This window comes from Teredinibacter franksiae (genome assembly GCF_014218805.1).
Lineage (GTDB): Bacteria > Pseudomonadota > Gammaproteobacteria > Pseudomonadales > Cellvibrionaceae > Teredinibacter > Teredinibacter franksiae.
The window spans coordinates 57,672-115,342 of record NZ_JACJUV010000003.1 but is presented as its reverse complement, the minus strand read 5'-3'; the positions used below and the strand labels follow the sequence as shown (position 1 = coordinate 115,342).

General features: G+C 47.4%; 40 protein-coding genes and 1 pseudogene (2 of these 41 cut by a window edge). 18 read left to right on the top strand and 23 right to left on the bottom strand.

Features of this window, described 5'->3' with window-relative positions; all coding sequences use genetic code 11:
* From H5336_RS18795 to H5336_RS18775, 5 genes are all read right to left on the bottom strand, one after another.
* On the bottom strand, nt 1–353 hold the 5' end (the start) of the coding sequence (locus tag H5336_RS18795) for a sensor histidine kinase (RefSeq protein WP_313557940.1). 961 nt of this gene lie to the left of the window's left edge; the window shows 353 of its 1,314 coding nt (coding positions 1–353); it begins with the start codon at nt 351–353; its stop codon lies beyond the left edge, outside the window.
* Nucleotides 340–1,008 carry a response regulator transcription factor gene (locus H5336_RS18790; protein WP_185236007.1) on the bottom strand — a complete coding sequence of 223 codons (669 nt, stop codon included), beginning with the start codon at nt 1,006–1,008 and terminating at the stop codon, nt 340–342. The genes H5336_RS18795 and H5336_RS18790 overlap by 14 nt, the downstream gene beginning before the upstream one ends.
* 144 nt (nt 1,009–1,152) lie before the next feature.
* Nucleotides 1,153–1,698, bottom strand: coding sequence for a rhodanese-like domain-containing protein (locus tag H5336_RS18785; RefSeq protein WP_185236006.1), 546 nt, complete (start codon nt 1,696–1,698; stop codon nt 1,153–1,155).
* A gap of 22 nt (nt 1,699–1,720) precedes the next feature.
* The gene (locus tag H5336_RS18780) at nt 1,721–2,026 is read right to left on the bottom strand and encodes an ArsR/SmtB family transcription factor (protein ID WP_185236005.1); all 306 of its coding nucleotides are present in this window, start codon (nt 2,024–2,026) and stop codon (nt 1,721–1,723) included.
* Between the two features lie 101 nt (nt 2,027–2,127).
* Nucleotides 2,128–5,559, bottom strand: a complete 3,432-nt coding sequence (locus H5336_RS18775) for a methyl-accepting chemotaxis protein (RefSeq protein ID WP_185236004.1) — start codon at nt 5,557–5,559, stop codon at nt 2,128–2,130.
* A gap of 287 nt (nt 5,560–5,846) precedes the next feature.
* Between H5336_RS18775 and H5336_RS18770 the strand changes: the two genes are divergently transcribed.
* Nucleotides 5,847–6,842: a Gfo/Idh/MocA family protein gene (locus tag H5336_RS18770; protein ID WP_185236003.1), complete on the top strand. Its 996-nt coding sequence runs from the start codon at nt 5,847–5,849 to the stop codon at nt 6,840–6,842.
* A 196-nt stretch (nt 6,843–7,038) separates the two neighbouring features.
* Nucleotides 7,039–7,998 (top strand): glucokinase, encoded by a 960-nt coding sequence (gene glk / locus H5336_RS18765; protein WP_185236002.1) that lies wholly within the window; start codon nt 7,039–7,041, stop codon nt 7,996–7,998.
* Nucleotides 7,999–8,006: 8 nt separating this feature from the next.
* Here the strand turns inward: glk and H5336_RS18760 are convergent, their stop codons facing one another.
* A complete protein-coding gene (locus H5336_RS18760) occupies nt 8,007–8,573 on the bottom strand; it encodes a TetR/AcrR family transcriptional regulator (protein WP_185236001.1) in 567 nt (188 codons plus the stop codon).
* A 122-nt stretch (nt 8,574–8,695) separates the two neighbouring features.
* On the opposite strand from H5336_RS18760, the gene H5336_RS18755 reads away from it, so the two are divergent.
* Nucleotides 8,696–9,343: a glutathione S-transferase family protein gene (locus H5336_RS18755; RefSeq protein WP_185236000.1), complete on the top strand. Its 648-nt coding sequence runs from the start codon at nt 8,696–8,698 to the stop codon at nt 9,341–9,343.
* A 324-nt stretch (nt 9,344–9,667) separates the two neighbouring features.
* On the opposite strand, the gene H5336_RS18750 is transcribed toward H5336_RS18755, so the two are convergent.
* Both H5336_RS18750 and H5336_RS18745 read right to left on the bottom strand, forming a co-directional pair.
* Nucleotides 9,668–12,763, bottom strand: coding sequence for an error-prone DNA polymerase (locus H5336_RS18750; protein WP_185235999.1), 3,096 nt, complete (start codon nt 12,761–12,763; stop codon nt 9,668–9,670).
* Between the two features lie 53 nt (nt 12,764–12,816).
* A complete protein-coding gene (locus tag H5336_RS18745; protein WP_185235998.1) occupies nt 12,817–14,493 on the bottom strand; it encodes a cation:proton antiporter domain-containing protein in 1,677 nt (558 codons plus the stop codon).
* Nucleotides 14,494–14,685: 192 nt separating this feature from the next.
* Between H5336_RS18745 and H5336_RS18740 the strand changes: the two genes are divergently transcribed.
* A complete protein-coding gene (locus H5336_RS18740; protein WP_185235997.1) occupies nt 14,686–15,507 on the top strand; it encodes a transporter substrate-binding domain-containing protein in 822 nt (273 codons plus the stop codon).
* A gap of 134 nt (nt 15,508–15,641) precedes the next feature.
* Nucleotides 15,642–16,652, top strand: coding sequence for a substrate-binding periplasmic protein (locus H5336_RS18735; protein WP_185235996.1), 1,011 nt, complete (start codon nt 15,642–15,644; stop codon nt 16,650–16,652).
* 19 nt (nt 16,653–16,671) lie between these two features.
* Here H5336_RS18735 and H5336_RS18730 read toward each other — a convergent pair whose 3' ends face one another.
* Complete coding sequence (locus tag H5336_RS18730; protein ID WP_185235995.1) at nt 16,672–18,249, bottom strand: T6SS phospholipase effector Tle1-like catalytic domain-containing protein; 1,578 nt, start codon at nt 18,247–18,249, stop codon at nt 16,672–16,674.
* Between the two features lie 131 nt (nt 18,250–18,380).
* On the bottom strand, nt 18,381–19,295 hold the full coding sequence (locus H5336_RS18725; protein WP_185235994.1) for a hypothetical protein: 915 nt from the start codon (nt 19,293–19,295) through the stop codon (nt 18,381–18,383).
* Between the two features lie 654 nt (nt 19,296–19,949).
* On the opposite strand from H5336_RS18725, the gene H5336_RS18720 reads away from it, so the two are divergent.
* Complete coding sequence (locus H5336_RS18720; protein WP_185235993.1) at nt 19,950–20,702, top strand: PEP-CTERM sorting domain-containing protein; 753 nt, start codon at nt 19,950–19,952, stop codon at nt 20,700–20,702.
* Nucleotides 20,703–20,775: 73 nt separating this feature from the next.
* On the opposite strand, the gene H5336_RS18715 is transcribed toward H5336_RS18720, so the two are convergent.
* Together H5336_RS18715 and imuA are read right to left on the bottom strand one after the other, a co-directional pair.
* Nucleotides 20,776–22,356: a Y-family DNA polymerase gene (locus tag H5336_RS18715; RefSeq protein WP_185235992.1), complete on the bottom strand. Its 1,581-nt coding sequence runs from the start codon at nt 22,354–22,356 to the stop codon at nt 20,776–20,778.
* An 11-nt stretch (nt 22,357–22,367) separates the two neighbouring features.
* Complete coding sequence (gene imuA, locus H5336_RS18710; protein WP_185235991.1) at nt 22,368–23,204, bottom strand: translesion DNA synthesis-associated protein ImuA; 837 nt, start codon at nt 23,202–23,204, stop codon at nt 22,368–22,370.
* Between the two features lie 211 nt (nt 23,205–23,415).
* Here imuA and H5336_RS18705 point away from each other — a divergent pair, with 211 nt between their 5' ends.
* From H5336_RS18705 to H5336_RS23670, 3 genes are all read left to right on the top strand, one after another.
* Nucleotides 23,416–24,297: an ROK family protein gene (locus H5336_RS18705; protein WP_185235990.1), complete on the top strand. Its 882-nt coding sequence runs from the start codon at nt 23,416–23,418 to the stop codon at nt 24,295–24,297.
* A 417-nt stretch (nt 24,298–24,714) separates the two neighbouring features.
* Nucleotides 24,715–25,023 carry a DsbA family oxidoreductase gene (locus H5336_RS23120; protein WP_246439391.1) on the top strand — a complete coding sequence of 103 codons (309 nt, stop codon included), beginning with the start codon at nt 24,715–24,717 and terminating at the stop codon, nt 25,021–25,023.
* 92 nt (nt 25,024–25,115) lie between these two features.
* Nucleotides 25,116–27,074: an alpha/beta hydrolase family protein gene (locus H5336_RS23670; RefSeq protein ID WP_185235989.1), complete on the top strand. Its 1,959-nt coding sequence runs from the start codon at nt 25,116–25,118 to the stop codon at nt 27,072–27,074.
* Nucleotides 27,075–27,172: 98 nt separating this feature from the next.
* Here H5336_RS23670 and H5336_RS18690 read toward each other — a convergent pair whose 3' ends face one another.
* Complete coding sequence (locus H5336_RS18690) at nt 27,173–28,390, bottom strand: hypothetical protein (protein ID WP_185235988.1); 1,218 nt, start codon at nt 28,388–28,390, stop codon at nt 27,173–27,175.
* Nucleotides 28,387–30,267, bottom strand: a complete 1,881-nt coding sequence (locus H5336_RS22720; protein ID WP_221628238.1) for a DUF1538 domain-containing protein — start codon at nt 30,265–30,267, stop codon at nt 28,387–28,389. Before H5336_RS22720 ends, H5336_RS18690 begins: the two co-directional genes overlap by 4 nt.
* 469 nt (nt 30,268–30,736) lie before the next feature.
* Between H5336_RS22720 and H5336_RS18675 the strand changes: the two genes are divergently transcribed.
* Both H5336_RS18675 and H5336_RS18670 read left to right on the top strand, forming a co-directional pair.
* A complete protein-coding gene (locus tag H5336_RS18675) occupies nt 30,737–31,249 on the top strand; it encodes a phosphatase PAP2 family protein (RefSeq protein ID WP_185235987.1) in 513 nt (170 codons plus the stop codon).
* Nucleotides 31,250–31,278: 29 nt separating this feature from the next.
* Nucleotides 31,279–32,385 carry an MJ1255/VC2487 family glycosyltransferase gene (locus H5336_RS18670; RefSeq protein WP_185235986.1) on the top strand — a complete coding sequence of 369 codons (1,107 nt, stop codon included), beginning with the start codon at nt 31,279–31,281 and terminating at the stop codon, nt 32,383–32,385.
* A 13-nt stretch (nt 32,386–32,398) separates the two neighbouring features.
* Here the strand turns inward: H5336_RS18670 and H5336_RS18665 are convergent, their stop codons facing one another.
* The 4 genes and pseudogenes from H5336_RS18665 to H5336_RS18650 form a co-directional block, all read right to left on the bottom strand.
* The gene (locus H5336_RS18665) at nt 32,399–32,791 is read right to left on the bottom strand and encodes a CZB domain-containing protein (protein WP_185235985.1); all 393 of its coding nucleotides are present in this window, start codon (nt 32,789–32,791) and stop codon (nt 32,399–32,401) included.
* Nucleotides 32,792–32,809: 18 nt separating this feature from the next.
* Nucleotides 32,810–33,154 (bottom strand): annotated as a pseudogene (locus H5336_RS23500) (methyl-accepting chemotaxis protein); the annotation flags it as partial.
* Between the two features lie 421 nt (nt 33,155–33,575).
* Entirely contained in the window at nt 33,576–35,306 is a 1,731-nt protein-coding gene (locus H5336_RS18655; RefSeq protein ID WP_185235983.1) for a bifunctional protein-serine/threonine kinase/phosphatase, read from the bottom strand.
* Between the two features lie 216 nt (nt 35,307–35,522).
* Nucleotides 35,523–36,995, bottom strand: coding sequence for a NarK family nitrate/nitrite MFS transporter (locus tag H5336_RS18650; RefSeq protein ID WP_185235982.1), 1,473 nt, complete (start codon nt 36,993–36,995; stop codon nt 35,523–35,525).
* 293 nt (nt 36,996–37,288) lie between these two features.
* Here H5336_RS18650 and H5336_RS18645 point away from each other — a divergent pair, with 293 nt between their 5' ends.
* The 6 genes from H5336_RS18645 to H5336_RS18620 all read left to right on the top strand — a co-directional run bounded on the left by H5336_RS18645 (nt 37,289) and on the right by H5336_RS18620 (nt 45,269).
* Nucleotides 37,289–38,101, top strand: coding sequence for a lipoprotein intramolecular transacylase Lit (locus tag H5336_RS18645; protein WP_185235981.1), 813 nt, complete (start codon nt 37,289–37,291; stop codon nt 38,099–38,101).
* 107 nt (nt 38,102–38,208) lie between these two features.
* Nucleotides 38,209–38,541 carry an ArsR/SmtB family transcription factor gene (locus H5336_RS18640; RefSeq protein WP_185235980.1) on the top strand — a complete coding sequence of 111 codons (333 nt, stop codon included), beginning with the start codon at nt 38,209–38,211 and terminating at the stop codon, nt 38,539–38,541.
* Nucleotides 38,542–38,555: 14 nt separating this feature from the next.
* A complete protein-coding gene (locus H5336_RS18635) occupies nt 38,556–38,798 on the top strand; it encodes a YgaP family membrane protein (RefSeq protein WP_221628237.1) in 243 nt (80 codons plus the stop codon).
* Between the two features lie 24 nt (nt 38,799–38,822).
* Nucleotides 38,823–39,938, top strand: a complete 1,116-nt coding sequence (locus H5336_RS18630; protein WP_185235979.1) for an efflux RND transporter periplasmic adaptor subunit — start codon at nt 38,823–38,825, stop codon at nt 39,936–39,938.
* A 16-nt stretch (nt 39,939–39,954) separates the two neighbouring features.
* The gene (locus H5336_RS18625; RefSeq protein WP_185235978.1) at nt 39,955–43,185 is read left to right on the top strand and encodes an efflux RND transporter permease subunit; all 3,231 of its coding nucleotides are present in this window, start codon (nt 39,955–39,957) and stop codon (nt 43,183–43,185) included.
* A 32-nt stretch (nt 43,186–43,217) separates the two neighbouring features.
* Nucleotides 43,218–45,269 (top strand): TonB-dependent receptor plug domain-containing protein, encoded by a 2,052-nt coding sequence (locus H5336_RS18620; RefSeq protein WP_185235977.1) that lies wholly within the window; start codon nt 43,218–43,220, stop codon nt 45,267–45,269.
* Nucleotides 45,270–45,491: 222 nt separating this feature from the next.
* Here the strand turns inward: H5336_RS18620 and H5336_RS18615 are convergent, their stop codons facing one another.
* From H5336_RS18615 to H5336_RS18595, 5 genes are all read right to left on the bottom strand, one after another.
* Nucleotides 45,492–46,688, bottom strand: coding sequence for a TolB family protein (locus H5336_RS18615; RefSeq protein WP_185235976.1), 1,197 nt, complete (start codon nt 46,686–46,688; stop codon nt 45,492–45,494).
* A 207-nt stretch (nt 46,689–46,895) separates the two neighbouring features.
* Nucleotides 46,896–49,046, bottom strand: coding sequence for a glycoside hydrolase family 6 protein (locus H5336_RS18610; protein WP_185235975.1), 2,151 nt, complete (start codon nt 49,044–49,046; stop codon nt 46,896–46,898).
* A 684-nt stretch (nt 49,047–49,730) separates the two neighbouring features.
* Nucleotides 49,731–52,610, bottom strand: coding sequence for a glycoside hydrolase family 9 protein (locus H5336_RS18605; RefSeq protein ID WP_185235974.1), 2,880 nt, complete (start codon nt 52,608–52,610; stop codon nt 49,731–49,733).
* A gap of 689 nt (nt 52,611–53,299) precedes the next feature.
* Entirely contained in the window at nt 53,300–53,926 is a 627-nt protein-coding gene (locus tag H5336_RS18600) for a VWA domain-containing protein (RefSeq protein WP_376766557.1), read from the bottom strand.
* A gap of 43 nt (nt 53,927–53,969) precedes the next feature.
* Nucleotides 53,970–55,439, bottom strand: a complete 1,470-nt coding sequence (locus H5336_RS18595) for a hypothetical protein (protein ID WP_185235972.1) — start codon at nt 55,437–55,439, stop codon at nt 53,970–53,972.
* 400 nt (nt 55,440–55,839) lie between these two features.
* Here H5336_RS18595 and H5336_RS18590 point away from each other — a divergent pair, with 400 nt between their 5' ends.
* Nucleotides 55,840–57,671, top strand: partial view of a cadherin-like beta sandwich domain-containing protein gene (locus H5336_RS18590; RefSeq protein WP_185235971.1) — the 5' portion only. 811 nt of this gene lie beyond the right edge of the window; 1,832 of the gene's 2,643 nt are visible here — the first part of the coding sequence; the start codon lies at nt 55,840–55,842; its stop codon lies beyond the right edge, outside the window.

Genomic DNA, 57,671 nt, shown 5'->3' with positions numbered 1-57,671 from the left:
GATTCGGTACCGTTGTTTTTGTGGAAACGATACAGTAGGCCTTCTTCGTCTGCAGACCAGTGCCGCCACTTTCGATGTGGGTACCACTGTAAAATTTCATCCGGCACACTGTTTTCTCCGATATAACCGCTCAGACTTTGTGTGTTCGGTAACGGTGTGTTCGGGTCTTTGGCAAATGCCTGTTTGAACAGGTGTGCTTCCTGCCAGACAATACCGTGGGTGGCGTCAGCCAACCCCCACTCATACAGCATGGCAAGCATGGTGGTATAGAAGGAAACTAGCAGGATCGAAAAGATAAGAACTATCTTGCCAATCCGGGCTCGTAGTGAGCACGACGGGCTAGCTATTGTCACGAAGTGCAACTCCAACGCCACGCAAGGTGTGAATCAGTGGGTTTGCGAACGGCTTATCGACCAGCTTGCGCAGAGTGTACAGGTGTGATTTTAAGGCTTCTGAATCGGGCGGGCTGTCTTTCCATAAAACACTTTCTAGCTCATAGCGCGATAAAACCCTTGGGCTGGACTGAATAAGGGCAACCAAAAGTTTCCAGCAGGCGGGAGACAGGTCGATGGGTTGTTCGCTACGAGTAGCCTGGTGGTTGTCGAGATTGACTTCGAGGTCGGCCACTTTTAGGCTTGAACCGTTGCTGGTTTTACGCTTGGTAATGGCACGAACACGGGCCGACAGTTCTGGGAGATCGAAGGGTTTTACCAGGTAGTCGTCTGCACCGGCCTCGAACCCCGCAAGCTTGTCGTCGAGCGTGTCACGAGCAGTAAGCATGATAACCGGCGCATTGTTACCGTGCTCGCGTAGGGTTTTACACAGACTAAGGCCGTCTAGGCCGGGCATCATAATGTCTAGGATCATGGCGTCATAGGTGTTGTCGCGGCATAGCTCTAGGGCGTGGTCGCCACGCTCGGCGTAGTCGCAATCAAAGCCTTCCATTTCCAGATAATCAAGTACACTGCCCGCAAGGTCGCGGTTGTCTTCAACAAGTAACACGATCATGATTTCTTCCTCTAATTGGGCATTATAAGCTAGGGGTGGAAGGCGTGTTGACCTGAAATTGACGTGTATTTGAAATTGACATCTAAGCAGGGAACCGCTTGTTGTTTTTACTTGATGAGAGGTTCCCTAAACAGGGTGTCAGGCTTAGTGATTCCAAGGCATGCGTGCCAGTAAAAAGGCCAATCCACAACGGTTGGTTACACCGGCAAATACCAGCCCTGCACCGACAAACCCTGAAAGCAGTAGAAAGTTGGGGTTAAGGGTAGCACCGAGTAAAACGCCTGCAAGAATAGCTATTCCCGCTGCGATACGTACCTGTCGCTCAAGAGGAATGCTGCGGACTTTCCCTTTGATAACGTTTCCACCGGCCGCTTTAATGGCGTTTACGCCCCCCTCAATGATCACCCATTCAATACCGGGCTGCGGGCCCAACTGGCGCACGGTGGCGTCCGCGCGCATGCCGCTCTGGCACAGTAAAAACAGACGATTATCGGTTTTATCGGCTCGGTTTGTGAACGCGTGGGCAACGGTTTCCGTATTGGCTTGTTGAAATGGTAGGCAAATACAGTCGGCAATACGCTCTTGCTCAATCTCTGCACTTGTACGCAGATCGATAACAGATATTGGTGAAGACGACGTTGAGCCGCGGAGGTTTTCAAACTCCGCAGCGGAAATACGGGATGTGCTCATGGATCTCTCTATTTGGAAGACGTTATTGTTCGGGGCAGTATATGGATTTCAACGTTGTTATTATTTTTACCGCTTTGTCGCCCGCCAGACGGTAATAGACGGTCTGGCCTTCTTTGCGGGTTGTCACCAGGCCTGCGTCGCGTAAACGAGCCAAGTGTTGGGACAGCGCAGATTGACTGAGTGGCACCAATTGATTTAACTCGCCAACACACAGTTCACTATCCCCCAGCGAGCAGCACACCATCAGCCTGCTTTCGTTTCCGAGCTCTTTCAATAGGCTGGCTGCGTCTCGTGCATGTTCGCTCAATGCTTCGTGAGCTTCCGTCAAGTTGCATTCCCTCTTGTGTTGATTAAATACTGAACTGCTGTAAATTTGCGCGATTGTATATGAGTGTCCACTAACGAAGCAAGTGACATTATTGATACTGCTCAGCGCTTAAAGAATGCCACCATTTGGTCTAGCTGGTAAGCCTGCTCGGCGAGATTTTCGCTGGTGGCTGAGGCTTCCTCTACCAGTGCGGCATTTTGTTGAGTCATTTGGTCCATATGCGCAATAGCCGTGTTTACCTGCTCAATTCCGCTGGTCTGCTCTCGGGCGCTATTGAATATTTGTTGCATCATACTGCCAACACGCTCAATTTCTTCAACAATACGGTGCAACGTTTTACCAGAACTTTCTACCAGCTCGGCGCCGTCGAGTACCTTGGTTACCGAATCTTGAATAAGCGCTTTAATTTCCTTAGCGGCTGATGCTGAACGTTGTGCAAGGTTGCGCACTTCTCCGGCGACTACCGCAAACCCTCGCCCTTGTTCGCCAGCCCTTGCGGCTTCGACAGCAGCGTTGAGTGCTAGTAAGTTGGTTTGAAAAGCAATTTCGTCGATTACACCGATAATATTGGCAATTTTTGTACTGGCTTGAGAAATTTCATTCATTGCAACTGAGGTCGCCTGTACCGAAGTATTACCTTCGCGGGCGATAGTAATAGAGCTACTGGCGAGATCATTGGCTTTGTTTGCATTTTCTTCGCTTTGTTTTACGATCGTGATCATTTCTTCCATGCTTGAGGCCGTTTCCTCTAGCGATGATGCTTGCTCCTCGGTGCGCTGACTTAGATCGGTGTTACCCTCAGAAATTTCGTTTGCGCCTTTTGCAATGCTGGCTGATGCACTGGAAATGTTTTCGAGAACTTCGCGTAGTTTTTCCACCGTTGTATTGGCGTCAAGTTTTAACTTGCCAAATTCCCCTTGGTATTCGCGCTCAATTTGTTGCGACAGATCACCGTTGGCCAGTGCGGAGAATATCCGCATGATGTCGGTTAGGGCAATTTGCGTTGTGTCCATGAGCCGATTTAGGCCGTTACACACGCTCAGGAAAAAACCGGATTTACCGTCGGCGTTTAAGCTGCGAGAAAAATCTCCGGCGGCTGCCAAATTAATAATGCGGTCGATATCCCGTTCAATGGCAACTTCAGCGGTTCGGTCTAGCCACTCAACCACGGTGCCTATTCGTTCACTACGATCATTGATGATAGGGTTGGCAGTAACCGTAAACGTACGTGCACCGGCTTTCACTTCGCTCTGGTAGCTTGTTTTCAGATTGTCTAATAGGGAGCGCTGGTGAGCAGGATTTTTATGGAACATATCCATGTTATTGCCCATTAATGTATCGGCGTTAAAGTTACCGAGAAAATCGCGCAAATCCTCTTCGGCCTCTTTCATCATACCGCTGAGTGCATTGTTGGTGTAGATAATATTGAATTCGGCATCGGCAATCATTGTGCTGGTAGAGGAGTTGTCGAGAGCTTGGCGAATACGAGAGTTTTCATCGGCGATACGTCGTTCTTCATTGTCTTTTGCGAGTTTTTCAGTGATGTTCTCCCATTCCACTACCGCACCCAAGTATTCGCCTTTTTCATCGCGAATAGGTGTAGCCGACAAGTTAAAGTTTAGCTCGGAAATAACCAGTTGTGCCTTATAGTTGCCCTGTAATTCCTGTAGTAGCTTGCGTTGGTGTTGTGGGTTTTTGTGGAATATATCGATGTTAGTACCCATTAGCTCTGAAGCATTAAATGCAGGAATCTGCTTGCGAATTTCGCTTTCGGCTTCGCTCATTACCGTGTCTGCGGAATCGTTTAGATAGATGATGTTGAAATCTGTATCCGCAATCATCACAGCTGTAGCGCATACATCTAACGCTTGTTTGATAATAAGCGTTTGCCGAGCTTGTGCTTTGGCTTCGGCAGCCGAGGTTTCGGCAGCTAGAGAATTTTTTTCGGCAATTCTTTGTTGTTTTATTTGTTCGTCATTGGCGGTGCTCACTTGGCGGACAGCAGCGTTTACTCCGTGGGTTAAGGTACCTAGTTGTCCGGTGTAATGCTCTGCAACGGTTTCTTCGAAATTTCCCTTACCTAATTCTTCTAGTACACTATTGGTTCCGGTAATAGAGGATGAAAGGTTGGTCAGCAGAGAGTTAAAGGCACGGCTGGTATCGCCGATTTCATCTGTATATTTATTCTGTAGAACAAGTTGGAAATTGCCTTCGCGCTCTACGCGCTGAATGGTATTACCCAGCTGTAGAATAGGCATGCTGATCATCTTGCTTACATAAAAAGCAAATGCAGCAATAACAACGGCAGAAAGCAGGGCAAGTATGGCCATTGTCCATTTTAACGCGGTGACTCCAGCAAAGGCTTCGCTGACGCCTATTTCGGCTATCACTACCCAGGAAAAATCGCCGAGGTCAATTTTGCTGAAAGAAGAGAGCGCTGGGTTGTTGTTGTAATCTTGAATAATTTGGCTGCCGGATTTACCCTGTAAGGCTTGTTCTACTGAAAATGTTTCCACCTTGCCTTTTTCTGGATGACGGAATGATGCAATAACGGAGTGATTGATGGGGTCTAGGTAAGAGTCTGAGCGCATCAGCGAATCTTCTCCCACCAAATAGCTTTCTCCGGTTTTCCCCATTCCGGACCTTTCAGCCATAATGTTGTTGATGGGTTCCAGCGGTATTTGCAAAATAAGCACGGCCATTAGTTTGTTGTTAGCCATAATCGGTGTGGCGATAAAGCTCGCTGGAGCTTCGTAGGAAGGGGTGTAGGAGGCGAAATCTTTAAGTACAGCTTGACCCGGTTCAAGTGTAAGGGCCGCCTTAAAAGTGTTTCCGAAGCTTGTGTTTGCATAGGGGCCGTCTAGCAGTGAAGAACCATAGTCAAGCTCTTTGAAAACCGAGTAAACGATATCGCCAGTAATAGCATCGACGATAAAAAAATCGTAGAAGCCGAACTCGTGCTGAAATTGACTAAAGCTGGCGTGGTATTTTTTGTGAACCCGGTGGTATACGCTGCGGCCTTCGGCTCCATTGAGTTTATTTTTTTCCCCTAATGCATGGGGGTTTTGAGTAATATACAGGGCTTGCATAACAACTGCTTCGTCATCCAGAGCGTTAAGCAGTGCTTGGGTGTCTGGTGCGCGACCATCGTTTTCGGATTGGTATTGTTCTGAAAAATCTTGGCTATAGTACTGGCTTAGATCTTCGCGCATAGCTGCAATATCTTCTGTGGAATAGTCTTCGGAAGATATAACGCGTTTAAATGTTCGGCTAAAGGCGCCAGCGGCATTTATCACCATAGGCGTGTCAGCCATGGTGATGATCTGGCTGTGAACCTGCTTAAAGTAACGTTCAACGGCAGCCGCTTTGATATTTTTTACGGCGTCGAGTTGATCGAAGGCTTGCTGTTCCAGTTGTTTGGTAGAGACTACCGATGAAATGACCGATATGATAATCATCGGAAGCAATCCAACAAGCAGTAATACCATAACCAGTTTTCTGGCTAGGGTCAGGTTCATAAACCAAGTGTTCATCTTTTGATCCTTTCCTTGATGACGTGCTCAAACTAAACGAAGGTATTTGGCAGGTAATGGCGGTGGCGCCTAATTGCTCAAAAGTAATATAAATTTATGGTCTTATCTCTAAAATAATAGATGATGATTTGAAGGTATCTAGAACTATCCGTTATAGGATGGTTAGGTATCATTGATTTGTTAAAGGTTGCGGCGGTCATAGGGGGCTTTAAACTACGATTACTGGGTCTCGCTCAATGAGAAGGCCTAAAGCCACGAATAGCGGTGCCCTAAAGTGGAGAAGAACAATGAGTAGGAAAAAGTTACGCTGGGGAATACTAAGTACGGCCAAAATAGCCCGAGAGAAGCTGATCCCGGCCATCAATGCTTCTAGTATGAACGAGGTTGTTGCTGTAGCGTCTCGTACAGAAGAGCAGGCTACTGCGTTCGCAGCGGAACATGGGTTGCCGCTAGCCTTTGCTGATTACCAACATCTTTTGGTATCGAAGGATGTCGATGTTATCTACAACCCTTTACCTAATCACCTCCATATTCCTTGGACAATTAAGGCGATTGAGGCGGGTAAACATGTGTTGTGTGAAAAGCCCATCGGCTTAAATGTTGAAGATACGCAGAAGCTGATGAATGTGGTCGGTCAGCACCCCAGTATTAAAGTGATGGAGGCTTTTATGTACCGCTTTCATCCTCAATGGCCGTTGGCTCGTGACCTTATCATCGACGGCAAAATCGGCAAAATCAACAGTATTGATACGGTATTTACTTACTTTAATCGCGACCCCAAAAATGTACGTAATATGCCGGGAATTGGCGGTGGAGGCATGTTGGATATCGGCTGCTATTGTATATCAGCGGCTCGTTATTTGATGGGGCGTGAGCCTGAACGCGTCGTTGCGGCTCTGACCATGGATGACGACTTCTTAGTTGATTGCCAGGGTAACGGCATACTGGATTTTGGCGATGCTCGCGCGCACGTATATTGTTCGACTCAAACTGAGCCAACGCAGCGCGTTCAGGTGTCCGGCGAAGCGGGTAGTTTGTTAATGGAATACCCTTTCTATCAACCGCACAATAGCATGGCAACACTTCAATTTTCCCACAATGGTGTGCGAGAAGTGATTGAAACGGAAGTGTGTGATCACTACCTGAAGCAGGTTGATGCAATGGCAAATGCCATACTACAAGGTATAGCGGTACCTACACCTCTGACCGATGCGCTTAATAACATGAGGGTTATTGATGCTGTTTTTGCTAGCCATGAACAAGGTGGATGGATGAAGGTATAGTCACGCTAATAAGGACGGTATATTTTTAATTTTTATTCGTGAAAAAGTAGCCGGTCGGGTCAAATCGGTATTACCCATTTACCCTGCTTGTTTTAAGGCAAGCATCATAAAGCCGGCGCTTGACGTACTCTTGGCCTTTCCCTAGAGTGCGAACACTTTTTTCAGCCCACTCTAATCCCCCCAAAAGGACGATTGCATGTTTCCATCCATTGTTGCCGATATTGGTGGTACGAATGCCCGCTTTGCCCTCGTTACCGGAGAGGCCAACGGTCAGTTTGTAATTGAGCAAGTTCAAATTTTAAATGGTGCAGATTTCGATACTTTTGAATTGGCGATGAAAGCTTACATCGACTCGCTCGAAGCGATTAAACCGATTTCTGCCTGTGTGGCGATTGCCGGCCCGATTGAGGGTGATAGTGTAAAGATGACCAACCTGAATTGGTCCTTCTCCATTTCGGCGGTTCGAGAAAAATTCGGTTTCGACAAATTCGAAGCAATAAACGATTTTGCGGCCTTGGCAGTGGCAACCAGTGCGCTCGGCGCCGATGACCTTATTTCGGTGCGCGCCGGCGACCGTGACCTGTTAGGTAACAAAGCCATTTTGGGTCCAGGCACAGGGCTGGGGGTTGCGGGTTTGGCTTATAATCACGGTCAATGGTTACCTATTCCAAGTGAGGGGGGGCATGTGAACTTGGCGCCGGCTACGCCATTGGAGTGTGATGTTATTAAAGCCGCCATTTCCCTGCACGGTCATGTTTCTACCGAAACGTTTATATCCGGCCCAGGTTTGGTAAACCTTTACAATGCGCTGTGTGCGGTGAAGGGTGAGCAGCCTCGGCAGCTAGAACCAAAGCAGGTTACAGGCGATGGGCTGGCCGGTAGCGATGCTACTTGCGAAGAAGCACTGAATACTTTTTGCAGTATTCTGGGGAGTTTTTCCGGCAACCTTGCGCTCACTTATGGCGCTAAAGGTGGTGTATATCTTGCCGGCGGTATTCTGCCGCGCATGGTAGATTTCCTTAAAGCCAGCACATTTTCTCAGCGGTTTGAAGAAAAGGGTGTGATGAGCCCCTATGTACAGGGCATACCTGTAGATATTTGTGGCCATAAACCTACAGCTTTTTTAGGCGCGGCTGCCTGGTTAAAACAAGTGTAAATATTGTGTTAAGGAGCGCTCGACGTTTTCGCGAGCGCCTCCACTCCCTTGAGGCACTGGTTAAGTATGGCATCACGTAGATGGTCATCGGTAATAGCTTTCGCTATGGCCAAGCCTCCCACCAGTAATACGCTGGCTTGAATGGACGATTTTTCGTCCAGCCCCAGTGAACTCAGTACGGATTGATAGCCTTTCAAACACCGAGTATAGGTGTTGCGCACGTTGTCATGTTGGTGCTGTATATCTGTTACCAGAAAGGCTAACGGGCAATAGTCATCCTCATTACATTGCTCCGGTCGGCCCATTTTTAGGTAATTTTCTGCAAGTTCTGTTGCGCTGGTTATACCGGCGTTCATCACTCTTTCCTTTGCGAGTTGAGCGCCACTGCGTACGGCTTTATCGTACATGTCTGATTTCGATTTGAAATGCGCGTAGAAGGCACCGCGCGTAAGCCCCGCGTGTTTCATTACATCATCTATTGATATGGCATCGAAGCCGTGGTGGGTAAAAAGCAGGGCGGCTGATGCCAAAATGTTCTCCCGTGAATTTTCTTTGTGCTGCGCATTCCAGGGCATGAATAGTCTCCAGTGTGTTCGAATTGAAGGGGTATTTGAACAGAAAATAACAATATGTTCTTGAACATATTGTATAGGGGTTTTTTAATACTGCTTCCATTTAAAACAGAAGGAAGACACGTATGTCGACAATTACATTGTATGGGCCAGATTTCTCGTACTTTTTGCGTGTAATACGCTTACTTTGCCAGTTTAAGGGCGTGATGCATGAGACCACACTTTCCCCTTTTGGTGAAAATGTAACCCCTTTTGGAGAGGAGCACGGAAAGTTGCACCCCTTCAGAAAGATTCCGGTTTTAATGGAAGGTGATTTTATTTTGCCGGAAACGCCGGCGATTGCGCACTACCTCGAGTCGAAACCAGGGCCAAGTTTTTTTCCTGAAGATATAAAGCTACGTTCGCAGGTGCTGGCTACGGCGGAAATGTTTTCACTTTATGTACACCAAGCCATTATGGCAGACCTAGTACTTGAGTTTGCTTTCCCCAAAGGGCCGGATAAAACTATAAGATTTGACGAAATTAACAAAAGGCTGCCTGTCGCGCACGAGGTTATGCGCTGGCTTTCATCACTGATTTACGATGAGCACTTTGTCGCGGATGGACGTTTTAGCTACTGTGATGCTGTGCTAATACCCATGCTCGATTATCTTGAGCAATTGCCTGCGCCCTTCAATATCATTACGCATTACGACAATTTAATGGTGTATACCCTATTTCATCGTCAGCAGTATTATGCAAAAGGTGTATTGGGTGAGCCGAATATTGGCTGACAGGCGACGTTTTTTTCGTTTAGGGCACTTCTAATAATTGTCTTTGGCGCCTAAGGGCGTGGTCTAGAAAACTTTATTGCAGTCTGGATCTGCTTGCGATAACGCTTGCCAGACCGCGCAGAGGATAAAATTAATTAATAGAACTGCCCTTGAGTCATTCTGTGCTGATCAGTTGTGTGATAGAGGTAATAGTAAGCGATAAAATCGATTTTTGAGTATGAAGGCTTTACACCACTGATCAATTTTATGCGCTTATTGTTCGGTGTTTTTGTGGTTGTGAGTTTATGCCGATTTTGGCGGCGCTTAATCACATTGATGAAAACGTTAGTGAAAATCTCTCGATGAAATTTCAACGTTACTTAGCCGTTCAGAATAGTCCAATAATTTACCCGCTACCACGTGAATAACGCTATGGCCTTTTTTGGGTTCGCTGGCTTCCAGCCTACCTTTTACAACTAAGAGTTTTGCGGTAAGTAATACCTGTCGGAATTGTTCCTGAGTGTTTTTCCACACTATTACATTGATGTTGCCGGTTTCGTCTTCCAGTGTTAAAAATACCGTGCCTTTAGCGGTGCCCGGCCGCTGTCTACCGGTTACTAAGCCAGCAACCTGAACAAAACGGCCATTGCTTATGCTTGCCAATTGTATTTGCCGCTTACAGTGATTAAAAGGGTATTCTTCACGTAATATAGCCATGGGGTGAACACGTAAGCTTAAGCCGGTGGTTTGTATATCGGCGCTGATGTCCGTTTCTAAACTGGGGGGTGCAGTGAACAATTTTTCTTGTACTTGAGTGCTTGAATCCGACAATAATTCCGAGTGAGGTTCAACTCCAGCGGAATGCCAGAGGGCCAAATGTCGATTGCCCGCAATGCTGCGTAAAACGTCGGCGGCGGCTAGTTTTTGTAAGTCAGCGCGTGTTAGTGTGGCTCTATGGGCAAGCTCTTCGATACTTATAAACGGTTTATCTCTTCGGCTAGCGGTTATGCTTTTAGCTTTTTCTTCTGCCAGTGCTTTTACCTGCACGAAACCTAAACGAATGCCCCAGGGGAACTCGGTTATATCACTAGCTTCGATACTGCATTGGTATTCGCTTTTATTGATGTCTACCGGCCATATTTGTATATGGTGCCTGCGTGCATCTTGGATGAGTTGCGAAGGTGAATAAAAGCCCATGGGCTGGCTATTCAGTAATGCGCAATAAAAGGCGGCAGGGTGATGGCATTTAAGCCAAGAGGAGGCATAACATAAAAGCGCAAAACTGGCGGAGTGTGATTCTGGAAAGCCGTAACCGCCAAAACCTTTTATTTGTTCAAACAATCGTTGAGCAAATGCTAATGGATAGTTTCTGTTGAGCATACCCTGAATAAATTTTTCTTCAAACTGTAGGAGACTGTCGTTTTTCCCCCAGCTGGTCATGGCCCGACGAAGGTTATCGGCTTCGCCACCACTAAAGCCTGCTGCCACCATGGCAAGGCGAATAGCTTGCTCCTGAAAAATGGGTACACCCAGTGTTGACTCAAGTACTGCTTTTATCGCCGGGCTTTGGTATTTCACCGGTTCCGTACCGTCTCGTCTGCGTAAATAAGGGTGTACCATATCACCTTGTATTGGGCCTGGGCGGACGATGGCTATTTCAATCACCAAGTCGTAAAAATTTTGTGGCCGAAGTCGGGGCAGCATAGACATTTGCGCGCGCGACTCCACCTGAAAAACCCCAATACTGTCGGCTGCGGAAAGCATGTTGTAGGTCGCCGGGTCCTCTCGCGGAATGTCGGCCAGAGATTTTATGCTGGGATTGTAGGCGTGAACATAGGTCAGCGCTTTTCTTAACGCGGTCAACATTCCCAGCGCTAGAACATCGATTTTTAACAGGCCCATGGCTTCCAGGTCGTATTTATCCCATTGAATAATGGTGCGATCTGGCATGCTGGCATTTTCCAAGGGCACTAAATCACTGATTTTTCCCTGAGTCACCACAAAGCCGCCAACGTGTTGTGACAGGTGGCGGGGAAAGCCGAGTATTTGCTCTACAAGAGTGAAAAAATGCTGCAATACTTTTTGCTGTGGTTTTAATCCGGCAGCTTCAATACGGCCTATTAAATCGCCGGACCTGTCCCACCAAGCTAACGATTTTGCTAGGTGGTCAATCAATGCGGGTTCCAACCCTAGTGCTTTACCTACGTCACGAATAGCGCTGCGTGATCGGTAGGTGATAACCGTTGCGGCAAGGGCTGCGCGTTCTCGTCCGTATTTTCGATAGATGTATTGAATAACCTCTTCGCGTCTTTGGTGTTCAAAGTCGACATCGATATCCGGTGGTTCATTGCGTTCTTTGGAGATAAAGCGTTCAAATAAAACATTAATTTGTCCTGGTGCAATTTCGGTTATGAAAAGGCAGTAACAAACAACTGAATTGGCTGCAGAGCCACGACCCTGGCAGAGAATGTTTTGTTCACGGGCATAACGCACAATGTCGTGTACGGTTAGGAAATAATATTCGTAATGAAGCTCTTCTATTAGAGCTAACTCTTTTCTTAAAATATCTTCTACGAACTGAGGAACACCCTGTGGCCAACGGCGTTTCTTACCTTTTATGACCAGGTTTTTTACATGTTGGATGGGGGTTAACTCTTTAGGTACCAGCTCCTGTGGGTATTGATAGCGTAATTCGTCGAGGGAAAATGTGCACTGTTCGGCAATAACCTGAGTTTGCTCAATGAGAGAGGCTGGATAGAGTGCGTAGTAGCTGTCTAGAGGTTTAAGGCAGGCTTCGGCATTACTTTGCAGGCGAGTACCCAGTGTCGAAATGCTGGTGTTATGACGAATTGCGGTGAGCACATCCTGCAGCGGCTTACGGCTGGCGCAGTGCATAACGATTGGGTCGCAGGCGACGAGCGGGGTTTGATATTGTTGGCTTAATTGTTGCCAGCGCTCAAATAATACTTGCTCTGCGCCGTGTAGTTGATGGCAAACCCCGATCCATAAACGTTGGCGAAATGCGCCGTGTAGTTCTGCTGTCATTTCAGGGGTACCGGTATCGGTATTGGGGAGCCAAATAATCAAACAGGTTTGTAAACGAAAGCGTAAGTCCTCCATATGAGCGTCATATTCGCCTTTTTGTGCACGCCGGCGGGCGAGGGTAATAAACCCGGAGAGTTCGCTATAGGCTTGGCGATGGGGCGCTATAGCGATGAGTTGGCAACCGTTAGATAAGGTAAAGCTGCTGCCAACAATGAGTTTGATGCCTGTATCTTTGGCGGTGATATGGGCTTTTACGATGCCCGCAAGGGAGCATTCGTCGGTAAGGGCTATGGCCTTAAAACCTAATTTAGCGGCGCGTTCAATTAACTCCTGAGGGTGTGAAGCACCTTTAAGAAAACTGTAATTACTGCGGGTGTTAATGGGGACATAGAGCATAGCTTAAGTATACTGTATAAATAAACAGTTTATGGCTATGCTTGTGCTTTTTATTATCGCGTTTGCCCAATTTCGGCGTAATAGTCTTTTTTAAACTGCACCATGGTGCGTTCGATACGGTCTTTGTTGACGCCTATGCTAAGCAGCGCTTCATGGGCTATTTCGGCGCTGGCTTCAAAGGTTTCAGAAACGGTGATATTGGCACCCTGGCTACGCAGTTCTTTACACCGGGAGCGGTTGTGACCGCGGGCAAATATTGGCAGCTTAGGAAAGGCAACACGCAGGGAAGCGACGACCCGTTCTGCGCCTTCTAAATTGTCTATGGCAACAATCGCCAATGGGGCTTTACTTGCCCCAGCCGCTTTGAGTACTTCAGGTTTTTGTGCTTCACCAAAATAAACCGGCTTACCTTGAGCCGTGGCTTGTTCGACAATACTGACGTTATTGTCGATGGCGATATAGGGCACGTTTAAGCGTTCAAGCAGTTCGCCAATACGGTGCCCCATACGCCCATACCCGGCTATCAATATGCCCGGCGACGCGTTTTGCGGTGTTGTTAGCGGCTCCGTTATTGGGGTTTTGGTGCGCGCTATGATGTGGCGGGCACAGGCATCTAACGCAGGTGTGATCAGCATGCTGAGTAGTACAAGTATCAGCAGGGGTTGGAATAGCGTGGTTTCGAGTATGCCTACTGCATAGGCGGTGCCAAATAGCACAAGTGCAAACTCACCGCTTTGGGCCAATTGCAGCGAGAGCGCAATGGCCGCTTGCGATGGTACTTTAAATGCTCGTGCTAGGGGTAATAGGACGAAAAACTTAACCGTAATTAGGCATAGCAGGCTGGCGGCGAGTTCGCCTGGGTAGAGGAAGAGCATCTCGATATTCAGGGACATACCCATGGTGATAAAAAACAAGCCGAGCAATAGCATACGAAAGGGTTCTACTTCGGCAATAATTTGGTGACGGAAAGATGAGTCGGCGATTAGCAGGCCGGCTACAAATGCCCCCATGGCCATGGAGAAGCCGGCATTTTCGAATAGGCCTGCGAAGCCCAATACCAGTAGCAGCGCAAAAACAGTAAAAATATCGTTGGAGGCGAAGCGCGCGAGTAATCTTAACAGGGGGTTTAGTACATAGCGGGCGAGGAGTACAACTAATAAAATAATGGCAACAGACTCTACAAACGCCAGTATTACATCCACAGCGATACTGTATTCGCCCCGGTTGAGTATCGCGATATAGGCTAATAGCGGTACGACCGCGATATCCTGCAATAACAGCACGGCCACCGCTGGGCGTCCGTGTTGGGTGTTGAGTGCTCGATGCTCGGTGAGTAATTGCAAGACAAAAGCTGTAGAGGAGAGCGCGAGTGCCGCTCCTATAAGCAATGCAATACCGAGCCTGACGTTAAGTAGTTCATATACTAAGTAAGTAATTACCAGCGCAGTAAGCGCCAACTGGCAGATGCCAAGGCCAAAGACATGGCGTCGCATTTGCCAAAAGTGCGTAGGCCTAATTTCTATACCAATGACAAACAGCAAAAACACAATACCCAGCTCGGCGAGGTGTTGTATGTCGTTAAAATTACTAAAGTAACCGATGCCTGAAGGGCCCAGTGCTACCCCTGCGAGTAGGAAGCCCGGAATGGCACCCAGCCTAAGTGCCTGGAATACAGGAACGGTGATAACCGCTGCAGCCAGTAAAACGATGGCGTCGATCAGGTAGTGCATCCCCTGGTGCTCCTTGTATACGAATATACAGAGAAAAAGACATCTTCTACAAATAGAAGTATGGCACTTTTTTCATTCGACTATAATTATGATTTGTGGGGTTAATGTTTTCTCCGAAGCTCAAGCTTTTACGCGCGAGAGTTGTCTATAGGTTACGCAGACTAAATTAGAGGTTCCCTAGACCAGACAGTTATGATGTTACGTATTATATTGTCAATACTGGCTTTCTGCCTCATGTCTATTTGTAGTGCAGCGGACACACCGCCGACAGCTGTTTACCATCTGTGGGCTGGATCTAATTCACCCGCGAGGTTGGGCTACGAACTTCCTTTAATTAGGCTTTTGCTCGACGAAACTCTAGCGCAGTACGGGCCGTATGAGTTACACGTACATCAGTTGGAACACAGTTATCTTGAGTCTTATGAGCGTATTGATAAAGGCAAATTTGATTTTGTTATAGCGCCCGACGGTAAAGGCACCATACCGGAGAATACGAAAATCAGGCGTATTCCCCATAAGATCTGGAACGGCTATTTGGGTTACCGGCAGATTGTTGTACGTAAGCACCGTTTGGCAGAATTTGAAGGCGTGGAGTCATTGGCTTCCCTGCGGCAATTTAAGATTGGGCAGGGAGAAAACTGGCGAGATAACCAGTTTTACGCCAGAAACGGCGTTAAACTGGTTGAAGCCAAAACTTTTTCGGCTCTGTTCAGTATGTTGAAGCACAACCGTTTTGACTGTGTACCCCTGGGTATTAACGAAGTGGATGCCACTGTGCAGGAGCAAAATAGCCAGGGTGGTGATTTTGTGATCGTGCCAAATTTGATTCTGCGATACCCATTGGAAGCGTACCTAATGGTTAGCGCTTATAAACCACAGTTGGCGAAGCGCTTATCCGCTGGGTTTGAAATAGTAAAAGCCAATGGTAAACGTAAAGTGCTATTGGAAAATTTTATGCAAGATAAGCTCAAGAAGCTTGATCATCCAGGGGTAGTTATTCTCGATTTGAATTAGTTGCCGTCTTTGCTCTGTTTGCCTGCGTTGATAGGCTTAGATTATTTCCAAGTACATTATTCGATCTTGCAACATTCCCCAACTATTCCCGCCCATCTAGCGCGTCGTATATAACTTAGTTTAAGTGGGGCGCGATGCGGCCAATTTTTTGGTTATATGACGCCTTGTCAATTACTCGAAGTAACTATACTGGTCTATTAGCCCAGTTGATAAATAGCATTTCCTTACCTGCATATCTATTGCTGATCAGAATAACGTGGCTTTGTGTGTTCTTCTTAGCACGCCTGGTCTTGGTGAATTTTAGAGTGGTGTGCCAGCGTATGGCATTCAAATATTTCAACTTTTTAGTGCTATTGCTCTGCGGCGTAAACACGCTAGCTACTGAGCAGGCAGGCGCACCTGACAAGTACAGGCTTTGGGCCGGGGGTAGTTCGCCTGCGCGCCTTGGCTATGAAACCAAGCTGATAGAACTACTGCTTGCAGAAAGTGAAAATCGTTTTGGCCCCTATGAACTCGACGTTCATTCCGTTCAGTATTCCCGATTTGAAGGCTTGAAGCGTATTGAAGATGGCCGCTTTGATTTTGCTTTAGTACCTCAGTGGGATCAACAGCATGAAAAGAAAACACAATTTATTAGCGTGCCTTATCCAATTTGGAATGGCTTTCTTGGTTATCGACAATTGATTGTTCACCGCGATCGATTGGATGATTTTTCGAGAATTCGTTCGCTGGCAGACCTGAAAAAATTTAAAGTGGGGCAGGGGGAAAACTGGCTTGATAATAGATTTTATCGGAAAAATGGTGTTAGAGTTATTGAGGCGCAAACCTTCCATAGCTTGTTCCCAATGCTCAAGCGAAAACGTTTTGATTGTGTTCCCCTTGGTATAACCGAAGTTGACGGCACGTTAAAGGACATTAATAGTTTAACGAATGATTTTGCCGTAGTGCCTAAGCTGATGCTTCACTACCCGTTTTACACTTATTTAGTTGTGGGGCGGAAACAAGAAAAACTTGCCAATCGTCTGGGTTCGAGTTTTGAATCTATAATTGCTGATGGTCGTTATAAAGCTCTTTTAGAAGAGTTTATGAGTAAAAAGCTGCGTATTATTGAAGATCCTAATACTGTATTAATTGAAATACGTTAACAGCTTTTATCTTTTGAAACTATTTAGAGGTTTGCGAGCATTGGTATTCATCTCGAATAATAAGACGTTTGTTTTCAGCGTGTTTTATCATTCGTACATTTGTTGTGATTTGTAACCCAATCCAGCCCGTAATAACCGTAATGCTAGTAAAAAATATCGCGCTATGTGTTAGCCAGTGGTCTACAGCTTTGTTGAAAAAGTCGGGTAGTAGCCATTTGGTCCCCTCTGCAATCCAAGCTCGCCAGCCATCTAAAAGGGCTGCTGGTTCGGTGCAATACTGATTTAGGTATTCGGCGTAGCCGACAATCGCTATAACTATGAGTAGTTGAAGAATGTAAAGCTCTTTAAGTAGCTCGATGCAGTATTGAATGGAGCGTGTAGAGGTATGCCATGACTTGTTACTGGAAACATCGATAGGCTTCAGTGGCTGAGCTTGATTGTTGACAACCTCGAATGTATTGGGTAGCAAAATGGGTGCATAACCAGCCGTTCGATAATGCATACGACTAAGCACGGCCTCGTGTATTTTTATATGTTCCATCATCGGTTTTTGGTTTTTTTCATTATGGCAAAGGCTGTGAATTTCCCTTGGATGATATCGATAAAACATGCCTAACCCGCTACGTGAGTCATGCATTATGTCGTGCGCATTTGCTGCCGCCCGTATGCTATCCAGTGAGCCATTTATCAGTTTTAGCCCGGCTTGAGTCGCCTTCTCCAATATCCAGAGTAGGGGAACATTGGTTATACCGCGGCGATTGTAACCACCACCTACATCGGTATGGCTGCCCGTAAACCATACTTGTTCTACGGTTACCTTGGCCTGGACTATTGTTTCGTCAAGCTCGTTCCAAATACGCGGCCAGAAAGATGTTCTTGCATCATCTATAGAAAGGGCCTGAAAAGCCTGCTTTACGTTTGGTGTGAGCTGCAGTTTATAGTTCCGGTAATGGAAAAAGTGGTTCAGCAGGTTGTCTAGGCCTTGGAGTGTATTGTCAATCAGCCATGAGATGGGGCCTGTGACATCCGTTTTTTTAGGCATTCCCAGTGCTGCAACGGTATCCCAGGCACCAATAAATTCGATTTTAATATCACGTCGTTCGAGTGAAATACCTTTGATGCTTTCAGCTAACGGTATGGGGCGCGATGTTGTTTTGCCTTGTCGCTTGAGTTGGGCTTTTCGGGATTTATAGGCGCCTATAAGGTTTTTAACTTGAGCTTTGAGTTTTCGATCGCTGGTTTCATTGCGTGCATCGAGCAGGCCGCAATCGTAAATAAAACCATTGAGAGCGCGAACGGTTGCCGCTCCACGGCTGAAACCAAACAGGTATACTTTGTCTTGCTCTGAATTGTAGTTTTTACTGAGAAAGGTGTAGAGGTCGCATACATTGCGCTCAAAACCAAAGCCAAATGCGCCCGCAATTGCACGTAAGATTTTATTGGATGATGAGCCTACGCCATTGTCGTAGAAGGTGATTTGTTCGATGTCGTTATCGTGGATATCGATAGCGTGGTAAGTTTTGTATACATTGCTATCTGGGGTATAGCCACCTTTACTTCCGGTTCCATCTGCGCATAAAACAATATTTCTTGTCATTATTGTTGTTCCCCAGAGTCTCTTTTTGTGCATTATGCACAGGAGCGAGGAGACTGTACATGGCTGTTTGAAGTAAACAGTATAGCGGTCTTGGTTTGTATTCTACCCTTTGGGGGTGGCGAGTAACGGCTCTACTCTTTGGTCGTTATATATTGCTGGGATTTTTCAAGCGCATTTTGCGCTTGTTCTTTTTCTTTGCTTTGCCCCCAGTTTTGGCTGGCGCGAAGGAAGCGTGTGGCGGCCTGATAGCGAAAGTATTCAGCTTCGTCTGCCTTTTTATTCTGCTTGGCGATTTCTAGCAGGTTAGTTGCTATTGTCGCTGCCTGCTTCCATGCTTGAGCTGACTCTTTAAAGCTGGCGGCTTGCGCGTAGGCATAGCCTACCTGCTCGTAAAGGCCCCCGGCAGAATTCAGTAGTGCATTAGCCAATGACTTGGCTTTATCGGTGTCCTTGGTAGAAGCCCTTAGGCGGTTACCTTCTACTATAAGTTGACTGGCAATACCTGCAATATCGATTGAATAACTGCGCCAGGCCTTTTTTACTTCCGAGGTATTATTTGATTCGTTGAGAAGTTGCACCAGTTGTTTCTGGGTGTTGAAGTGAAGTTCGGTGTTTTGTTCCAATAAACGTAATCGCAACTCGATAGCGTCGAATGCGTGATTGTCGATTTTATGGGCAATAAACGCCAAGTCTTTGTTGATGGACCAAAGTACGGCAGTAGATTTGTATCCCACGAGTTTAATGATGTTTGATTGTTCCCTGCTGGTTTTCTCCGTATCGAGCGACAAAGTGACGCGTGTGGCATCTGGTCCGTGTACGGAACAGTAACCCGTTTCGTCTAGAGAGGTTTTTTTACATTGTTTCTGCAGAGCGTTTTCCTGCTTCTCACACATGTCTACCCAGGTTGCGGAGGGCAATGAGGTGCAGTCACAACTGACGGCAGCACATTCTGTTGCGGTATTGCCTTGTATAGGGAACCAAGCAAATAGAGCTAGTGCAACGTATTGGCGGAGCCTGAGTGAAGATAGGTGAATGTGCACTTTCATAGGTTAACCCCTAGTGTCGCAATACGCTTTTTGATTGCTCTAAAGCATAGCTCACTGCACTGGCGATTGCTTTTCTGCATGATTCAGCAGAACCGTATTAATCGATGCCATTCAGTCTTCTCGGTAGGCCGGTATTTTTACTCCAGAGAATGAGGTGGTTTGTAGTTGATTTTGATCATGGCGTGTCAAATTTTTTTACATTTTTTGCTCGTGCTTTTTGCGGCTTGTCGAAAAGAGTAGTTTCCTCATTGATCGGTGGTTACTGGCGGCTAGTGGTAGCGCGTTAAATTGCTCGAGGTGTTTTATTTGAGAGGTCTTCACCGTTATTTAGTTAACGTTTATTTGGCCCACCGTTGTGTTGGTGCATAAAAAGTTAACATGTTTTTTGTGATTAGAGTTGGCGCGATTTGTAGGGGGTTACCTGCAAGCAGCTTTTTGGGAGTCGTTCATCTAAATGTCAAATGGTTATAGGCGTGCCAGTATGTAGGAGATTTTTACATATGTACTTCTCTTTTATGGGGGCTGTTCTCGTAACCTGTTGAAATATAAGGGTAAATTTAGTTGGCCCGATATTTGCTTTTATGGTTGCATGCTCATGGGTTGCACTATCGTGACTTTGTGCATGGACATTTCAATTTAAAACGGAGATTACACATGAAATTTGCACGCTACATATTACTGGCTGCTCTTGCTACCACCGCTTCGGTTGCTAATGCAGCTGTTATCCGCGTTGCTGATGATGCGTTCACTGCAGATGCTGGACTCATCACTTTTTCTGAATTTGCAATGGGAACAGTTAACCCTGTTTATACTCCAGCCGATTACGGCGCTGATCCTACTGGTGTAACCGTGACTTTCGGCGGTTGGTTTGATGGTCAGTCTTTGGGCGGTGCCGGTGATTGCCCCGCTGGTGCCCAGTTAAGCGGTTGTGTTATTGGCACACCAGACGCTGGCCTTAGCCTTGATCCTAGCGCTTCGCAGTCCTTTATTACTGCCGATGGTGCTAACCCAACTAGCCCAGTTCTTTCTGGTACTCCGCGTTTCAACGGTGCTATCTCCATGATTTTCTCTGAAGATATTGCTGGTGTAGGCCTTGATGGTGGTTATTTCAACGCTATTGGTGGTACAGCTATTACGGCTTTTGCGCGTGATGGCAGCATCATTGGTACGGTTGCTAACGAAGGTTTGGGTATTGAGTTCTTAGGTCTGGTTTCTGATCTGGGTAATGAAATTGCTGGCCTGCAGTTTAGTTTGGTTGGTGCTGAGCCTGCTGGTTTCGCTATCGATAACCTGCGTTTTGGTTTTGCTGACCAAGTTATTGCTGATGTACCTGAGTCAAGCTCTCTCGCGCTGTTGGGGTTGGGTTTGTTGGGTCTTGGTTTTTCTCGCAGACGTATTCGTAAGTAGTTATATACTTTTACTCTAAAAAACTGCGTAGTTTTATACTGCGCAGTTTTTTTTTGCTCTATCTTTAAGTTTGCTAAACAAACACACCCTGCACAAACCAGCTTTTATTGAGTTGGTCATAAAATATCCATAGCCTCAGGTGGTCATCACGCCGGGCAATAAAGTAGTCGCGGGCGGTAGGCGATTGCCACCAGTTACCCTCAATGCGCTCTGGCCCCTGTAGTAATTCTAAACGACCGCGCCAGAAAAGGTATTGCTGGCGTTGCTGTACCGGCAGAGGGGGCTCAAACAGCCAGCTTGGGCGCACGGCTGTTGTAGTCGGGGTGGGGCTAGGTTTAGTGTTGTGGGCTATTGAGACTTTCTTTTGGCTTTTTTCCGGAATATGACTGTCGGTGCAGGCTATCTTGAAGAGCGCATCTTCGCCCAATCGTGCCTTGAGTTTTGCTGTGGTTACGGTGAAGTCATGGTTGAGTTTATCTCGCCGGGCGCTAGTGTCGCCGTCAAAATTTAGGCTGTGACTGCTGGCGTGTAATGGCATGCTGTTGCTACACCGTAGTTCCAGAGTATCTACCTCAAAATTCAGTGTCTGAGCGTCTAATTGAATGCGGGAAAGTTCCAGCAGTAGGGGCCATTGGTCTTGGTTTTCACTGGTATGAACCTCTAATTGCTGCTTGTGGTGATAAATATCCATTAATACCCAATCAATACTCTGGCACTGACGTTGGCGGTTGTATAAATAGCGACTTAGGTTCTGCAGCAGGTATTCCATGGGGGGCATGAGTTGTGCGCTGTTCGTTATGGGGTAGTCAAACTGAATGCTATCGTGAAAAAATTCTTCGGGTTGAAAAAGGGTTGTCGGTTTTTCAAAAAGGCTGGGTTGCAGGGTTACCTGATCGATATCGAAGATGTCGGCTATTAGCTGAGAAAATGCCTGGCCCCAGCGTTTACGGAAGCTCGCTAGAGATTGAGTATTAATTTGCCGCACAATATCACCCAGTGAATTAAACCCAGATTTTTTTAACGCGGCTATATGCGTCTGTAGTTGGGTGTTTGAAATGGTGTGTTGTGGGCACTGGGCAAGCAAGGTACTGTCGAGTGTTTGCAATTGTTCGATAACATCTGTGCGCGTGTGTGGTTTTTCGTTATCCGGTATTTTTTTTTGTTTATCAAACGATAATAACCAGGCCGCTTTGCTGGTATGGCCTGTACCTAGGCAGTAATGAAAATTAAATGTCTGCAGTTCCTGCTGTATTAAAGTAATAATGTTACCTAGCCCTTTAAAGAGCGTGAGTGAGCGGGAAACTTCAATGAGTAATCCGCTGTGGGTATTAGGGTTTGGCGTTTGCTTTTCAATGTAGGGTGTAAAGCTATACAGCGTATTGGCTAGTTGGTGAATGGCCGCTTTTTCTATTTGGATGTCGCGCTCCAATAACTGGCTCTGTACTAATATTTGAGCCGTTGTTACCGACATATGTTGTTTTATACCTTGGTTAACGGCATTCGGATTAGCACAAACAACCTGTTGCTTGTGGGTAACAATAATAGCGGTGTCGGCGCCTTCATTTATGCGGCTGTTAACGGCAAATACTTCTAGTGGCAGTAATGGAAAGCGGAGGGCGATCCAGGTTTTGGCGACGTTTTTTTTGTTGGCCACAGCGGTTACCCCTAATAATAGCGGCGTTTTAAGGGTTGCTTTTCCGTGCGAATGGGCACAAGCGTTTGGTGTGGATGGTAAATGGGAAGTAAAGGTTCGTTAATGGCGGCAGGCTGAAGGGGGTTTTTGTCGCTCGTTAATAGTGGGTGTGGAAGCAGTGCCTGCCAGGATTTTGGTAGCGGAATTAGAGCTGGCTGAGTTTTATTATGCTGTAATTGACCCCGCTGCTTTAGCAGGGTAAGGCTTAAATTTTCTTTTCCTAAGGTGACCTCTAAGCGTAGAGCCGCAGGTGAGCTTTGTTGTTGTGCCTGCGTATGACGGAAAATAAAATACAGGCCAGTGCCATTGGTTGTTGCCAATTGGCACTTGCGTAACTCACTGTAATTTAGGGCCTGTTTAGGCTGCCATGCCATTATTACGCTGCAGCTACTGGCGCGGGCTAGCTCAACAAAGCTGACAATAAAGTCGGTTTTATTTTTTACCCGAATAATCAATAATTGCTCGAGTGTAATCCCCAGTTGCGACAATCCTTGCGCAAAGGGCAATGCGGGAGGGTTCAGTAGTACGGCGTAGGTGCTGGTGTTGTTCAGGCATCGCTTTACGGCAGGCGACAATAATAGCCACTCACCTCCGCTGTTGGTGGTCTGACACATACTAGGCGGGTAAATTTCAACCAGGCTACCAAGCGGCCAGCCGTTGTTAAGTAGCCGATTATTAAGTTGGCTATGACCGGTATCTATCACCTGCCGTACCGTTTTTTTCTGGCCGTGGCCGCGCCATATATCGTCGCGTTGGAGCAATTGCTCCAACGTTGGAGGTGCCTTTTGTTGTGGGCATTGGTTCCTCATGGGCTCAAACAGCCTTCTTTGTTTCTATAGGGTGAATGTGGTGTGGAGCACGGGGGCTTATCTCTTTACTTTGTGTGCCGTGATAACTGTTTGTATATACAGTATACCCGTATTATTGATCAGGCAAGTATGAATTTTAATATGGTACGTTTTGGGGTGATAATGGTGCCTAGGTAAGATATACCCAGAACCCTATTCAAAGAGAGCCATAATGACCAAGCTATACGGGGCAATAGAAGCGGGCGGCACTAAGTTTGTTTGTGCGGTGGGCACGGGGCCGCAAGCGCTAGAGGAGATTCGTTTCGCTACCACTACGCCGACAGAAACTCTGCAGCGAGCGATCGAATTTTTTATGCCCTACAGGGCTGAGCTCAAATCTTTGGGAATAGCGAGTTTTGGCCCTATAGACCTAAACACTCAATCCCGCTCCTGGGGTTATATTACCTCCACACCCAAGCCAGGTTGGGGCAACATTAATGTTGCTGGCGCCTTTAGTGCGTTGGCTGTTCCTATCGCGTTTGATACGGATGTGAATGCAGCGGCCCTCGGTGAGGGTTGCTGGGGGGCGGCTCAGGGTCTGAGTGACTATCTCTATATCACCATCGGTACCGGTATTGGCGGTGGTGCGGTGGTAGGCGGCAGGTTACTGCACGGCCTAATACACCCAGAGATGGGCCATAGTTTTTTACCTAAGCTGGAGCATGATGGCTACAAAGGTCGGTGCCCCTATCATGCCGACCGCTGCTTTGAGGGGTTAGCCTCCGGCCCCGCGATTGAAGAGCGCTGGCAGGTCTCTGGTGTTGAACTACCCACCGACCACCCCGCTTGGGAGATGGAGGCCGAGTATATTGCTATGGCTTTGTCCGGGGTCACATGCACACTATCACCGCAGCGTATTATTGTGGGTGGTGGGGTTATGGGGCAACCGGCGTTGATTAATCGTGTACGCGACAAGCTGCAGGGGTATTTGAACGGTTATATTCAACATCCGGCTATTATTGAAAATATGGAAAATTATGTGGTATTACCTGGCTTGGGAAATAGGGCGGGTATCCTTGGTGCTTTGGTATTGGCGAAGCAGGCGGAGACATAAGCCGTTTGAGTTCTCAGGTGAGGCGCCATAAACGGTACGAAATAGAGAGGTTTGAATGTCGAAAATCAAAGTGGATCACTTTTCTGATGTGCTCTGTATTTGGGCCTACGTGTCACAAATTCGGGTAGAAGAATTACTAACCGAATTTGGTGACAAGGTAGAGGTGGATTATCACTTTTTCCCTGTGTTTGGTGATGTTCCTGGGAAAATGGAAAAAAGCTGGGGTGATCGTGGAGGCATCGAAACCTATAATGCCCATGTACAATCTGTTGCGGATAAATTCGACCATCTCGATATTCATCCAGATGTCTGGGTAAAGAACACCCCGCAATCATCACTGCCGGCGCACCTCTTTCTTGCCGCAGCGAAAATGGCCGAGTTATCGGGGTTGGCAAGGGAGGGGCCTTTACCCAATTTATGCAAAAAATGCGAAGAGCATTCTTTGTTGAGGCGCGAGATATTTCCAACCGCATGGAGCTGTTGGCCATTGCCGAACAGTCGGGTTTACCTATCGATGTTATCCGTACCAGTGTCGATAGTGGAAAGGCCCATGCCAGCATTTGCAGTAATATGTATAAATCGGTGGAGCTGGGAGTTAAATCTAGCCCTACGCTTATCTTCAATGAGGGGCGGCAAAAACTTTCGGGCAATGTAGGGTATCGCATTATTGAGGCGAATATTCGCGAGTTGTTGGAAAACCCTGCTGGCCAGCAGTCTTGGTGTTAAGGGAACTGCCGAGCAAGCTTAAGTTGAAATGATGGCATTAAATAGCGGTTAAAAATAAAAACAAAAATAAAAATAAAAATGGGAAATTTGGAGTGAAATATTATTATTCGATTTTAATTTTGGGATTGTTATCTTTTATACCGTCACTGGCTATTGGTGAAGTTGATCTGGAGGCCTACGGTAAGCTAGAGCAAGTAAGCGACGTTAGTATTTCGCCCAATGGTGAGCTTATTTCCTATCGGCGCACAGAGTCAGACGATAGAGATTTTATTGTGGTTTACTCGTTGAAAGAAAAAAAAATGATTGCAGCCGTGGATGTGAGCGAGATTGATCCTCGCTGGCAGTATTTTTCAAATAACGATTTTTTAATACTTGTTGGCTCTAAGCATGTGAAATGGAGGGATTATAAGCACGATTTTGATGTGAGTACGGCATTTAGCTTTGACATTAAAAATAAAGAGGTTTTTCAGCTCATTAGGTTGGGAGAAAATATATCGGGAAAGCGCCGAGTGGCAGAGGGTCAGTCGGGGTTGGGGCGTGTGGCGGGCAAGTCGGTTAACGGTAAAAAGCTGTATATGCCAGCGTACGTAGCCGAATCTGATCTCGATTACGCACCCAATTATTCATTGCTAGAGATCAATATCGATGGCAAAGGTAAGCCGCGAGTGGCAACTAGGGGAACTGACCATACCCGAGATTACTTTCTGGATAGTGAAGGTAATATTCTCGCCCGCGAAAACCGTAATGATCGAAATAATGTGCACAGCGTCGAACTGAAAGAGGGGCGTAAATGGCGAACGCTGTACAGTTATGAGGCCGAAATACCCACCCACAGTTTTATTGGTTTAAATAGTGACTTTACGGCACTGGTGTATAGCCGAAATGACGATGATGAAAGTTTTTTGCAGCTTTCGTTAAAAGATGGAAGCGTTACACCACTGGAAGGGTTTGATGCCGCTAAAAACACCCGTGGCGTGATAAAAGACCATCATGGAGTGGTGGTTGGTGTAGCCTATTCGGGCTTAATACCAGATTACCACTTCTTTGACAGAGCCTTACACAAGCGAGTTCAGGGTATTCTGGGCAAGTTTGAAGGGCACTCCGTCTATCTCAGCAACTGGACAAACGATTGGAAGCACATTGTTGTGCGTGTAGAGGGCTCTTTGTACGCAGGCGATTATTTTCTGTTTACAGAGGGGCAGTCCCTTAAATCTATGGTTAGCTCACGCCTAGACATAGCATCGGAGGATATCAACCCGATAGGAAAGGTAACGTATAAGGCGCGAGATGGACGCGCGATTCCCACGATACTGACATTACCAAAAGCAAAAATGGGGAAGTTAAAAAACCTGCCAACAATTATTATGCCCCATGGCGGTCCAGCAGCACAGGATGTTATTGGTTTTGATTATAGGGCGCAGGCATTGGCGTCTCGTGGGTATCTGGTGGTTCAACCGCAATTTCGTGGCTCTACCGGTTTTGGCCAGGAGCACTATAAAGCGGGTTGGGGGCAGTGGGGTAAAGCCATGCAGGACGACCTAACCGATGGCGTGAATTTTTTCGTAAAAAAAGGCTATGCCGACCCCGCGCGGGTTTGTATTGTAGGGGCAAGTTATGGCGGTTACGCAGCCCTTGCTGGTGCAGCCTTTACGCCGGATTTATATCAGTGTGCTGTATCCATTGCCGGGGTGAGCCATTTACCCAAAATGCTTAAAGCCGATAAAAGCCGTTATGGGAAAAAAAGCTGGGTGCTGGATTATTGGAATCGCAGTATTTTAGATGGCGATTACAGTAAAGATATTTTGAAGGAAGTTTCCCCCTATTATTCGGCCGATAAAGTAAAAATTCCTGTTCTTCTTATTCACGGTGCGGACGATACAGTAGTGGAATACAGCCAGTCTAAACTGATGTATAAAGCGATGAAAAAGTCTGGCGGTAATGTGAAATTGATTAAGCTTAAAAATGATGATCACTATCTGCAGGATAGCGCTACACGTATTCAGGCACTAAAGGCGTTGGTGGGGTTTGTTGAAGCCAATATTGGGTCGTAGATACAGTGGTTTTTCTGAGGAGGTAGTAAAGGTGCCCTAGCGAGGGCTAGAGATTCAAAAGCCGGCGCAAAAACCGCCCTGGCTTTATCTTGCGGCCGCTAGTCCGCTATGGATGAGGACCCGCGGTATACGGCCCCCTTGCTTTTTTCTCGTGGTTTTAGCTGGTAGCGCGCAACGCCTTTCACTGTGAGCGCATAAATTGTCACATTGCGGTAGCCCTGAAGGGTAACAAATTGCTGCAGCTGAGAGCGGAAGTGCGCACACTGCTCGGTAGGCAGTACCATGCGAATTTGTACCAGTTCGTGGTGAAAGTTGAGATGTTGTGCGTTCTGATCGTCGTCTCCGGAAAATAATTTGGTATAAATCACATTAGCGCCCGGAATGCCAATACTTAGAATGTAATCTAAAAATTCGTCAGCATGTTTACGTGGTATTAAGGCGCACAGCGAGCTGCTTTTTTGTGTATCTGCCTGTTCTTTAGATCTTTGATTTTTGTCCAGTAGCGTAGCTATAGAGCGGGTATCTCGCCAGTCTGTACTGCCCATTAGTTGATCAACGGCCGCGGTTATTTGTTGGTTGGAGGCCAAGCGACTTTTATTGCTTATGGAGGTTGGTAAATTTACCAATCCGTGTTCAATGGATATTTCGAATACAATTCCGCCGCCAAGGGTATTAATTCGCCCTGCAGATACCAGAGCTTCCTTTACCCGCTCTCTGTCGATGTCCTCCACTAATACCATAACCACTTCTTCGTAAGGCTTTTTGGTGATTTTCAGCCAACTAACTCTGTCCCGCGTACCACGACCTTCAACGAAATAGACAATGGGGCCGTGTGAACCCGCTTGCATTGCGGCTTTGATCGCGTTGTCTGTTCGTCCGGATTGAACCAGTGCGTAGAGTGCGTAAAGATTATTTTTTAAACTAATCGCCGATGTGTCTTGTAGGCTCCTTTCTTGTGTTTGGCTTCTATCTATCAATAAATTGAATTCGGAATTGGTAGAGAAATAGGAGCACTGTGTGCTGAATATTGCACCGGAACCCGGTAGATGTAGGTCATTGACCTCTATGCAAAATTGTACAAACGCACTAAGGTCTTTATCACAGACAAGAAGCTGTAAGTATTCACACTCTGGGTTCATTGTAGGTAAAAAAGCCTGGAACCAGTGTTCTCTAATCATGGTGCCACGGCAGTCAAATTGAATTACTTTATAGGGCCACTGGCTTAAAACCTGCTTTAAACAATTGTGTAAGCGAGCTTGAGGAATGATCAAGCTCACCACGGAAAAGCCGGTTTTCTCAATAAACGCTGCCATCATTGATCTCTATTTATTCGTGCAACAATAAGCCCAACGCTGAGCACGGTAATAATGGGGCCGACCGATGCGAGAGCTAAAATGCCAAAACCATCGGATACACCGGGTACCGCAGCACCTACCCCCAAGCCCATCGCCAAAACTAGGGGTACGGTAATGGGGCCGGTAGTTACACCCGCTGAATCCCAGCCGAAATTGACAAACTCTTCAGAAGACCACCAAGTAAGAAGTAACAATAAAAGGTAGGGCGGAATTAAGAGGTTTATCAGCGGTAAATTGAAGGCGATTTTGGTTACGCCCGTAGCAATACCCATTCCAACACCGAAGGCAACGGAGTGCATAAGTAGGCGTTTTTTAAAGGCGCCTACGGTCACTTTCTCGACGGTGTTACCTAGTGCGTTCAATGCAGGCTCTGCCAAGGTGGCGCCATAACCGAGGAAAAAACCAAAAATAATAGCGATAACTTTTCCTGTTGCTTCAGTATCAAATTTAGGCGGTACAAATCCACCACCTTCAGCGCCCCATGGTGTTAGGCTTGCGAATGCTGTGGGAATATTGCCGCCCAGCTGTGAACCCAGAGGTGTTAATCCTAAACTCAAGCCAAGCATGAATAAAGTCATGCCGATGAGAGCAAAGGCAATACCGATTTTAATTTCCATTGCTACTTTGAGTTTTTCTTTGTTGAGCCGCAATATAAGCCACAGGGATGCCACCAGGAATATACACAGTGGCACAATCGCTCGTATAGAAGCCATTAAAGATGATTGAAGGTCTTTAGCTATCTCAACGGCTGGGTTCCAGGTGTCTTTGCTCATTAGGGCCGGAATGGGGGATGGGGTTTTTGTTAGCACAATTTGTGCATTCGAAATAACAATTTCGCCATCGACCAATTGCTTGGTGCCACCTCGATATTCAACTTCATATTTAATATTGAAGTTGTCAGAATCGGCATAACGGCGATATTCTTCCTCACTAAATAACGTGTTGGTGTTCAAGCGCATATTGGGCTGGTCACTTTTAATGGTGGTTGCCAGCGTTTCAATTTTGTATTCGCCTGTATAGTTTTCTGCACCTATATAATCGTTATTAAAATAGTGATAAAAGCTGAGTAATAGCACCGCAATAATCGGAAATAGTGAGGCCAAAGTGACAATGCCAAACCCGGCATTACTGGTATCACCATCACCTAGAATACGGCAAACACCTATGCCCAGCGCTAGCACAAGGGGAACGGTTACTGGCCCGGTGGTTACGGCTCCACAGTCCCAGGCAAGGCCTAATACCGCCTGCAATTGCGGAATGGTGTTGGCGAATAGCGTAAGCACTATCAGTAATGCCACTATCGGTAGTACCAGAATTTTAAGGGACCAGTTGCGGTAAAAACGCAGCACGCCTAAAAGTACCGCCAAGCCAACACCAATCCCCACAACACTTACCAGCTCACCGGTGAAATCGTTTAGCAAGCTGAATAGCAAGGGTGTTTGTTCGGCACGAACGCCGGCTCCTGCCGAGCGTAGTACCGCAATGGCTGGTTCTGCAAAGGTGGCGCCTACGCCCATTACAAATGAAAACAACAGCACGCCCCAAAGGGGTGTATTACGGGGTAGAATTGCACCAATGGTTTCACCCAGAGGCATCAAACCCAGTCGTAGGCCTTCCATAAAGAACATTAGCCCGAGCACAACGATAAAAATACCCACAGAAATCATTGTGGTGTAAACAAGAGGTAGGCCAAGAACCAGAATTTGAAAAATTGCCAGGTAAAAAACGATAAACCAAATACTCTTTACTTGGCTTAAGAAGTTATCTGCGATGTAGGGCCAAAGAATGCTGAGTTTTTCTGAGAGGCTTAACTCAATATGCAGGTCTGGGTTTTTCAACTAGAGTTCCTCGCGGAGATGCTGGCTTACAGATTACTGGTGTATAGATTTTAGTATGGATCAGGCAGATATGCCGGAGTGCACGATAACGTAAGAATAGGATAGGTGCCAGTATTTTGAGGGAAGGCTCTAGGGTGTCGATGTCGATCGTTTTTGACGGTTGTAGTGAGAACGAATTATCTGCTTGGAAGGGCAACCAGCCTACTTCTGCGCAGTTGACCTTACACTAAGGCCTGCCTGATCGCGCAGAGGCTAAAATCAATTAATAGAGGAGCCCAAATGGAAGTTATGGCGCGTTCGAGCACAGGCGGTAGAGGGTGTATGTTGATGCCCTTGCGATATGGGGTGGTATTGATACAGATATCGTTTATTAGGTGTTGGATTGTTGCTGGTGTAACCAAATCGTCATAATACCCTCATGTTTCTGTCACAGTTCGGTGGTAGTTTGGCCTTCATTGGAGGGCTGAGCATGCGTGTTTTACAGAATATACATCAAATTGACTTAGCTACATTCGACTGGTGTTTACGTCGTAGGCATCGCGAATTGGCGGTTGTATTAAGTCGGTATGTTTCTAGGACGGCGGACGGGCCTGTGTACGGGGTTCTGGGTGTTGTCTTTATATTGTTAGGTCAATGGCATATGGCGAAGTTAATGGGCGTTACATTTCTTGTAGAGCGTGTGCTGTATTTAATCTTTAAATCGTCTTTTCGTCGGAATCGCCCTGCGGTAGCTATACCTGGATTTACAAGTGAGGTGACGCCTTCTGACCAGTTCAGTTTTCCATCAGGACATACTTCGGCTGCTTTTTTAGTGGCTTGTGCTTTGAGCGCTGAATTTCCATGGTTAATCTGGGTTCTATACCCTTGGGCCGCGAGTGTAGGCGCTGCACGCGTTATGCTCGGTGTGCATTTTCCAACGGATGTAATGGCGGGTGCATTGCTCGGGCACTCTATTTGTGTTTTGGCAATGAGCCTTCTTTAAATTAATTGAGGTGCGCACAGGAGAACTCAATGAAAATACTCTACGGTGTTCAGGGGACGGGCAACGGTCACTTGAGTCGTGCGCGTGCTTTAAATAAATACCTATGTGAATATGGTATTGAAGTTGATTACTTGTTCTCTGGTAGAGACAGGGCAAACTATTTTGATATGGAAGAATTTGGTAGTTGGCAATGTAAACGTGGATTAACGTTTGCCCACCAAGCCGGGAAAATAAATGTTTGGAAAACGCTAAAAAAGACCAGCCTTCGACAGCTGTGGCTGGATATTAACCAGCTAGATCTAAAGCCCTACGATATTGTGCTGACAGACTTTGAACCTATTACTGCATGGGCGGCTCGTCGTAAAGGTATAGCTTGTATTGGTGTAGGTCATCAATATGCATTTGACCATAAAGTTCCGCGTCGAGGCGATGACTATTTGGGGCGAAAAATTATGGAAATGTTCGCGCCTGCAGCGGCTAGTTTGGGTTTGCACTGGCATCATTTTGATCAACAAATACTGCCGCCTATTGTTGATATGGATGTTACTGAAGACACCGTGGTAGCGGGAAAAATTTTGGTATACCTCGGGTTTGAGTCAATTGAGGCTGTATTGGCATTGCTTAAACCTTTCACGGACTACAAATTTTACTATTATGGTGATTTTGAAAAGCCGGAAACGCGAGGCCATATTGAATTGCGGCCACTATCACGTGACGGCTTTAAGTATGATCTTGCGACCTGTGAAGGTGTTATCAGTAACGCCGGTTTTGAGTTGTCCAGTGAAGCTATTCACCTAGGTAAGAAGATATTGGTGAAGCCTTTACGAGGGCAGTTGGAGCAGTTATCCAATGCTAGGGCCATGGAGGAGCTGAAGCTTGCCATGACCATGGATACCCTAGAGTCCAAAGTGACGGCGGACTGGCTGAAGCATTTTTCGGGTCCCCGTGTGGTTTATCCGAATGTGGCGGACGCTATTGCGCAGTGGATAAACAACAGTGGGTGGGAAGCACCGGGTTCCAAAGAGCAGCTTATTCAGTCGTTGTGGCAAGCGGTTGAGGCGAAAGGTGTGGAACGTTTTTGCACCAACCCTTTACCTCCAAAGCACTGTATTAGCGACCTTAACGGGCGTCTCTGACAAGCTACACACACTAAAAAATTTCGGCCTCTGTGCTATGTTGGTGTATTGAAGTTGTTGTTCCTGAAGTGTAAGTGTTAACAATATCGCTTTCAATTGCGGTTAATAATGTAAGAACTTTATCGCTGGCGGTTTCCATGTCACTCAGTGAGTTAAATGCGTCATCTGTTTTATTTTGCTCAGCGAACTGTAATGCTTCAATGCCCTTTGTGTGTACGTCTCGGTGAGGTGCCTCTATTGCTTTAAATGAATGCAAATGGCTGAACGATTTTTTACCATCTCCTTGATAGTACCATTTGCCCAACCGACACTCGGTATGATCAGAAAAGGTATCTAGCGACTTTTCTGATTTCCCCCAAAACCGGCGATATACTTCGGATTTCCAAACAACGTGATCTAATTTCACGGTTTGAACAAAGGATCGTTAGGCGGAAAGCGCAATGGTTAGTGACATGTTTTGTGCGTGATGGGTAAAGTCGTCGACGATTATGGATATATCTTTCGTCGATTGAGATGTTTGCTGAACGGTTGTACTGGTTTCCGAAATGCGTTGGGCAACGTCTTCTGTTTTATCGGTAATGGTGTGGATAAGGTCCGATATTTCTGAAGATGCCTGTGCCGACTTTTGCGCGAGTGCACGCACCTCATCGGCCACTACGGCAAATCCGCGGCCTTGTTCTCCTGCTCTAGCGGCTTCAATCGCGGCATTCAATGCGAGGAGATTAGTTTGGTCGGATATGCCTCGTATTTGTGTCACAAAGCTCTCAATTTGGGTACCAACTTCTGTAAGCTCCTGTACACCCTCGGTAACTTTCGCTGTTTTGTTGTCCATCACATGTAGAGATTCACTGATTGCCGTGAGTATAGTTTTTATTTGTTGGTAATTTACAGACGATTCAGTCAATTGACTTTTCTGTTCTAAGGCAGTGGATGTCGTTTGGGCCATACTTTCGCGAATATGCTCCATGGTCGCGGCATTGGAGATCCATAGGTCACGAAGCCTGCTTTGTTCGGCTTGAGCAAGAGCTGCAGCTCTTGCTCAAGCTTTTTGACTTTTTGTTCGAGCGTTTCAATCTCTAGCGGTGTGGGGCCATTTCCCTGAAACCAGGAACGGATAAAATTCAGCATTGCCGTTACCTTTTGAGTGCTCAAAAAGTATAGCAAAGTAATTTTTGCCTATTGATTATTGCCTACAGGGTTTTGCTAATAAACAGTGCCAACGCAATCATCCAGCCAAAACCGGCCAGTATCTTCCAAAATAGCATTGGGTCTTTTTCCAGAAAAGGTGTGCCCGCTGCTCCTGTCCAATTGGGGTTTGGTCGTTGCAGGTCGAGCTGCCACTCGGAGAGGGCGGCGTAGCGGTTGCCGGGCTGAATGCTCAGGGCCTTTGCCATCGCTTTGTCCAGCCATGGGGGCACCAGCGCGTTATGTTTTTGTGCGGGAATGTAAGTGAGCTTTTGGAAGCTCTTCAGGCTGTTTGCCTTACTGTAGGCCTCCCCATAGGGGTGCTTTTGGGTGAACATTTCATACAGTAGTACCGCTAGTGAAAATTGGTCGGATTTATGGCCAACATTACCGCCATAACGGTATTCCGGCGCAGAGTAGTCCAGTGTGCCGAGCACCTCGTCTCGCTGAAACGGCGCGCCAGCTTCCTGTATACCGGCTACCCAGCAGGAGCCAAAATCGATAATGGTGGCCCCCTGAGAGCCGATCACAATATTGGCGGGTTTTATGTCTTGATGGAGTGTGTCTTTGCGGTGAAAAGCGCGAATACCCTTAATGATTTGCTCTGTTAATTCGATGGCATCGGGAATGTCAAAGGGCGCACGTTCCTTTATTAGCTGCTGGAGTGTGGGGCCGGCGATATGTTCGGTAAGGTAATAGAGTGTTTTGCGCGCGTGTGGCGGTGTAACCACCCTGGCGACTTGGGCGTTTTGAATACGTGAGCCAATCCAAGATTCCATAACAAAACGCTCGATATATGCTGGGTCATCTTCGTAATTAACCGAGGGGGTTTTCATCACCAGCGGTGTACCCTGTTCATTTTTCACTAAATACACTTGGCTGCGTTCAGATTCGTGCAAGATTTTTTCGACGGTCATGCTATCCAGTTTATTACCGGGTTCGAGCAAAGGTGGGAAGGGTAGTTTCGATAGAATTGTGACCGCATCCGATTGCGAGGGTGTACCAATGGACAGCACACGAACGGCTTGAATACTGATGTTGTCTTTGGTGTTGTGTTCAGCGGAAAGTGCCGAGGCCTTGCTGGTGAGGGCTTCGGGGTTTTCTTGATTGTCGATTACCAGCTGATTAAATATTTTTGCTGGGATAGCATCGTGAATACCGTCGGAGGTGAGCACGTACAGATCGCCGGGCTCTACTTCGTCCATATGCATGTCCACATCTACGGTAATGTCGGCGCCCAAAGCGCGACTTAAGTAGGTGGTGTTTTTATCAATTACTTGGCAGTGGTCACGGGTTAATTGTTCTAACTGGTTGTCGCGTAGGCGATAAATACGCGTGTCACCAATGTGGAAGGTAAAGAGTTTGTCACCTTTTAAAACCAAGGCGCTAAAAGTAGTGAGATGGCCTTCACCCCTAATACTATTTTGGCTTAGTCCCCATAGGTAGGAGTTTAGTGAGTGAATTACTCGCACCGCGGATTGTTGCGTGCGCCAGGTTTCGGGTGTGGCGTAGTAGTCGGTTAAAAAACCTGTCACGGCCGCCTGGCTTGCCTGGCGAGCAGAAGAGCTACTGCTTACGCCGTCAGCAACAGCAATGGCAATACCCTTGGTGGCAAGTGTGGAATGTTGGTCATCTGACGGAATACGGGCGCCGACCGTATCTTGGTTTTCAGATTTGGGGCCTTTGTCGCTGATTTGCGACAGTTCTATTTTTAATGTCGATTTCAGGTGGTCCACTTGTTAATTCCTAATAAGTAGGGCGTGTTCACTGGCTCGAAAACAAAAGCAGCCCCAGTGGGGGGCTGCTTTAAAACGGTTAATAATACACGAATTACAAATTGTCGGATTAGGGGCTCCGCTATTAATTGATTTTAGTCTCTGCGTGGCTGGCAAGCCTTAGAGTAAGGCTTGTGACCTTTCCACGCAGGCCAAAAGTAATTAATTGAACTGCCCTTAGGTCAGTTCAATGTGTTGTACGGTGCCGTCGGGCAGTACTTCGGTCATATGGCCTTCTGGTTCTTCGAGAAATTGTACTACGAAGAATATCACTAGGGCACAGCCACCGATAATCATAAAGAAGGTGCTGGCCTCTACAAAGCTGTAGGCCGTTAGGAAGGTTACCGCACCAACGTTTCCGTAGGCGCCAGCCATGCCCGCAATCTGGCCTGTCATACGACGTTTAACCAGAGGCACCATGGCAAATACCGCGCCTTCGCCGGCTTGAACGAAGAAGGAGCAGAACATTACCGCCGCAACAGCAAAGAATATTGACCAACTACCGTTAACTTGCGAAAGGATAAAGTAGCCAATAGCCAAACCGCAGATAAAAATGGAGAGCGATTTACGTCGACCGTATTTGTCGCTGATGTAACCACCACCTGGGCGAGCAACCAAGTTCATAAACGCGAAGGCGGCACCTAGGGCTCCCGCCTGAACGAGGCTAAGGTTGGTAAAGGTTTCGAGGAAAAAGGCCGGTAGCATCGATACAACAGCCAGTTCGGAACCGAAGGTAACAAAGTAAGCCCAATCCAGAATAGCGACCTGCTTGAATTTGTATTTGTCGTGTTCAGCGGCGCCGTGGGCGAGCATTTCCTTGTTTACTTTATATATTTGTGAGAACTGGAATATACACAGTGCGACCAAGATAGCGTAGATAGTGTAGGTGGCTGTTTGAGTCAGCAGGCCAACACCCGCAGGGGAAAGCTTCCAGCTGAGCACTGCGAGGATAAAGTACATTGGCAGGTTCATTGCCAGGTAAAAATAAAAATCTTTCTTACTGGTGACTTCCAAACCGCCAGATTTTTTGGGTTTGAAGTAGGTGGAGCCTTTGGGTGTGTTACGGGCTTTCCAGTAGAAGAAAACGCCGTAGATCATCGCGAACACACCCGTACAGGCAATCGCATAGCGCCAGCCGTCGTCACCGCCAAACATCAACGCTAGCGTGGGTAAGCTGAAAGCGGCCGCCGCAGAACCGAAGTTACCCCAGCCGCCGTATACACCTTCAGCGAGGCCAACCTGCCGAGCAGGGAACCACTCGCCCACCATGCGAATACCAATCACAAAGCCTGCACCAGCAAAGCCCATGGCAAAACGCATAATCGCCAATTGCTCGTAGGTAGTCGAAAAGGCGAAGCCAATACACAGCAGGCCGGAGATAACCAGCAGCGCACTGTAAACTACGCGTGGGCCAAATTTATCGACGAGAATACCAATAACAATTCGTGCTGGAATGGTGAGCGCAACGTTGAGAATAAGCAGCGCTTTCCACTGGGCAATATCCATATCGAACGCGGCCATAATCAGTGGTTTCATGGGGGCGTGAGAAAACCACATAACAAAGGTTAAAAAGAAAGCAAACCATGTTACATGCAGGGTACGAATATTGGTCTGGCTGAAATCCAGCAGGTTGAGTTTGGAACTGCTCATCGTGTTTCCTTGAGTGGGTATATTGTTATGGCCTGTTGTTAAGCGCCGTGCACCATTAATGTCGATAAAACCAATTCAGCAATAAGCGTGCCAGGTTATTTTTGGTGCATTGTTGCCACAATATGGGCGCATTAGAGGTGAATATTATTAGTGGCATGTCTGTGCGTGGAAGTAATTGGTGCGCGAATACGGAAATATGATTTTAAGTGGTGCGCGCTTATTGTCCGATTGAAGATAACAAACTGACGTAAAAAATACGGTAGACTTCGTGGCTAGCGTGAAGTGAGGAATCAATGGCTCGACAAGCAACCGGTAAACGCAAAAATAATAAGCGACAAAGCAGTACCCAGAACGCGGCGTCCGCGTTGAGGTGGAAAACCAAAGGCTATTGGGCTGACTTGGCGTTGGCGCTAGGTTATGGATTGTTAACCCTGGTGGTTGCACTGAGTATCAGTTGGGTTGTTCTCGCCAAACAGAATTTTATTTACGGGGTTTGGCACGACCACGCGGGAATAGGTGCAGGAATTGACGAGTTTGGCCCCCAGAACCGCCATAAGGTAGGGTTTGGTGATACCTCCCGGCAAGAGCGCCTACGCGTATTTTCCGAGATTAATTTCAGCGTGCACCGTGGGGGGGAGGGGCTAGGAGATATCCGTTACCAATCGCCATCCAGTCATGGCGCGCAAAAGTTACTGCATAGTGCAGAAATTATTCATCTACAGGACGTCGCCAACCTGATCGACGTACTCTTTATGGCTGCCGTCGTAGCCTTTCTCATGTGGCTGGGGCTAGGTGGTTATCTAGTGCTCGCGGCTCGGCGCATGCCGGGCATTGCTCGCCAAACCCAATCCCTAGCGATAGCGCTGTTACCTGTGCTACTGATAGTGATGGTTGTAGGCCCGAAAGAGGTTTTCAACCAATTCCACATATGGATTTTTCCAGAAGACCATGAATGGTTTTTCTTTTATCAGGATTCCCTGATGTCTACTTTAATGCTCGCGCCGAATTTGTTTGGCTGGATAGCCCTTGTGTTAATGGCGCTGGCGACTTTTATTTTTGTATTTTTACAATGTGTTCTGGCCTTTTTGGCGCGTAAGTTTTCTTAGGAGTTGTGTGTTGAGATAGTTTTCATTAGGAAATGCTAAAATGCCTTGTATATTAGAAAATACTAATTTAGAATTTGCTTTGAGGGTGTGGGTTGAGGGCTAGTACTATGCAAAAGAGCGGTTCACAGCAGGCGGTAGGTGAGTTGAATGAGGTGTTGGTTAATGCCGGGTCGGCAGCGGCATTGTTGAAGAGCCTAGCTAACCCGCATCGTTTGATGGTGTTGTGTGTACTTGCGAGTGAGCAGCGGGAAATGTGTGTATCGGAGTTGAACGACCGTATCGCACTGTCACAATCAGCGCTTTCACAGCATCTTGCGCGTCTGCGGGGCGACAACTTAGTCACTACGCGTCGTGATTCCCAAACAATTTACTACTCAGTATCCGAAGGCCCCGCGATGGAGCTTATTCAAGTATTACAACATTATTATTGTGAAAAATGAAAGAGGCTAATGCTATGACGACAGAAATTAACAGCGGAACTAATATTGATACATTGGTATATCGGTTGGCCGGTATATTTGTTTTACTCAGTCTTGTACTTGCACATTTTCACCACCCCTACTGGCTGTGGTTTACCGCCTTTGTGGGTGTAAACCTGTTACAAGCTTCATTTACCGGCTTTTGTCCACTGGTCATTATTCTGCATAAAGTGGGCTTCAAGCCAGGAACGGCGTTTAAATGTGGTGTGAGTGAATAACCCCTAACAGGAATGGAGACAAACATGTTTGGCTTAGCTTCGGCATCGGTTCGTCACACTTTAAAACTGGCTGCATCATTGGTTTTAGTTGCAGTTTTTCAAACGGGTTGCGGCGAAAGTGACGAGGGCGCATTGCACAAGGTTTTCGATGGCACTGGGTTGGCAACAACAGAGGTAAAGCTTGCGCGGATCGCCTCGGAAACCGACTTCGACGGTGTCATTGAGGCCGTGAATCAGGCCGTGGTATCGGCGCAGACGAGTGGGCGTATTGTCGAAATGCCGTTCGATGTGGGTGATTTTGTTGCTCAGGGAGCCGTGGTTGCCCGCTTTACGGATACCGAACAGCAGGCTGGTCTTGCGGCGGCTAAAGCCCAGCTCGAGGAAGCAAAAGCTCGCTTTGCCGAAGCAGACCAACAATTAATACGAGTGGCCGATGTACATAAGCGCGGTATGGTTGCTCAAGCTGTTTTTGATCAAGCTAAGGCGGCGCAAAAAGCCGCCGCTGCGCGGGTGGAGTCGGCTCAGGCGGCTACAAAAGATGCCAGCGAGCGTTTGTCGCATACCGTCGTCGTGGCCCCTTATAGCGGTATAGTTGTAAAAAGTCTTGCTGATGTGGGGGCAACCGTAGCGCCCGGCAGCCCGCTACTAGAAGGGTTGTCATTAGACCACCTTCGAGTTTTGGTGGATATCCCTCAGCAGCATATTGGGCCTTTGCGCAAGCACAAAAAAGCACGCGTTATTCTCGCCGACGGCGCCAGCATTAGCGTAACGGAAATGCGTATTCCCCCCAGTGCAGACCCGAGTACCCACAGCTTTCGGGTGTTATTACAATTACCCGAAGGCGGAAGCGCCGAGCCTATTTTTCCTGGTACTTTGGTGAAGGTTGCATTTGTTAACGGTGAGCGAGAACAGCTATTAGTTCCCTCGCGGGCAATCGCTCGCCGAGGTGAAGTGGCCGGTGCTTACGTTATTTCAAAAAGCCAATCAGCGATAGAATTTCGTTACCTGCGTTTAGGCCGGGCATTAACGACCGGAAAAACCACCATTCTGGCGGGTTTGGAGCAGGGTGAAACAGTTGCACTTGATCCAGTTGCGGCTGCGACGGCCTATAAAACCCAACGTTTTTCTGGCGAAAAATAAAAGGAAAAACAGAAAAATGACTACGCAAAATGAACGTCCACTTGGAATATCTGGTTGCATTGCCAAAGCATTTCTTACATCCGAAATAACGCCTTTATTGGCGTTGGTAGGTTTGCTGTTGGGGTTATTTGCCGTATTTGTAACACCGCGGGAAGAAGAGCCGCAAATAAACGTTACATTTGCCAATGTGTTTATTCCATTTCCAGGCGCTACCGCAAAAGAGGTGGAGTCGCTAGTAACCACACCGGCAGAACAGGTGGTTTCGGAAATAGAAGGCGTAAAGCATGTATATTCGGCGTCTTCTCCGGGTATGGCGGTACTTACGGTACGTTTTCGTGTCGGCGAGCCTCGCACCGATGCCATTGTCCGCCTCTATAATGCTTTCTACTCAAACCAAGATATGCTGCCGTACAATTTAGGTGTTGGCCAGCCACTGATTAAACCCAAAGGTATTGATGATGTTCCTGTTGTATCCGGTACCCTGTGGAGTAAAAACCCCGATATAAATTCGGCAGATTTATTAAATATTGCGCACTCTATTGAAGCCGAGTTACAGCGGGTACCCGGCACGCGTGATATTGAGATTATTGGCGGTGCTGCGCGCATTGTACAAGTTAACTTCGACCCAACCCGATTGTCGGCCTATGGTTTATCGCTGGCTGACATTCGTTACAGTCTTGCTGCGGCTAATACCTCGGCAGAGGCTGGCCGTTTGACCAACAATAACACTGAAATTGAAATTCAAGCCGGTAGCTTTTTAGTGTCTGCCGATGAAATTAGTGAGCTAGTTGTAGGTGTGCAAAATGGCGCACCGGTATTTTTACAAGATATTGCGACAATACAGTTGTCAGCAGAAACACCGGCATCCTATGTTAGTTATGGTACCGGATCAGCTTCAGAGCAGATGCCTGGTCGCTACCCGGCGGTTACACTTTCCGTTGCTAAAAAGCCCGGCGAGAATGCCGTAGATGTTGCAAACGCCGTAATTAATCGATTTGAACAGATTGAAGGCATTTACTTTCCTGATGGCGTAGAAGCTACCATTACCCGTAACTACGGCGCGACAGCGGAAGAAAAAGCGCAAACGCTCATTAAAAAGCTTATCTTTGCCACTATTTCCGTCATTGTATTAGTACTTTTTGCGTTGGGTCGTCGTGAAGCGATTGTCGTGGGCGTTGCGGTGGTCGCAACCTTGGCCATTACATTGTTTGCCTCATGGGCTTGGGGTTTTACCCTAAACCGCGTTTCACTTTTTGCCTTGATATTTTCCATTGGTATTTTGGTAGACGATGCCATTGTGGTGGTGGAAAATATTCACCGGCATATGTCGATGGGCGGAAAAACGTTAAAAGAATCCATTCCTATTGCCGTTGACGAAGTCGGTGGCCCCACAATTCTGGCGACTTTCACGGTAATAGCGGCACTCTTACCTATGGCGTTCGTGACGGGTTTAATGGGGCCTTATATGCGCCCGATTCCCATTAATGCCTCTACAGGAATGTTAATTTCATTGGCGGTTGCCTTTGTGGTTACTCCCTGGTTATTTTTACGCTTATTTAAAAATCAGCCTATTGCGGATGAGGGTGGTCATAGTCAAGAGCCTGGTCAGGGCAAGCTTCATATCTTTTTTCATAAGTTACTCACGCCGTTTTTAAACGGCGTGGCGGGCAGGAAAAACCGTATTTTTCTATTGTTTGGTATTTTGGGCTTGATTGGCTTTTCTCTTAGCTTGGTGGTTACACAATCGGTCATTATGAAAATGCTGCCATTCGATAATAAAAGTGAATTTCAAGTGGTAGTGGATATGCCGGAAGGTACGCCGCTGGAAGAAACCTATCGTGTTTTACAGGCATTGTCCGATGACCTAGAGGCCTTACCCGAATTGCTGGACTACCAAATTTACGCAGGTACAGCAGCGCCGATTAATTTTAACGGCTTGGTCAGACAGTATTATTTGCGTGTAGAGCCGCATATGGGTGACATTCAAGTGAACCTTGTGCATAAAAACAAGCGTGAACGTAAAAGCCACGATATTGCGTTACATGCGCGTGAACTTCTGCGGGGAACGGCGCAATTATTTAATGCCAATGTGAAAGTTGTGGAAATGCCACCGGGGCCACCGGTAATGGCGCCACTTGTCGCAGAAATATATGGCCTGGATTATAAGCGGCAATTGAACGTGGCCAAGCAGGTACGCGAAGTTTTCCAAAATACCGCTGATGTGGTTGACGTCGATTCCACTATCGAGGCTGAGCAGGAAAAATGGGTATTGGTAATAGACCGTGCCCGTGCTGCGAAGCTTGGGGTGAGCCAGCAGGCTATCGTTGCCGATATTTCGGCTGCGCTTAAAGGTGAAGACATTTCGTATTTGCACGATGAGCATGCCAAGGTGGCAATACCAGTACGTTTGGCGTTAGCCGCAACGGATAGGGGGGGTTTAAGTGCGCTGCAAAGCCTGCGGGTGAAATCTCGCTCTGGTGCCATGGTTGCTCTTTCGGAGCTGACCCGTGTGCAAAAACAGACGCGCGACCAGACGATATATCACAAGGATTTATTACCCGTTGTCTACATTATGGGGGATGCTGCTGGTGTAACTGACAGCCCCTTGTACGGTTTAGCATCCATTGCGGCGGACTTAAGTGATAGAACCGTTGACGGTGTAATTATTGAACCTTTTTATATTCAGCAGCCGGAGAACCCTTATAGCTGGAGTATGAAGTGGGATGGTGAGTGGCAGGTCACCTTTGAAACATTTCGCGATATGGGTATTGCTTATTCAATTGGCTTGATTATGATCTATTTGCTGGTTGTAGCCCAGTTTCGTTCATATTCAACGCCGCTTATTATTATGGCGCCAATCCCCCTCACAATTATTGGCATAATGCCAGGGCACGCCCTCTTGGGGCAGCAATTTACCGCGCCATCGATGATCGGCATGATTGCCTTGGCGGGTATTATTGTGAGGAACTCCATTTTATTAGTGGATTTTATTCAGCAGCAGATAGCTGAAGGAAAGAGCCTGCAGGAGGCGACAATTGAAGCAGCCGCTGTGCGTTCTATACCGATTGCATTAACCGCTGTGGCGGCCATGATGGGAGGCTTTTTTATTCTCGACGACCCCATTTTTGGCGGCTTGGCAGTCTCGCTCATTTTTGGGTTACTGGTTTCCACTGTTTTAACTTTACTCGTTATTCCGGTGGTGTACTACGCTTATGAATATCAGCAGAAATCCACTCGTGTGGGTTGACTTTATTCTGTATTATTCAGAGGCGCTCTGTTATGAGCAGTGCAAAATTTGCGGCCGTAGTCTTGGCGTCTACGATGTTGGCGCAAGTTCCATTGAGCCGCGCCGACAACACTTTATTTGATCTCTCACTCGATGAGCTGCTCCAACTCGAAATTTCATCAGCGTCAAAATCAACAGATGTTGTGCGCGACATTCCCGCATCTGTAACAATATTAACGCGTGATGATATTGAGTTAATGGGATACAGCACTTTTGAAGAGCTGCTGATGAATGTGCCGGGCTTTTATCATATTGATTCTTATGAAGATTTCTTGATTGGTGTTCGGGGTACCGTCGGTGGCTCCATCGCTTTTCTGGTAAATGGCGTTCAACAACATCCGACTCGCACAAAAACCCTTTCGATTCCGGACAGGTCAAGAACCAATATTCCAATCGAATCCATCGATAGAGTTGAAATTGTACGAGGGCCGGGCTCGGTCATTTATGGTAATAATGCATTTTTTGGCAGTATTAATGTTATTACAAATGATCATTCCGTGCAGGCAAGTCGTGTATCGGCTTCTGTGGGCGAAAACAATTATCGTTCCGGGTTTGCGCGTGTGGCAATTGATGCAGAGGAAGGCCACTCGGTATTAAATATTGGCGGTTATTCCAGTGACGGGATAGGCGGGGATATTGAGAACCTGGTCAGCCCTGAATCTTTCCAAAATATGCTGGCGGGTGGCGATATCTATACTCAGCTTGACGGCACGCTGGTGCACGATATGTTTAGTGCAGATTTAAGTGGAGAGTTTGAAAACCTTCACTACGGTTTTCGCTATTCGGACATGCACTATGGCTTCTATGCATTGAACCCTGGTTTTGATGAAGGTAACAGGTTAGACCTGATTTCGTGGAGCGCCAACCTAGAGTATAACGTTAACCTAAGTGCTAATACCGTTGCACAATACAATGTGATTCTCAGCGAGGAAACCTACTATGTAGATCCTGATTTCTTTGTTCCTGATATTCGAGGATACCAGCGCCAGGGTAGCGATCGCACAGAGGTTGAAGCGCTGCTGAGTGGCAATGGTTCATTGCATTGGGTGGCTGGCGTTAACTATCAATTGTTGGGGGATATATACAACAATGCCGATATTCCAGAAATTGGGTTTTTCAGCCTGGCCAAAACCGACGAAGTTGCCAGTACTGCGGCCTTTGCAAATTTACGCTACGATCTGAATGAAAAAGTGCAATTGTCGGGAGGCTTGCGGGTATCAAATGTGGGTTCGTATGATGTTGCTTTTACTACCCTAAATGCAGATGACGAAAAAGAACATAGCTATGTATCGCTCGATTCTCGCGTCGACAACACCTATAAACTTGCGGCAAGTTGGTCGCTCACCGAGCAGGATTTGATTAAGTTAGTAAACAGTACAGCAACGCAAGACAATAGCTCTGTTCAGTTGGTAGACCCGGAATTTATTCGTACCACAGAACTCAATTATTTACACTCTGGTAAAAAAAATACCGTGTCTGTAAGTTTGTTTGAAAATGACATTCAAAAGTTACGTCGTCGTATCGTACGTTTGACTGACGAAGGTGTGGTGGAGGATATTGACAATAACTCACACTGGATAACCCAGGGCGTAGAGTTCGTGGCAACAGCTAGGCCTATGAGTAGGTTGATGGCAGAGGTGAGTGGCGTTTATCAAAACAGTGAAGATAAAACCCTTAATGGAGAGTCTGTAGCCTATTCGCCAGAAAGTCAGTTTAAGTTCAAGCTGGGTTATGGCTTAAAAGAATTGAGTTTCAGTATCTCGGTAGTTTACGTTAGTGATATGTTTACGCCTTACTCTGTCGATGTGAGTAACCCCGATGGAAACAGTATTGACTATATTGGTCGCAAGGCCGATAGCTACACCTTGATTAATGGCAATGTACGGTATCAAAAAGCTAAAAGCCCCTGGTATGTGAAGCTTCATGGATTTAATCTGGCGGATAACGAATTTCGATACCCTGCTAATGAGCTGACGAATTTTGAATATGGTGCCTATGGGCCTGGGCGTAGGTTGGTGCTAACGTTTGGCTATGATACGCAATAGTGTGCGCAGAAATATAAAAAGGCCGCTTAGTGAGCGGCCTTTTTTGTTTTGATATGCAGGGCACTTCTATGCAGGGCAACAACCCCGGAGGGCGAGGTCTGGAAAGCCTTATTGCGGCGTTGGCCTGCTGTGCAGCCCTCTTGTGCTATGGCGTGCAGAGGCAAAAGCCAATTGTTAGAGGTGAACTACAGGTCGATTTCGGTAGTTGCCATTATTTCGTTGTTAATTCCACGATAGTCCCGAAGCGGGCGATATTTTCTCTGCAAGCGTTTCTGTCTTAGAGCCGTCGGCATTCATAGTTTTCAAAGAATACTCTCTTGCCGCTAGAAAGTCTGAATAGAAGTAAGCGATGCGGGTGTTGTCGGGGGAGAACGTAGGTAGCCTAAATAAATGGTCGCCCAGGGTAATTTGCCGTGCTTCGCCTTTTGGTGTTGCTTTGAATATATGCATGCCGCCCTCATATACTTTGCGCTGAGCCTTTTCATCATAGTAAAACCTGTAGTCTACGAGGGCAGAAAAAAGTAGTTCGCGGCTGTCTGTGGACCAGCTTACACCATCTTGAGCGTGAGTATTATCTTTGGATACCAATGTATCAATCCCGGTTTTAAGGTTCAGTACCCGTAACTGTCTAATGCCTTGGTGGAACGGGTTGCGAATATAGGCGAGTTGTTCACCATCAGGGGAAACTTTCAGATAGTCAAAACGCTTCATTACGGGGTCTTGGTCACTCGGAGCGTAGTCGGGCGTAGGTTTAGTTAATGCCGACTCGATAAGGTGAGCTACTTGCCCTGAGGCAAGGTCGATTTGGCTAACATAGGCCGCAGTATCGGAGTAGTGCGCAACATAAATACTTTCGCTGTCTGGAGCCCAATTGTAATTGGAGACCACTTTGTTTGATAACAGGTGCTTTCTTTTATCGCCATTTGCGGGCATTAACATAAAAGTATTGTGTTGTTTTTCTTTTAGTATGTATGAAATCCATTCGCCATTGGGGCTGTATTGAGGGGCTAGCTCTGTTCCTTCCTGCTGGGTGAGTTGTTCTATATCGGTTTGTCCGGCTTTTATGCGAAACAAATCGTAGGTTTCTTTGTGTTTTTTTAGCGTGATTTTATGATTTTTTTTTCGGTTAGACAAAAAGACTAGGTCACCGTTGGGCGCATAGCTTGCGTCCAAATCTCGCCAGCGATCGTCGTCCGTAATCGCCAGTAATTCACCGTCTGCCGTTAGGCTGCGAATATTGACGGAGGGCCCAATGGTTTTAACCAAAAAGTGTAAAGAAGCGTCAGCTTCTATTTGAGGCTGTTCGGTCGAGCACGCGCTAAGCAGCTGGAAGCCAAGTAAGGATAAAAAAAAGTAAGAGATAGAGCTAAAACGAGTAAGTGCTTTAAAGTTGCAGTGTGGGAAATTTAGACGTGTCATTTTTATGGATTACCTTTCCGTCTTTGTTGGAATTTTTATACGCCTTAAGGGCACCTCTAATAATATCAGTAATGGGGTTTTTGGAGTATGACGTCTTGAAGGTTATGGTAAGAATTTTCTTTCCCGCATAAAAGAAAACCGCGACCGATCAGGCCGCGGTTTGTTATGAGTGCCCTTCTACGATTGCAGAAGGGCGACACTTACGCATTACAGAGCAGGATAAGCTTTTTCCACTAATACCTGGAAGGCTTCTGGGAACCAGCGACCAGCGTGTGGTGCGTTGTCCATTGCGCCAGTACCGTAGGTGCTGTCGTAACGGTTATCTGCATTTGGATCACACATTGGGTCGTGCTGCTTGTTGGGGTCGTTAGGATCGATCTCGAAATTGGGATCGGAAACTCCGTCAGACTCGCCCTGAGGCTTAACCCAAACATAAGCGTCAATACCTGCGTGTGGAGCAGCCTGAGGGCGGTAGCCAACACCACCGGCCTGGTTACACCAGTTACCACGGTGCTCACGGCGGTCGATGCGGGATTCGTTAACATAGGTGTTTAGATCGCTACTGGTAGACGCCTGAGTAGGACGGTCGGAACCACCCCATCCATTCCGGGCAGTATCAATCAGCATGCCGATGTTACTAGGCAAACCACGTGAAACCATCGCGTTACGCCAGTCAGTTACGAAGCTCAGCTCATCAGCATACATGTTCCACTCATAGAAGTCGGCCGAACGAAGAGGAAGGCCGCCTACCTGAAGGTTTACGTCGCTGATGAAAGGTTCTTCAACTGGAGTGTAGTTAGCCGAGTTGGATACGAAGCCCGCAATTGGGTTAATCCCATTGCCAAGGTTGGAAACCGCATCGCCGATAAGGGCAGCACCAGCAGTGAAGTTGTCTGACCAACCCAACCAGCCAGAGTGAGCGATGTCAACATAGGAGTACACATTGTCTAGAGTTCCGAGCTGCTGCAGCGCATAACGAATACCGTCAACATAACCGCCTGCACCGGAAGCTTCCTGACAGTCAGGCTCGTCTAGGTTGGTGATCAGGTTAGGCAGTGAGTCAACTTCGATAACCGCTGCAATACGCAATGCAGCGTAAGCAGGATCGCTTAGAATAGACACGATTTCGTCGATGTACTGAGTTTGGTAGATTTCAAAGCCACCTTCAGAAATACGCAGTTCACCGTTGGAAGCCAAGGCCGCACAGTCACGGTTAGGCAGGTCGTAAACAACGAATTCGAATAGGTTGGCATTTTGAGCTAACGCTTCATCTAGGTGACCGCGCAAGCCAAGACCGTCGCCATCGGCTGGGCCAGCAATTGCTCCAATGCGGTCCATCCATACGAAAGTTGCTTCACCGGCAATGGAAGAACCACCAGGCTCACCAGAAGCCTTGTCAGACCATACGGGGTCTACGTACCACTTGGCACCTACGAACGGGTTATCTACACGGTCGATGTCAGGAGTGCTGGAAGACGAGCTGCTAGAGCTAGAGCTGCTGGAAGAACTAGAGCTGCTTGAAGAAGAGCTAGAGATGCTAGAAGAACTTGAAGAGCTGGAGCTGCTAGAGGAAGAGCTGGAGCTGCTAGAGCTACTTGAAGAAGAGCTAGAGCTGGACGTCGAATCACACGAACCTAGGTTAGACCAAGTGCCATCGCTGCCAGGAACACTGTTGGTGTACCAGTTGGCTTGATAGAGCGTGTTGTCGTAAACCATCTGGTCTCCGCCTTCGGCATGGTTGTATGCACCGCCGGCCCAGTCTTTCGCTGTCCAGTTAGGGTATACATTCACGCCAGCACAGCTGCCAGTTCCAGTGCTGCTGGAAGAAGAGCTTGAGCTGCTGGAAGAGCTAATACTTGAAGAAGAGCTTGAGCTGCTGGAAGAGCTACTACTTGAAGAAGAGCTTGAACTGCTGCTGCTTGAAGAGGAGCTTGAGCTGCTGGAAGAGCTGCTACTAGAAGAGCTTGAGCTGCTGGAGGTTGAACCGCGAACGCTACAACTGCTAACGCTTAGGTTTCCGTTGGAAGTACCTTGGAAGCCTACGGAGGTGGAACCACCTGCATTCAGGTTACCGTTCCAGCTAATGTTGCTTGCCGTTACTGTGTTACCGGAAGATGAGTAGTTAGCATTCCAGCCAGCGCTGAAGCCGGCGTCGGCGTCAAAAGTGACGTCGATTGTCCAGTCAGAAGAAGCGGAGCTTCCGTTGTTAGTTACGGTTACGTCAGCCTGATAGCCAGAGTTCCACTGGTTAAGGCCCGTTACTTCACAGGTAAGTTGCGCGAAGGCTGCAGGCGATAAAAATACCGCCATCGCAGCGCTAGCTAGGCGCAAGTTTTTAAACATTTTGTTTATTTTCATTTTTCGTCCTCTAGGGGGTGTCGAATAAAACTAGCTCGCAAAACATGATGCCCATAAATATTAATCGAGTAGGGCGTGCTCTATGCCGGTGGGAAGACAAAAGATGGATACACTTATGCACAACCGGCTGGGTGAAATAGCCTTATGGGCGAGGTTCACCAACGATAGAAATTATAATTTTTACTGTTCCCAAAACGTTTGCGTTTTTATTATGTGTAAACGTTTGGGGCCCCGTAGGTAACAATGTGTCTTTAAACACAAAAACACATTTGCGATTACAAAAAGCCGTCTTACTTATTATTCTTCGGCTCCTATCCGCAGGGCTTTGGCCATGGTAACTGAAATGGCTGTGGGGGTGTACAGATTGTTGGGCCAAATATACAAACTTGGGAAAAAGGTATGGTTTTTTGTGCACTGGATATTATAAAAAGAAATTTAATACCCCGTTTCATATTGCAAAGCTGAATTAGTGGGCGACATTGGAGTGGGCGCTTTTTGATGCCAGAACTAAAGCTCGGCGTGCAAAATGTTAACAAGTTCCTATTTTAGCGGTTAAACAGAATCATCTGTGTTTCAGTAGTAAAAAGTCTGACAGCAATTCTGTCAGACTTTTTACTTCATGGTTACGGGATTCTGGAGGTGCTAAAGGAACCCGTTGTATTGGCGTCTATTTAAACTAGACGCCTATCGGCAAATATCACCTGTAACCATTGGAACCTCTGCAGCTCCGGCCCCCTGGAATCCGAACGATATCGACTGGCCCGGAGCAATAGTGGCGTTCCAACCCATATCGCTTGCGCTGTAGGGGTTGCTACCTGATAAAACAGCATTCCATAGGTTGGTTACCTGGGTGTTTCCGCTGTAGCCCCAAGAAACTTCCCAGCCGTTAATCGCACTGGCGCTATCATTGGTTATGGTAATTGCGCCGGTAAAACCCGCCCCCCAGCTGTTGGATACGGAGTACACACAGCTTGCTCCGCTGTTTTCAGAGCTAGATGAGCTGCTTGAACTGGAAGAGCTAGAGCTACTGGAAGATGAGCTGCTTGAACTGGAAGAGCTAGAGCTACTAGAAGATGAGCTGCTGGAGCTGGAAGAGCTAGAGCTACTGGAAGATGAGCTGCTGGAACTGGAAGAGCTAGAGCTACTGGAAGATGAGCTGCTGGAGCTGGAAGAGCTAGAGCTACTGGAAGATGAGCTGCTGGAGCTGGAAGAGCTAGAGCTACTGGAAGATGTGCTGCTGGAACTGGAAGAGCTAGATATGAATTCACAAGAGCCCAAATTTGACCAAGTACCATCACTGCCAGGAACACTGTTAGTGTACCAGTTAGCTTGATACAGCGTGTTTTCATACACCATCTGGTCGCCGCCTTCAGCGTGGTTGTACGCACCGCCGGCCCAGTCTTTCGCTGTCCAGTTAGGGTACACATTTACGTCGACACACTCACCAATGCCAGTACTTGAGCTACTTGATGATGAGCTTGATGAGGATGAACTGCTACTGGAAGAGCTAGAGCTGCTTGAACTACTAGAGCTTAAACTACTAGAAGAACTGGAACTACTAGAAGAACTGGAACTACTGGAGCTACTGGAGGGTGAGCTGGATGATCCGCCGCTGGGTTCTTCGCCCCACAGCAACCCTTCTGGGCCGTAAAGGGGGATTTTGGGAGCATCTGCGCCATAGGTTGCATTCGCATCGCCATCGATATAGCTGGCATCGTAGGATGGATCGTTGCTGTCATCCCAATTGATGTCGCTGATGTTATCGGGAATAGCCACGCGGAATTGAATCTCTCGGCGGTGTTCGGACTGGCCGCCAGGGAAGATGATATCGTTATAAAAGGGAATTTCCACATAGTAGATATCGCCCTGCCATTGCCGCAGCTCTGAAAGCCCTGAAGCTTGGCTATAACCAGAGCTAACGCTAAGAATGTCCGTGTCATACCCGGCTTCAAACACCTCACTTAAATCATAAAAATAGCGCATGTATAAGTCGTCGCGCCCCTGTGCGGGCGTGGTGCTGTGATTTTGGATTACGGCCTTAATTTCCACATACTTACTGCTGGAGGAATTAACCTTTGCGCCAACAAGATATTCAACAGTTTCAGGCTCCGCTGGAGGGAAGTTTGACAAAGGTTCTCCGCCGTAAAGCCCGTAAAGGGCGGCTACCGCGCTGGTGAAACCGGAGTTGTAGTCGGTAGCTACTTCGTTTTGCACATAATCGGTTCGGTCTTCTATATAACCGCTATCGGCATTAGGACCGCCAACCACTGCACCGTAGAGGATATGTCGCTGTTGCTCCGGTACAGACATGCTGTCACCCCATGAGCCGTGCGATCCGCGGTGGTGAACGTTAACAGGGGAGTTTGTGCCGAAACCCACCATATAGCTTTGGTTGCTGGGGTTATCACCCAAAATGTGGTCGATTTGGTATTTGCCAAAGTCGTGATAACGACCGTACAAACTGTGGTTTTGACCCAATTGGTCGGCATAGTACAAAGCAAGGAATGCGGCATTCGCGGCGTAACGGTTTACGCCCCAAGTATCGACTACCATTAATCCTGCTGGGGTTCTGTTGCCGGAACCAACACTCCAGTGGTTTAAGTAGCGTTGAGCATCTGCGTGGTACACATCATCGCCTGCCAGAGCCGCCATCAGCACATACACCCCGTAGGCTTTATCGTTCCAGCCTTGCGACCAGGTATAAACAGGTGTGCTGGACTGGTTTTCAACGCCCATTTGGGCGTAGAAGCCCTTGGCCTTGTCGAGGTAGCTTTCGTCACCGGTTGCACGCCACAGCCAAAGTGCGCCCCAAGCCATTTCATCCCAATACAGGCCACTGCTGGAATTGTAAAAGCTGCCAGCATCGGTAATACAATTGGAGTAAGCGTTGTCTTTGCCGTCGCTTCCCGTTGTAGCTTCTGCGAACGAGTAGAGTTCCTTTGCGTGAGAAATGAGTGTTGCCGCGTAGGCTGAATCGGCGCCCTGAAAAACCATTGATGAGGATGCCATCGCTGCGGCAGTTTCGGCCGCAAGGTCTGGCCCGGGGCAGTTCAGGTCAATTTTTAACGACGCGCGGGAATCCGGTATTTTGTGATGAACGACTTCTGCCGGCCCCCAAAAGGTGTGATCTGGACCGCCTAGGCCTACTTGGCCGTAGAGCTCGTTTGCGGAGGGGTGAGCATTAATAAAGTAGTCGTTCACAAAGCGAAGATTGTTGCGCAAGTGATCCATTTGCCCTGCGTCTTCATAAGCCTGCGCAAAGTCAACGCCGCCCCAAGCGACCATGGTAACGGTGGCGGCCATGGGGAAACCAAATTTAACGTGATCGCCAGCATCAAACCAGCCACCACGTAAATTCAGCCCTGCATCTGCTCCATCATCAGGCATAGAGTCGCTGCGCCAAGCTACCCGGTTCCATTCCGGCAGAGGCCCTGCTTGTTGCGCCTCATAAAAGTAGAGTGATTTTTGCAGCGCTTCGCCGTAGGCAATGTTCTGGCCATGGGCTTGTACGCCAACTATTGCCATGGCGGCAACACTAGCCGTTAGTACAATTTTTTTTAGCATGATAGCTTTCCATTTATTATTGGATTTAATTTTTGAGAGGTTACATAGACAAAGCACGGCTTCTGTGGTCTCGGATCACAGGAAATTGACAATGAATTGGTTTTGCCGACTTCACACAGTCCTGCCCACAAAGCTACTATTTCTTCTTATTTTTATGCGGTAACCATTTAAAACGTGCGCAGAAACCGAGACCGGACCTGTATCAAGAAATGGCGGTGTCCACTTCGAATTTCTGTTTTTTCATAACTTGTGAATGAAGTGGCGGTGAAAGTGATGTAATACTTTGGTTGGTATGATGAATAGCTGGGTTGGCGTAATGAATGGTTTCGCTGGTAAAAAAAGTGCTTTGCCAAGGCTGGAGGTTTCTAGCTTAAGAAAAGACTGTAAAAACAAAGTACTAGAGGCTTTTATGGGGTTTTTACAGAAGTGGCTGCTCAATTCTGACAGAAATTAAGGCGTTTGTAGGGTTTTTTTTGGATATAAAAAATGGGGGCCGTATAGGCCCCCAAAAAATCATGTTTGCGAAGACACCCCAATTCAGAGGAGATGTTTTCACAGGTGAAAGTATACCCCAGGGTGTGATCTGAATGGTGAAAAAAAGATGAATATTGTGCTAACGAAGGAGGAGGCGGTGAATTCCCCCAGTAAATGGCTTGATACTGGGGGCACATCAACAAAATAGGCGGGAGCTAAAGGGCGAGGGCTTCGGGTTTGTCTAGGTCGTTGATCACCAGCCAATTGCCACCACCTAATACCACTTTTTCGCTCCAGTGGGACAGGCGGTCTAGGTATTCCTGGGGGTTTTCATTGTCTGCACGCAATTTGGTAACGTTTAAGGCTTGAACGGTAAAACCGTCGAGCACCAAATCGAAATCCCGCACGAAGCCTTTTGGCAGTTCCTCCTTTAGATCAGAGTAAATCATGATGGTTTTATTGCCCACCTTGGCTTCGTTCAGGTACTCGATACCTTGCAGCAGGCCACCGGAAATATCGGTGTAGGAGCTACTTTTCACCGTGGTAACAAAGGCCTCTACCTGTGCCGCAAATTCGCGCTTTTGTTTGTTGGCAATGGAAGGCCTGGAATCCAGCACCACTTTGGCAACAATGTCTTTTTCGCTAAAACTGCCGCTGTCGATACGCGCTACCGCGAAGGTGTCTCCGGGTTCCATCATTGCTAGCATGTAGTTAATCAACTGCTGTGCTTTGGTCAGCTCTTTTGTATAGGTGCCAGAGGTGTCGAGCAATAAATATACGCCCTTAGCATAGCCCTCGGGCGGAGCATCGCTGCATCCGCCCATTAGGCTGATAATCGTCATCACGCAGGCAGTTAACAGGGTGTTTCTATAGTTTTTCATGGTCTTACTCCTTAATGGTCTGAGTGCGTGATAAATCAGTGGAGCCTGCGTATTTGTTGTCTTCATCTGTATTTTTCCGGCTTTTTCTTATTACCATCTCTACCCACAGTGGTGCGGCGATGAGTAGGTCGTAAAAGTTGATCACCACTTTGCTGAGCTGGCGAATAACACCGGCGAGCATGCGCAAAACTATTGCCACTGCACTCAGTAGTATTTCAATGAGGCTGCCAAACACACTGCGTCCCGTTTGCAGTAAATACTCCAGCGGTATGGCCACCATGGTGAGAGCCAGTGGCAAAATAAAGCCGAGAATCATGTTGGCTGCTAGTGGTATCCATTCGCTTATACCACCGGCTACCACGGTCGCTTCGGCTTCAGCGCCAGCCAGCGAGGCCCTTAGGTTGGCTAGATCTCCGGCGATCTGGTCGCGCATGAAGGCTAGCGCAGATTCTGTTGAAGCGAGCACTATTAGCACGGTTGCGGCCGATACCATAATCGTGCGGCGAATACGGTCATCCATTGAGCCAATGAGCGGAAACAGCTTGGTTATACGCAGGCTTTCCAGTAGAAAAATACCGGCACTAACCTCTAGGCTGATAATCACCAGTGCGGCCAGGTCGGCTACCTTTACGCCGCCAACGCGTTGAACCGAGCCAACCATTTCCGACATAGGAAGTGCAATGAGGTGGAAATTAAAGAAGGCTCCGCCTATAGCAATGGCTGTTACCAGCGCAGCGATTAAAAACTGCGTAATGGCTGAGGCCTTAAGCGCTCGTTCGGCTTTATCGGTGCCAGCAATAATGTCGTTAAAGCGTAACATTTGGCTGTCAATATTCTGGCTGCGGGTTATGATTTCTTTTAGCCTGTCTCCTACTTCATCTACGCTGTAGGCCAGCTTGCGCCAGAAGGGCGTGATGGTTTGTAAGATGCGATGACGTACGGCAGACTCCTTGCGATATGCCGCAAGGTTTTCTTTGTGCTGCTGTGTAGCCGAGGAATGCACCTGTGCCAGTATCTTGTCGCTGGCGGTGGTTGGGTTTTCGCCGTTCTTCATTTTGGCGATAGACTCTACGGCGTCAAGCCAGTCGGGTTCAGGTATGGGCACTTCGCGGCTACGCTCATAGTCATCCTGAATGCGCGTTACCTGCTCCTGCATTTGTCTTTGTAGCTGGGGGTAGCCGCCCAGGTCTCGCTGAACAAATTTACTGATTTCAAAAAACTCTTTTTCTAGTTCTCGTTCAGCCTGTTCACGCCCCTGCGCCAGCAGTACTTCGCGATTACGCTCTGCTATTAGTAGGCGTGTGCGCTGCAGAGCTTTAGCGGCTAAACGTAAACCTGCATGCAAGCCTTCAAACAGCGCTCGTATGGCCTTGTGGGCCGGCTCGCGGGCGAGATACAAGATTAAGGTGCCGCCTAAAAGCAGTACCAAAAAGGTGCCCCAGCTATTGAGGGCAAGTGAAGTATCTATAGCCATAATGAATCACCTTGTGGGTTTATGGATTAACTCGGGGCCTTTTTTGGCCTGTTGGAATTACTCTAACAAGGGCTATGGCGCGTAAGTGTGCACAGTTCACGCTTTCACGGTGATCAATTCTGCCCAAATGTGGCGAAATATGGCACGGGTAAGTAATTGATTTTAAAGGATTAAAAAGTGGTGAACTTTGTTTTGCTCCGCTGGGTCAAAGGAACTGGGAATTCGCATTGGGCCGGTGCTTAGGTTACATTTGCACTCTTTACTCAGAGTGCGATAACGAGTACCTTGTTCGCCCTGATTTCCTAGCACTGGAGCGTGCTGTGGGGCCGCAAATTACGACATTGTCGCCCGTAAAATTTCCCGCTCTCAAATCGTTTACCTATTTGGACTAATTCATCGAATGTTACGCAGTAAACTTTCTCTCCTTGCACTTACCTGCACCGTTATTTCCTTTATCTTTGTTCAAGGCTGTGGTGACGATACCGACCGCAAAAAAGGCGCCGTAACGGACTACAGTAATTACGTCGATTTACGCTTAACCACGCTGGAAGTGGATGTGGGTGAGTTGGAGCCAGCCTTCGACCCCGATTATGTCGGGCCATACACGCTTAACTTAGCAACCGACGTAGAGAGCATCAACATCACGGCTGCTACTAATGCAGAAGATGCGGTGCTGGAAATCTACAAACAAGAGTTTGAGGTTGACGAGAACGGCCTGCCTGTGAAGGACGAGGATGGCAATTATATCGTTGCGTATAATGGCGAGTTAAACCAGATTGAGCTGGGGGAAGTCGATACCAAAACCATTCGTGAGGGCGATAACGTGATTGCCCTGCGGGTGAGAACTCAACCTTTGAATCACTTGCTTACCTACACGATAAATGTTCATCGTGTGAATAGTAAGGCGATGTTGTTGGGGTTGGAGGTTTTTGATCCAGTAGCCGTAGATCTAGACCCTAAATTTGACCCGGCTGTTCCAAATATTCCCTATGTTGCTGAGGTCGCATATGAGACCTGCATGATACTCCTGAGGGGCCGCACTAACGACCGCTATGCAGGTTTAACGGTCAATGGGCTGGAAGCAGACCACCTAGAATTTATCCCGTACGATGTTGAGGAGGGAGATAATTCCTTCGCTTTGGTGGCAGAGGCTGCGTATGGGGGGGCAACCGAAAGCTATAGCCTGGTGGTAAAGCGAGCTACGGGTACTGAGGCGGAGTATACCGCAGACGCAACGCTAAACTCGATGATATTGACAGGTGTCGAATTTGCCCGTGACTTCGGTTGTTATATCAGCTCCTATGAAGGCGCTATTAATCGAGATGTTACGAGTATGCAGCTAACGGCTGTAACGACTATTGCCGGTGCATCTATTCGCTATGGTGAACCAGTCGTTGATGGAGACGGTGAGATAACCGGCTTAAAAGATGGCGCAATAACGGTAGAGAGTGGTACACCACTTGATATTAGCATAGAGGAAAATTTCATTGAGCGCGCAGTGGAGGTCACGGCTACCAACGGCACGGCCATAAAATATTATGTGTTTAATATTACCCGTAGGAGTACTAATTGGGTTGCTGTAGCAACAGCCGCTGAATTGCAATCGGCCCTTAAAAACGCTGAGCCTGGTGATGAGATTGTGCTCGCTAGTGGAGAATATACCGGCGAAGTGTCAGTGGAAGCGAGTGGTGATGCACAGGCCCACTTTTTCTCAGACCGAAGTGGCACGGCGGAGGACCCCATTATTCTCCGTAGTCGTTCTAGTTCTGTTTTTGCGCAGGTAACTGGCGCTGACCATACCGCTAACGATGCGCTTAAATTAAACGGCAATCATTGGCAGATTAAATATTTGCAAATTGGAGGTGCGCAAAACGGGTTGGTTTTAGACGCGGCCAGTAACAATACCATTGAAAACCTTTTAATTGATGGTGTCGGTGAGCGAGCCTTAATCGTGGCCAATGGCAGTTCGCATAATCAGGTTCGAGGCTCTTCGTTTGCCAATACCGGGTTGGCCCCGCGAGAGGGTCTTGAAACGCGTGGAGAAGCAATTGTTATTGGTTCTTCAGCCGATGATTGGGCTACAGCTCCAGACGGAACAATGGACGAAAAAGCCTATGATAATACTATTCGCAGTAATACCTTCGGCCCTAATATTGCAGCCGAAGCCATAGAAATACGCGAAGGTACTTTACGTACGCTTGTTCAGTATAATATTTTCGATACACAATCCAC

What these genes read in the sequence shown, in the direction of transcription:
- H5336_RS18620 (WP_185235977.1), top strand. Translation starts at nt 43,218, where the DNA reads ATGAGCAGTGCAAAATTTGCGGCCGTAGTCTTGGCGTCTACGATGTTG.
- H5336_RS18785 (WP_185236006.1), bottom strand. Translation starts at nt 1,698, where the DNA reads ATGAGCACATCCCGTATTTCCGCTGCGGAGTTTGAAAACCTCCGCGGC.
- H5336_RS18645 (WP_185235981.1), top strand. Translation starts at nt 37,289, where the DNA reads ATGGCTCGACAAGCAACCGGTAAACGCAAAAATAATAAGCGACAAAGC.
- H5336_RS18670 (WP_185235986.1), top strand. Translation starts at nt 31,279, where the DNA reads ATGAAAATACTCTACGGTGTTCAGGGGACGGGCAACGGTCACTTGAGT.
- H5336_RS18640 (WP_185235980.1), top strand. Translation starts at nt 38,209, where the DNA reads ATGCAAAAGAGCGGTTCACAGCAGGCGGTAGGTGAGTTGAATGAGGTG.
- H5336_RS18675 (WP_185235987.1), top strand. Translation starts at nt 30,737, where the DNA reads ATGCGTGTTTTACAGAATATACATCAAATTGACTTAGCTACATTCGAC.
- H5336_RS18605 (WP_185235974.1), bottom strand. Translation starts at nt 52,610, where the DNA reads ATGCTAAAAAAAATTGTACTAACGGCTAGTGTTGCCGCCATGGCAATA.
- H5336_RS18735 (WP_185235996.1), top strand. Translation starts at nt 15,642, where the DNA reads ATGCGGCCAATTTTTTGGTTATATGACGCCTTGTCAATTACTCGAAGT.
- H5336_RS18635 (WP_221628237.1), top strand. Translation starts at nt 38,556, where the DNA reads ATGACGACAGAAATTAACAGCGGAACTAATATTGATACATTGGTATAT.
- H5336_RS18745 (WP_185235998.1), bottom strand. Translation starts at nt 14,493, where the DNA reads ATGCACTACCTGATCGACGCCATCGTTTTACTGGCTGCAGCGGTTATC.
- H5336_RS18650 (WP_185235982.1), bottom strand. Translation starts at nt 36,995, where the DNA reads ATGAGCAGTTCCAAACTCAACCTGCTGGATTTCAGCCAGACCAATATT.
- H5336_RS18760 (WP_185236001.1), bottom strand. Translation starts at nt 8,573, where the DNA reads ATGCCCTGGAATGCGCAGCACAAAGAAAATTCACGGGAGAACATTTTG.
- H5336_RS18775 (WP_185236004.1), bottom strand. Translation starts at nt 5,559, where the DNA reads ATGAACACTTGGTTTATGAACCTGACCCTAGCCAGAAAACTGGTTATG.
- H5336_RS18755 (WP_185236000.1), top strand. Translation starts at nt 8,696, where the DNA reads ATGTCGACAATTACATTGTATGGGCCAGATTTCTCGTACTTTTTGCGT.
- H5336_RS23120 (WP_246439391.1), top strand. Translation starts at nt 24,715, where the DNA reads ATGCAAAAAATGCGAAGAGCATTCTTTGTTGAGGCGCGAGATATTTCC.
- H5336_RS18750 (WP_185235999.1), bottom strand. Translation starts at nt 12,763, where the DNA reads ATGCTCTATGTCCCCATTAACACCCGCAGTAATTACAGTTTTCTTAAA.
- H5336_RS18625 (WP_185235978.1), top strand. Translation starts at nt 39,955, where the DNA reads ATGACTACGCAAAATGAACGTCCACTTGGAATATCTGGTTGCATTGCC.
- H5336_RS18770 (WP_185236003.1), top strand. Translation starts at nt 5,847, where the DNA reads ATGAGTAGGAAAAAGTTACGCTGGGGAATACTAAGTACGGCCAAAATA.
- H5336_RS18725 (WP_185235994.1), bottom strand. Translation starts at nt 19,295, where the DNA reads ATGAAAGTGCACATTCACCTATCTTCACTCAGGCTCCGCCAATACGTT.
- H5336_RS18630 (WP_185235979.1), top strand. Translation starts at nt 38,823, where the DNA reads ATGTTTGGCTTAGCTTCGGCATCGGTTCGTCACACTTTAAAACTGGCT.
- H5336_RS18790 (WP_185236007.1), bottom strand. Translation starts at nt 1,008, where the DNA reads ATGATCGTGTTACTTGTTGAAGACAACCGCGACCTTGCGGGCAGTGTA.
- H5336_RS18705 (WP_185235990.1), top strand. Translation starts at nt 23,416, where the DNA reads ATGACCAAGCTATACGGGGCAATAGAAGCGGGCGGCACTAAGTTTGTT.
- H5336_RS18730 (WP_185235995.1), bottom strand. Translation starts at nt 18,249, where the DNA reads ATGACAAGAAATATTGTTTTATGCGCAGATGGAACCGGAAGTAAAGGT.
- imuA (WP_185235991.1), bottom strand. Translation starts at nt 23,204, where the DNA reads ATGAGGAACCAATGCCCACAACAAAAGGCACCTCCAACGTTGGAGCAA.
- H5336_RS18615 (WP_185235976.1), bottom strand. Translation starts at nt 46,688, where the DNA reads ATGACACGTCTAAATTTCCCACACTGCAACTTTAAAGCACTTACTCGT.
- H5336_RS18600 (WP_376766557.1), bottom strand. Translation starts at nt 53,926, where the DNA reads ATGACGATTATCAGCCTAATGGGCGGATGCAGCGATGCTCCGCCCGAG.
- H5336_RS18595 (WP_185235972.1), bottom strand. Translation starts at nt 55,439, where the DNA reads ATGGCTATAGATACTTCACTTGCCCTCAATAGCTGGGGCACCTTTTTG.
- H5336_RS18690 (WP_185235988.1), bottom strand. Translation starts at nt 28,390, where the DNA reads ATGATGGCAGCGTTTATTGAGAAAACCGGCTTTTCCGTGGTGAGCTTG.
- H5336_RS18610 (WP_185235975.1), bottom strand. Translation starts at nt 49,046, where the DNA reads ATGAAAATAAACAAAATGTTTAAAAACTTGCGCCTAGCTAGCGCTGCG.
- glk (WP_185236002.1), top strand. Translation starts at nt 7,039, where the DNA reads ATGTTTCCATCCATTGTTGCCGATATTGGTGGTACGAATGCCCGCTTT.
- H5336_RS18740 (WP_185235997.1), top strand. Translation starts at nt 14,686, where the DNA reads ATGATGTTACGTATTATATTGTCAATACTGGCTTTCTGCCTCATGTCT.
- H5336_RS18720 (WP_185235993.1), top strand. Translation starts at nt 19,950, where the DNA reads ATGAAATTTGCACGCTACATATTACTGGCTGCTCTTGCTACCACCGCT.